Source organism: Rhodopseudomonas sp. P1, assembly GCF_039642825.1.
GTDB lineage: Bacteria > Pseudomonadota > Alphaproteobacteria > Rhizobiales > Xanthobacteraceae > Rhodopseudomonas > Rhodopseudomonas palustris_H.
This window is the reverse complement of sequence record NZ_CP088006.1, coordinates 1991617-2047217: the sequence shown is the minus strand read 5'-3', so window position 1 is coordinate 2047217 and position 55601 is coordinate 1991617. Positions and strand designations below refer to the sequence as shown.

Sequence of the window (55601 nt, the reverse complement as noted above, 5' to 3'; positions counted from 1 at the left end):
CGGCCAGCACGGCGGGCTCGACATCGTCCACCTCGCTGGTGACGATCTCGCGGATGCGCGTGAAGTCGAAGGTCTTTTTAACGCGGCTGATGAACACGGGATGCTCGGGATCGGTGGTCGCCTGCTCGTCGATCATCTGCAGCGCCGGGTGGCTGCCGTCGATGCCGGAGTCGATCACGCCCCAGACGATCCGGTCGCACATCACGCGGAACAGCGACTGCGCCGCATCCGCCTTCACCGCCGGCACCGAGCGGTCGAGCGCCGTGTCGGCTCGCCGATTGAGCGAGACCTGGAAGATGAAGCCCTCGGCAAGCGCCTCGTCATCGAGATCGCCCGCTTCGGCACTCGTGCGGAGCAACTCCTCCAGATGCTCCTGCACCTTCGGATAGACCTCGAACACCTGTTCGACGATCTCCTCGGCATACGGCGCGTAGAGTGCGAAAGCTTGGTCCGCCGTCAGCTCAGGCAGCGGCGGCAACGGCTGGCGTGGCTCGCCATCCCTGCCCGGCAGCGGAAGATCCTCGGCGCGGCGGGCGCGCTTGCCGATCCAGAAGATCAATCCCGCCAGCGCGATGTAGCGCTCCAGCGACGAGTAGTTCTCCGGATCGATGCTGATCCGCGCCTTGCGGGTGGCGCCGGGCGGCGTCTGCAGCAGCTTGACCAGCGCAGCTCTGCGGTCGGCGACATTCTCGATCCGGCCGGCAACCTGCGGCTGCCGCCACCATTGCGTCAGCGGCACCAAAATGCACAGCACCTCGCCGAAAAACAGCTGCGCGGCGACCAGCCCCTGCAAATAGGCGATCTTGGCGGATTCAAGCGGCCGTAACGTCGAGGGGCTGACCTTCTCGCCGTTCTTGCCATTCCAGATCGAACGCCCGATCCGGATCATGCTGGCGACGTCGGCGGCGGTCGCCTTGTAGTGCGGCGTGATCAGCACGTCCTGGCGCGCGCCGGGATCGAGCGCATAAGCGGTCCAGACATCGCCGAGCAGCGGAGAGTCCTGCAGCACCCGGCGATCGTCGGCGGGGCCAAGCAGGATCGTCTCGACGATCTCGCCCGGCAGCGAGAACTGCATCGGACGGTCGTCGTCGCCCGTCGGCCATGACGCCCCAATGTCCCCCGCCATTGCTTGTCCTCCCGCTGGCGACCTTCCCGTGCGTCTGCGTCCAACCGGGCCGGCGTGGCCCTCCGGGATTCACACGCCCGATTGGGGATACGGAAACTGCTTCGGCGCCGGCAGCTTATCGTCGACATGTTTGCGCAGCGCCGCGTCGCACACCGCGTAGCCCCAGTTGATCAGGCGATCCTGGGTGACGTCATCGAGCCGCTTCAGGCGGGTGGCGATCTCGGCGAGCTGCATGGTGCGGATGTGCGGGCACGGCAGCGCGTCCGGCAGCTGGTAGTCGCCGATGTCGGTGCGGATGCCCCAATAGGCGCCGCCGCGCACATGCGCCTTGAAGGAGTCGATCAGCTGCCGCTTGCGCAGCGCACGGACTTGGTTGTCGACGAGATTCAGTACGCGATACGAGTGCTGCGCCCAATCCGTCGCCGGCTCCTCTTCGGCAGCGATGTGACCGCCGGCATCGCTCACCAGGATCGTGGTGTAGCGCTTCCACGCCGTCTCCAGCCCGAGATTGTCGTACACCCCGCCGTCGGTGAGAAACACCCGGCTGGTGAACGGCTCGCGCTGCAGATCGTCGCCGGAATTCGGCGTGAATTTGGTCGGATCGAGCCGCAGCTGGAACGGCGACAGCACCGGCGGAAATGCCGACGATGCGGTGACGGCCTGAGCCAGCGTGACCGTCGGATTCTTCACCTCGCCGACGCGGTAGTCGCGCATGAACGGCTTGGCGAACCGCCACAGCACGCCCGACTGGACATTGGTGGCGTTGATGACGAAGCGCGGTGCATCCGGCAGATCCTGCAGCGTGGCGCCGTGAAACAGCCCGCTGTCATAAGCCTTGGCGATCTCGTCGCCGATCGACACGCCGGGCAGCGCGATGCCCCACAGGATCGATCCGGCGTCGATGGTCTCGCTGGCAAAGGCGCGCAGCGGCGCCACCACCTCACGCACGAATTCGGTCGTGGTGCTGCCTGGTGCAAAGCTCAGTTGCGACCATTTCAGCGCCAGCACACCCGCCGTGATCGAGCCGCCTGACACGCTCGAAAGCCGGCTGATGGATTTGAGAATGCCGGTCTCGTGCAGTCGCCACAACACCCCGACGTGAAATACCATCGCGCGGTAGCCGCCGCCGGACAAACACAGCGCGATGCCATCCTCAAGCTTCGGTGGCACGGTTTCGGTCGGCACACGTCCTACAGGTGAATCGGTCATGCCCACTGCCCTCTCAAATCGGCTGGACGACCTCAATCAGCTCACGTCATCACGCGACGTCTTCACGTTCACGCGCGTGACATAACTATTCATCAAGCAGGAAAATACGACTTACAGTTGAAGGTTAGCACCGCTCACGCTTACTGTAAAGTAATCACGCTTCGCGCTCCATCGCGGCGCGATCGATGGAGCGGCGCACAATGAGTAACGTCATTGACGTCACACAATTATCAGATGCCGTCACCGGGTCGGCGCCGATATCAGGCGGCAGATCCGGTGAAGGGACAGCAGGTGCGCAACGTGCTCTTGACGGCTACCGCGGCACCGGCAAAGCTGATGCACGTCGGGCTCGATGAGCTGGCACGCGTCGTTTCGTCGGCGTGTGGGTGTGTTGATCGATGCCAACTGCCGACCGCTCATCACTGACGCTGCGTTTCGGAAAATGCCTCGCATGACCCTCACCATCAGCAGATCAATCGTCGGTGTTGCGCTGCTCGCGGTCACGCTGCCCGCCGCTGCGCTGCCGCAGCTCGCCGCGGCGCAATCGGGCAGCGCCGGTGGCAGCATCGGCAACACCGACAAGGCGGTGACCGGCTCCCGCAAAGCGATACGCGATGCCGAGCCGTCCCGCCCGCCACGCGCCAGCCGGTCCGAGCCGCGCGAACGGCGCAGCGCAAGACGCAGCACTGGCGGCAGCGGCGATAATTTCGACGGGGCCTGGCTGGTCGCCAGCGTGGGCCGGCCGTGCGGGGCGGCGTCCGAAGCGGTGCTGATCAGCAGCGGCCGGCTCGTCGGGCAATATACGTCGGGCCGGGTTTCTGCGAGCGGCCAGACCAGCGGCGCCGGCGCGGCCGGCGGGGTGAGCTGGACGTCGTCAGGCAGGTTCTCCGGCCGTCACGGCTCCGGCACCTTCCGGCGTTCCGACGGATGCGTCGGGACCTGGACGGCATCCAAGCAATAACGTTCTGCAGCGTCAGCGGCCGGTGCCATCGGCGCACACTGAGCCGACGATGCGACATCCTTTGCCGGACTTCGCGCACGAGTTCAGCGCAGCATCCTTGGCGAGTTGAAGGCTCTCGCGGTCGAGCAGCGCCCAGGAGTCGCGCGACACCGCGAAAGCGCCGCAGCGCGATCCGTAGAAGCTGAGTTCGACTGCGCACTTGGCGGTGCCGCAATTGCCGCGCGCGTCGGTCACCGCCGCCTTGCGGCTGCGATGATTCCAGGAGATCCCCCACTTCTCTTTATCCGGGTCGTACACGATCGACCCCCACGGCTGCAGATCGACCGTCTCGCGCAACCGGTCGAGCAGCCCCTCGGTCGCCTCCCCGGTTTGCGGCAGCGCCGCCTTCTGCTGATACTGGCCGATTGCGCGGCGCAGCCCATTGTTCGGGTCGGGCTGGTCGGGGTCGAAATTCAGCGCATACAGCCGCTCACGCAATTCGCGCAGCTCGACGGCCCCGGTGAGCGGCATACGATCGCGATCCGGGCGCGGCTCGCTCAGCCGCGCCTCCTGGCTCGCGGCCGGCGCCACTGGCTGCGGCGCGACGAAGTAGAACGTACCGTCGATTGGCGACGACGACACCCACGGCTGCTGGGCCCCCGCGGTCGCCCGCATCACCGCCAAGCCGACCTGATTGAACGTCTGGAAAATGTCGAGCCCGGCCCGCCGCACCGTGCTCGACAGCGCCCTGGTATAGGGACTGTGGCCGTCGGCACCGTCCAGCGCGACGCTGCCCGGCTGGGTCGCGTAGGAGATCAGCGTCCCATCCGGCGCCCGCATCTGCGCCAAACCGCCCTCCGCGGCCCGCAGTCCGCGCGTGCCGAACGGGTTATTGCGGCAGGCATCGAGGATCACGATCTTCAGCCGCGTCCCCGCTCCCTGCATCTGCCGCAGCACGACGTTGACATCGACCATCTGGAAGTCGACGTCGGCCTCGCGCACCGGATTGGCGTTCACCGGCACCAGATAATTGGCGCCGCTGACCTGCACCCCGTGGCCGGCATAAAAGAACAGCGCCACGTCGGCGCCTTCGCTCTGGCGGCCGAACGCCTGCACGGCGCCATCCAGCGCCTGCTTGTCGAGATCGAGCTGGGCGCGGCCGCCGACCAGCGTGAAGCCGATCGCCCCCAGCGTTTCGGCCATCAGCGCCGCATCGTTCTTCGGATTGTCGAGCCGCGATACGTTCTGGTAGCCGGAATTGCCGATCACCAAGGCGACCCGCTTGTCGGCCAGCGCCGGCGATTGCCAAATCGCCGCCACCAGCATCAGCGCAATTCCGGTCGCAATCCGCCCCATGCCAGATCCGCCTAAGCTCGGGTCGGACCACAGACTATCCGGATTCCGCGACCCGGCAAAACCTGGTTTGCGCCCGCAAATCGCCGGCAAGTCATCGAGGCGACGACCTGTCACGCTCCGACCGATCGCCGAGTCATCCCCAATCACCTCATGTGATTTGAACGATTCAAAAATGACGGTGCGGTAACGCGCATCTCTGTCCCGCCGCCCACAATTCAACTGAATCAACGCGATACTCGCCCATCAGGATCGTGCGCAGGCGGGCGCCTGATATCGTTTGATAGATTCCAAACTGGCTTCGCGCAAAAGCTTCGCAGCAGCGTTGATACACGTTGCCGTATCCGATTACTTCGCGCCCTCGATTTGGGGGTAAGCGATGAAATTGGGTCATGCCGGCGTGAATGCCGGTCGCAGTTCTGTGGTCAACGCGCTGCTGCTGACGAGCGCGCTGATCTCACCGGTGGTGTGGCCCTCGGCGCAAGCCGCCGCGCAGGATGCCAAACCGCAGGCGACCCAGCTGCCCGCCGTCGAAGTCGCCGCCCCGGAGGCGAGCCGGCGCCAGGCGCAGCCTGCGCGCGACCGGAATCGCGCCGCCGCGGGCCCGTCGCGCCGCTCAGCCCAGCGCGCCGCGCAAGCTCCGCAGCCAGTGCAGCCCACGCAGCGCGCGGTGTTCGAACGCGGCACAGATCCGGTGCCGGGCTTCGTCCCCAGCGTCAGTGCCAGCGGCACCAAGACCGACACCAAGCTGATCGAAACGCCGCAATCGATTTCGGTGATCAGCCGCGACAATCTCGACGCGCGCGGCGTCGACACCGTCGCGCAGGCGCTGCAATACACCGCCGGTGTCGCGGTGCAGACCGGCGGCGCCGATCCGCGCTACGATCAGGCCCGCATCCGCGGCTTCGAAACCAACGGCTTCTCCAATTTCCGCGATGGATTGCGCGACACCGCCAACGGCTCGGCCTATTTCTCGGTGTTCCGCAATGAGCCCTACGGCGTCCAGCGCGTCGACGTCGTCAAGGGACCGAGCTCGGTGATGTACGGCCAGAGCCCGCCCGGCGGCCTGATCGATCTGATCAGCAAGCGCCCGACCGATCAGGCGTTCGGCGAAGTGGTCGGCCTCGTCGGCACCGCCGACCGGGTGCAGGGCGCGTTCGACGTCGGCGGCCCGATCGACAAGGACAAGACCCTGCTCTATCGCCTCACCGGCGTGCTGCGGGATTCCGACGCGCAGATCGCGAAATTCTCCGACAAGGTGAAGGACGACCGGGCCTATATCGCGCCGGCGGTGACCTGGCGTCCCACCAACGACACCTCGCTGACGATCCTCAGCGATTATCAGCACGATGTATTCGGCAACGCATTTCCGGTATCGGTCGGTGTCGTGCGAGGCGGCAAGATTGTCGACGTCAAGGCGCTGCCGCTGTTTCTTGGCGATCCGTCGTACAACACTTTCGACCAGAGCCAATATCGGATCGGCTATCAGTTCGAGCATCGCTTCAGCGACGATCTGATCGTGCGCTCGCGCGCCCGTTACGGCCATGTCGACCTGGAATATCGCTACATCACTTTCGCCGGCACCCCGCTCGACACCCAGACCGTGTTCCCGCGGGTCTCGCGCAAGGTGCTGGAGACCAGCGACACCTTCAACATCGACAACCACGTCATCGCCAAGACCTGGACCGGTCCGCTGCAGCACACCGTGCTGATCGGCACCGATTATCAGACGTTCCAACTCAGCGGCGATCAGTTCGGCGGCACCGCGCCATCGCTCAGCCGGGTCAACCCGGTTTACGGCCAGCAGATCGTGATCCCGACGACGCTTCTGCAGAGCTACAAGCAGAACCTGAACCAGGCCGGCATCTATCTCCAAGACCAGATCAAGCTGCAGAACTGGATCCTGACGCTCGGCGGCCGCTACGATGCCGCCCAGCAGACCACCCTCAACCGCCTGAACGGCGTGCCGCAGCCGAACGACGACACCGCCTTCACCAAGCGCGCCGGCCTCACCTACGTCTTCGACAGCGGCGTTGCCCCCTATGTCAGCTATTCCGAATCGTTCCTGCCCACAGCCGGCATCGATTTCAGCTCGAATGCCTTCAAGCCAACCAAGGGCAAGCAGTACGAAGGCGGCATCAAGTTCCAGCCGAACCGAGATCTCTTGTTCACGGCTGCGGTCTTCGACCTGACCCAGGACAACGTGCTGACGGCCGACCCGCTGCATCTCAACTACAGCATCCAAACCGGCCAGGTGAATTCGCGCGGCCTCGAGCTCGAATTGCTCGCCAAACCGATGCCGGGGCTGAATCTGCTGGCGACTTACACGCTGCAGAACGTCAAGAACACCCAGAGCAACAACGGCGATATCGGCAAGGTGCCGGTGCAGATCCCGCGCAACATGGCGTCGGGCTTCGTCGATTACACGCTGCAGAGCGGACCGCTCGCTGGCTGGGGCTTCGGAGCCGGCGTCCGCTACGTTGGTGAATCCTACATGGACATCCTCAACACGCTGACCAACGACGCCTATACGGTGTTCGACGCCGGGCTGCATTATCGCCAGCCGAAGGGCATCAATCTGGCGCTCAACGTCAAGAACATCGCCAATAACGACCACGCGCAGTGCACGGTGACCGGCGGCTGCCAATACATCACCCCGCGGGTCATCACCGCGACCGCGAGCTATCGCTGGTGACCGGGACACGCGCACTCAGGATCTGGAGCAAGGTCCACACCTGGACCTCGCTGATCAGCATGCTGTTCATGCTGATGCTGTGCCTCACCGGCCTGCCGTTGATCTTCCATGAGGAGATCGAGGAACTGACGCAGCAAAAATTCGCCGCGCCGAACCTGCCGGGCAACGTCCCGGCTGCGCCGGTCGACGACGTTGTGCGCGCTGCTCAGCAGGCCCGCCCTGGCGACCACGTTCTGTTCGTCACCTGGCGGGACGAGCAACCGGATACGGTCGTGGTCTCGATGTCGCCGACGCCAAAGCCGATGCGCGGCAAGTTCTATCGCCTGGTGATGGACGGCCGCACCAAGGTGGTGCTCGGCGAAGAGCGGCCGCAGCAGGGCGTGATGGACATCATCCTGCTGCTCCACAAGAACATGCTGCTCGAGCTGCCGGGCGAATTGTTCCTCGGCGCGATGGGCCTCTTGCTGGTCGTGTCGATCGTCTCCGGCGTCGTCGTCTACGCACCGTTCATGCGCCGGCTCGAATTCGGCACCGTCCGTCAGCGCTCGCGGCGGCTGAAATGGCTCGACCTGCATAACCTGTTCGGCATCGTCACCACGGTCTGGCTGTTCGTGGTCGGGATCACAGGTGCGATCAATACGCTGGCGATGCCGATGTACGACTACTGGCGCGGCCAGGTGCTGCCGCCTCTGTTGGCACCGTATCGCGGTGCGCCGGTGGCCCAGCCGTCCTCGTTGGATCAGGCGATCGCGCGGGTTCGCGCCGCCATGCCGGAGGGGCGTCTTTCCTCAATCACGATGCCAACCGCGGAGAATTTTGGGAGCCCCCGCCATCTCGTGGTCTGGATGAAGGGCAACTCCGCGCTCACGGCGCTGATCGCCACCCCGACGCTGGTCGATGTCGATCAAACCGTGCCCGTGCTGGTGCCGCAGATGCCTTGGTATTTGACGCTGCTGCAGATGTCGCGGCCACTGCATTTCGGCGACTATGGTGGCCTACCACTCAAGATCGTCTGGGGTCTGCTCGACCTCGTCTGCATCGTCGTGCTGATCACCGGACTTTATCTCTGGGTCGCAAAGCAGCGCTTCGGCGGCCATGCCCGCAGCCGGACCGCAACGCAGCCGGCGGAAGTCCAATCGACCGATGCGAGGCCGGCATGAGCAAGCCCCGCAGAGCCTCGCACACCACCGCGCAAATCTTCGCCGCGCCGCTCGCGATCGGCGTCATCACCGCCCTCGGGCTCACGACAGCGTTGCTCGGCGACGGGCTGTGGGACTGGATCTCCTGGATCGCGCTCGCACTGCCCGTTGCGGTGGCAGTCGTTTATTGGCAGATCGGCCCGAAGCGGGCCGAACCTCGATAAAGGGCACAGCTGTTCAACATAGACAGACGTCATCGCCCGGCTCGTCCGGGCGACCCAGTATCCCAGAGCTCTGCTGTCATCCGCGCTCAGTTAGCGCGCGGCTAAAAGCAGCTGCCCTGCGATACTGGATCCCCGCCTTCGCGGGGATGACGGCTTTGCGTGGCACGGCCGGCGGCATGCCGCGCGTCTCGAATTCAGCCTAGGAGCATACTACTTCACCAGCTCACACCCGCCTTCCGCGATCGGGCGGAACGCCTTGTCGGCGGCGATCGTCGAAACCAGGCGATAGTAGTCGTAAGGATATTTCGAATCCTCCGGCTTCTTCACCTCGAACAGATACATCGGGTGCACGACGCGGCCGTCCGGACGGATGGTGACGTCGCCGAACAGTCTGTCCTTGCCGCTGAATTTCTTCATCTGCGGGACGACGTCCTTGGCATCGTCGCTTCCGGTGGCCGCGACGGCGTTGAGATAGGCCAAGGTCGAGGCATAGACGCCGGCCTGGTTGCCGCTTGGCATCTTGCCGTTCATGCCGGGCCGCTGCGCGAACCGGTTGGCGAAGGCGCGGGTGTCGTCGTTCGTGTCCCAATAGAACGCTTCCATCAGCTGGAGGCCCTGTGCCACCTTCAGGCCCATGCCGTGGATGTCGTTGATGAACAATAGGAACGCGACCAGCTTCTGCCCGCTCTGCTGAATGCCGAATTCCGCCGCCTGCTTGACGCTGTTGATGGTGTCGCCGCCGGCATTGGCGAGGCCGATCACGCCCGCCTTCGAAGATTGCGCCTGCAGCAGGAACGAGGCGAAGTCCGACGTGCCGAGCGGATGCTTGGCGGAGCCGAGCACCTTGCCGCCATGCGCCTCGATGTACTTGGCGGCTTCGGCTTCAATGCCCTTGCCGAGCGCGTAATCCACCGTGATGAAGTACCAGTCCTTGCCGCCACGCTGCATCATTGCCGCGGCGGTTGTGTTGCCGGTCGCCCAGGTATCGTTGACCCACTGGATGGTGTTGGGCGAGCAAGCCTTGCCGGTGAGATCGGAGCTCGCCGTCGACGACGCCAGGAACGTCATCTTGGTGCCGCGCAGCAGCGTGTTGATCGACAGCCCGACCGCCGAATTCGGCACGTCGACGATGGCGTCGACGCCCTCGTTGTCGAGCCAGCGGCGGGCGATGGCGTTGCCGACATCGGCCTTGTTCTGGTGATCGGCATAGACGATCTCGACCTTGATGTTCTTGCCGCCGCCCGCGAAGTCTTCGGCCGCCATCCGCGCCGCTTCGACCGAGCCCATGCCGTTGGTGTCCTGGAAGATGCCGGAAATGTCGTTGAGCACGCCGACACGCACGACATTGCCGGAGATCTCGGCGTTGGCAGTGCCGCACAACAGGCACGCGGCCGCAAGGCCGAGCAGGCCCTTGGTTGGTGTCATTTGATTTCTCCCTCGGTGTTTTGATTGTTTGTTGAGTGGGCCGCAGCGGGTCATTGCCCCCTACGGTAGCGCTGCTCAGACCTGACGATCCGGAATCCGCAAGATCAGGCCATCGAGATCGGACGACAGCTTGATCTGGCACGACAGCCGGCTGTTCGGCAGCCGCTCGGCGGCCGTGCCGTCGAGCAGATCGTCCTCATCGCCCGCGACAGCAGGCAGCTTCTCGAGTCCGTGCTCGACATAGACGTGACAGGTCGCGCACACGGCATTGCCGCCGCATTCGGCGACAACGCCGTCGAGCCCGAGGCTGAGCGCGACATACATCGCAGTGTCGCCGACCGCAGCCTCGGTGGTGCGGCGTTCGCCATCGGGAAGAATGAACGTGATACTCGGCATGGTGCTCTCTCAGGCAGGCGTCAGTTGGATCGGCAGGCTTTCCAGCCCGCGCAGCGTGTTGTTGAAGCGGCGCTTCAAAGGCCCCGCGATCTCGATCGCCGCCACCTTCCGAGCCAGCGCGGCGAGCACCACCTCGCCCTCCAGCCGGGCAACCAGCTGACCGACGCACATGTGCACGCCCGAACCGAAGCCGACATGACCCGAGGTTTTGCGCGTGATGTCGTAGCGGTCCGGATCGTCCCAGCGCCGCGGATCGCGGTTGGCGGAGCCGAGGAACATCAGCACCTTCTCGCCCTCCCCGATCGTGGTTCCGGCGAGTTCGACCTCACGTGTGGTGGTGCGGAAGAAGGTCTGCACCGGGCTCTCGAACCGCACCGCTTCTTCGAAGGCGTTGCGCGCCAGCGACGGATCGGCGCGCAGCCGCGCGAACTCGTCCGGAAAACGTGCCAGGCAATACACCGCCGCCGCGATGCCGTTGACGGTGGTGTCGAGGCCTGCGGAGAGCAGCGACCGCACCAGCAGCGGGGCCTCCTCGGGCGTGATCTCGCCGGTGTCGCTGAAGGCGTGGATACAGGCGCCGAAACCGCCAGGCGCGAGGTTCGGCCGCTGGCACTGCTCGGCCACATAGGCCTGATGCGGCGCCGAGCGTTCGATCGCGCTCTGCCGCAGTTCGTTCGGCGGCCCGAACGCGTTGAACACGAGACCCGCATAGGGCAGCAGATTCTCGCGCCCCTCCTGCTTCAAGCCCATCGCATCGGGAAACACCGACAGCGGATAGGCTTCGGCGAGGTCGGCGATCGCATCGATATTGCCGCCGCGGGCCAGCAGTTCATCGATCTTGGCGTCCGCCGCCGCCGCGAAGCCGTCACGCAGCCGCTTCATCGTCGCCGGCGACAGCACCTTGCTGAGCACCGCACGGGTGCGGGTATGCGCCGGCGGGTCGGCCTCGAGGATCAGACTCGGCGGCCGCCACGGCTTCTCCTTCTTGAAATCGCTCAAGCCCACGCCGCGGCTGGAGCAGAAGGCGAGCGGATCGCTAAGCACCGCATAAACTTCGGCGTAGCGGGCGACGCCATAGACATTCCACTTGTCGAGATAGACCACCGGGCCCGCCTCGCGCAGCGTCTCCTGCTCCGGATAGGGATCGGCGAAGTAGTCCAGCGCGAACGGATCGATACCCAGATGCGGAATACCCGCGCCGTGCTGGGACGGCGTGGTAACCGGCACCGATGAGGGAGCCGTGGTCATGTTGTCCTCCTCAATCGCCACTTGTGAAATGCCGTGGCATGTCCTTATGTCGGCGCATGCATTCGCAGCCGACATCCCCATGACTGGTGCATCCCGCCCGCCAAAATCCCGGCGATCTGCCGCGGCCGCGCCGAGCCCCGAAGGTCTCACGCTCGATCTGGAGCGTTACGTTCCGGCGTTCATCACCTTCATCGCCAACAAACTGTCGAACAGCGCCACGGCGTTCTATCAGGGCAATTTCGGGGTCAACGTCACGGAATGGCGGATCATGTCGCTGCTGGCGATCGAGCCCGGCATTTCGGCGGCACGGATCTGTCAGGTGATCGGCTTCAACAAGGGACCGGTCAGCCGCACGCTGTCCGACATGCAGTCGCGCGGGCTGATCACCATCCGCGTCGATCCGAATGACGCCCGCACGCATTCGATCTCGCTGACCGGCAAGGGCCGCGCCACCCATGACAAGGTGATCGTCGCCGCGCTGGAGCGCGAACGGAAGCTGATGTCGTGCCTGAGTGCGGACGAGCAGGAAGTGCTGATCGATCTGCTGCGCCGGCTGCACAACAATCTCGGCGCGGTCACCGGCGAAACCACCTGAACCGCCGCGCGGCGCTCCACGCCGTGCATCCTGCTTGCGCCTGATCGCGGACACGTCTCCGCGACAGCCGGCCGCTGTGCTGCCGAGCATGGCTCCTCCCCGAACCGGCGACTGGGTCGCTCTTGTTCAGAACAATTCTCACAGATCAGTTGCCTTGGCAACGAATAAGTTGGCGCGTGTTTCGGCACGCGCGACGGGCTCGTTCGCAAGCGCGAACAAGCTCCGTGCATCACCGATGAGTCACCAATGAAGTTTTGGATGCCGGTTCTGGATCAGTAACCGGCATTGGCCGGCTACATCTGCCGCCAGAACAGCCCGATCGTCAGCGCGAGGCCGAGCACGACGACGCCGATTCTGAGCATGGTTTCGTTGACCCGGCGCAGCACCCAGACGCCGAGCAAGTAACCGACGGTCGACGACACCGCGAGCACCAGCGCCTCCAGCCACTTCACCTCGGGCGAGAACGCGAACATCGCCACCGCCGAGGCGTTCATCGCCGCCGCCAGCGCATTCTTGGTGGCGCCGGCGTTGCGCGCGGTCATGCCGGCGATCGACAGCGCAGCCATCATCAGAAAGCCGATGCCGCCGCCGAAGTAACCGCCATAGATCGAGATCAGAAACTGAATCCCGATCAGCACCGGTGCGCCGACGTGCCGCGCCTGCGCACTCGGTTTGCGACCGAAGCTGCCCCACGCGAACATCGCGGTGGCGAACAGCACCAGCCACGGGATCATCTTGGCGAACACCGTCGGCGGCGTGATCAGCAGCAGCAGCGCACCGGCCGCACCGCCGGCAAGGCTGGTGAACACCAGCGCCCGGAAGCTGACCTCGCCGACGCCGCGGACCATGCCGCGGCCGGCGTAGCCCGAAGCGAGCTGGCCGGGAAACAGCGCGACCGTGGAGGTGATATTCGCCGACAGCGGCGTCATCCCGGCGAACAGCAGCGCCGGCAAGGTCACGAACGACCCGCCGCCCGCGAGCGTGTTCTGAACGCCGGCCCACAGGCCGGCGACGGCGATGATGATCAGCGCGGTCATGCAAGTCCTTCAATACAGCGGCGGCGGGCGCCGCCGGCAGCGAGATAAGGGGCTACCTCGGCCGTTGCTTGAGCTTGGCGCGCTTGGGCAGCAGCGCCGGCCACGACACGATGTGATCTTCCAGCTCCTCGACCGGGATTTCGGTCTCGGTGCGCTCCACCCGCCCGCGCACCGAGACGCCGGCCTCATGGACGGTATTCGGATCGCCGGAGATCAGCGGGTGCCACCAGTACAGGTCGCGCCCCTCGGCGACGAGTTTGTAGGCGCAGCTCGGCGGCAGCCAGGTCAGCTCGCGAACCTCTTTCGGAGTGAGCCGCACGCAGTCCGGCACCCGGTCCGACCGGTTCGGATAGTCCCGGCAGGCACAGGCGCCCGCATCGAGCAGCCGGCAGCCGACCTCGGTGAAATAGATCCGCCCGGTGTCTTCGTCCTCGAGCTTTTCCAGGCAGCAGCGCGCGCAGCCGTCGCACAGGCTCTCCCATTCGGTCGGGGAGAGCTGTTCCAACGTCTTGGTCTTCCAGAAGAAACCGTCTTGCGCGGACGGCTTCTTGGGGCGCGCGGTCATGCCTTGGATGCTGCTTTGCGGTGGTGAGGCCGCCGTTCTAGGGGGAGTTTGCCCGGCGGCGCAAGCGCTTAGCCGGCATGGCTGGGTCCGGAACACCCGCGGTGGTTTCGGCTACACCGAAAAATCCTGCACGACCATTGGTTTATCGGGCATGCTCGGGTAGAAGGAATCAGATTCCCAAAGGTCGCCCGCCCTCGCCTTGCGATCGCCGCAACATTGCGCAAGACGAACAGCGCCTGTGCGGCGTGCTGATGTGATTGGTCGAACCCGGTGCCGAAGATTCTGCCAGACAATTGGAAGCAGCGGATCCGGAATTGGTTTCTGGACCTGGACGCCCGGCTCGACTCGACGCTGTTCTCATCGGCGGTCGGTATCAGAGAGCTGTGGGAGCGGTTCTCGACCTACATGGACCGCTTCTATGTCGGCGGCTGGAAGCGCTGGGTGTTCATCGAGCCGCTGTCGGAGGCTGCCTCGATCGGACTGCTCGGCCTCGTCGCGCTGCTGGCGCTGGCGCAGCCGGCGTTCCGGGAAACCTCCGACGAGGACTGGCTGAAGAAGTCCGACCTCGCCGTTACCTTCCTCGACCGCTACGGTAATCCGATCGGCAGCCGCGGCATCAAGCACAACGACGCGATCCCGCTCGAGGACTTCCCGGACAACCTGATCAAGGCCACGCTCGCGACCGAGGACCGCCGGTTCTACGATCATTTCGGCATCGACGTCGCCGGTACGCTGCGCGCGCTGGTCACCAACGCCCAGGCCGGCGGCGTGCGCCAGGGCGGTTCGTCGATCAGCCAGCAGCTCGCCAAGAACCTGTTCCTGTCCAACGAGCGCACGCTCGAACGCAAGATCAACGAAGCGTTCCTGGCGATCTGGCTGGAAACCCGGCTGACCAAGAACGAGATCCTGAAGCTGTATCTCGACCGCGCCTATATGGGCGGCGGCACCTTCGGCGCCGACGGCGCGGCTCACTTCTACTTCAATAAGTCGGTGCGCGACGTGAACCTCGCCGAGGCCGCGATGCTCGCCGGCCTGTTCAAGGCGCCCACCAAATACGCCCCGCACATCAACCTCCCCGCCGCCCGCGCCCGCGCCAACCAGGTGCTCGACAATCTGGTCGACGCCGGCTTCATGACCGAGGGCCAGGTGTTCGGCGCCCGTCGCAACCCCGCCTCGGTGGTCGACCGCCGCGACGAGAACTCGCCGAACTACTATCTCGATTGGGCGTTCGACGAAGTCCGCAAGATCGTCGACACCTTCCCGAAGTCCTACACCGAGCGCGTGTTCGTGGTCCGCACCGCGATCGACATGAACGTGCAACGCGCCGCCGAGAGCGCGATCGAGAATCAGCTCCGGCAGTTCGGCCGCGATTATCACGCGACCCAGGCCGCCACCGTAGTGTCCGATCTCGATGGCGGCGTGCGCGCGATGGTCGGCGGCCGCGACTACGGCTCCAGCCAGTTCAACCGCGCGGTGGACGCCTATCGCCAGCCGGGTTCGTCGTTCAAGCCCTACGTCTACACCACGGCGCTGCTGAACGGCTTCAAGCCGACCTCGATCGTGGTCGACGGTCCGGTCTGCCTCGGCAACTGGTGCCCGCAGAACTACGGCCACTCCTATTCCGGCTCGGTAACGCTGACTCAGGCGATCACCCGCTCGATCAACGTGGTGCCGGTGAAGCTGTCGATCGCGATCGGCGGCAATCCGAAGAACCAGTGGGACTCGGCCAAGAAGGGCCGCGCCAAGATCGTCGAGGTGGCGCGCCGGTTCGGCCTCACCGCGCCGCTACTAGACACCCCCTCGCTGCCAATCGGTTCGACCGAAGTCACCGTAGTCGAGCACGCGGTCGCCTACGTGACCTTCCCCAACAAGGGCATGGCGGTGAAGCCGCACGCGGTGCTGGAGATCCGCACCGGCGCCGGCGACCTGGTGTGGCGCTGGGACCGCGATGGCCCGCAGCCGCGGCGCGCGATCCCGGCCAACATCGCCGCCGATATGGCCGGGATGATGAGCCATGTCGTCACCGAGGGCACCGCACGGCGCGCGCGGCTCGACGGCATTCCGGCCGCCGGCAAGACCGGCACCACCAACGCCTATCGCGACGCCTGGTTCGTCGGCTACACCGGCAACTTCGCTTGCGCGGTATGGTACGGCAACGACGACTACTCGCCGACTAACCGGATGACCGGCGGCTCGCTGCCTGCACAAACTTGGCACGACATCATGGTGGCGGCGCATCAGGGCGTGGAGGTCAAGGAACTCGCCGGCGTCGGCATGGGCGAGAAGCTGCCGGCGACGCCGGGCGAACGCGCGGCGGGCGCCGAGAGCGCCGAAGTCAAAGCGGCACCGCCACCGGTGCTGACGCGGCGCGGCGCCGAGATCCTGGTGCGGGTGGAGAAGATGCTCGACGAAACTAGCCGTGCACTCGATTCCGCCCCTGCACCGGCGACCGGCCGTAAGGTATCGACCGGCACGGTGGGCCTCACTGACAGCATGGCCGCGGCCTCGCCCGGCTCCGCCCCGGCGGCGGCCCAGAAGAATTGAGCGCGGCGATGCGACTGACGATGACATCGGGGATGGCTGCGACGTGCGCCTGATCGTCCTCACTCTGCTGGCCCTGCTGATCGCCGCTGGCGTCGGCATCGGTGCCACCTGGATCACCGCAACGCGCGGCACCGATTTCGGCACCTTGACGATCGGCGCCTGGACGGCGCGGCCGCGGGTCGGCACCTCCGAGGTCGATCCTTACGCCCGCGCCGCGATCGTGCGCAGCGGCGCGCTGCCGGTCGGCGCCGGCGACGGCATCTCGTTCCTCGCCACCACCGACGATAACAAGCGCCCGCTCGACGGCCGCTGCGACGTCGAGATCAGCGGTGTCACTCCCGCCGCGCGGTTCTGGACGCTGACGCTCTACGATCCGCGAGGCAATCTGGTCGCCAATACGCTGGAGCGCTACGGCTTCACCAGCCAGGAGATCATTCGCGACGCCGAAGGCAAGTTCAGCATCCGGATCGCGGCCCGCGCCCGCGGTGGCAACTGGCTGCCGACCGGCGGCGTCGACCGCTATTGGCTGATGCTGCGGCTGTACGATACCCCGGTCGGCATCGCCACCCGGACCCAACGCGACGCGCCGATGCCGGCGGTCGCTACCATCGGCTGCCCATGATCCGCTTCGCCATCGCCATCATTGCCGGACTGGTCCTCGGCGGCATCGTGCATCTCGTCACCGTCCTGGTGCTGCCGCGGATCGCCGGCCAGGACGCCTACGCCCGGCTGGCACCGCTGACCCAGGTCAACACGGTGACGCAGTTGCCGGACATCACGCCCGACAACGCGCCGCTGCCGCTGCTCGATCCGGCGTTCGCGATGGCGGTGTGCCGCTACGATCTGTCGAAAGGACCGATCAAGCTGGCGGTGCCGGTGAGCCAAGCCTACACCGCAGTGTCGTTCTACACCCGCAGCGAAGTCGCCTACTACGCGATCAACGATCGCTCCGCCGGCCGCAAGGTGATCGAGCTCGATCTGATGACCGCCGAGCAGCATGCCGAGCTGCCGGAAGACGAAGACGTTACCTCGGCCGACCGCCTGATCATCGACTCGCCCACTCCAACCGGCCTGATCGTGATGAAGGCGCTCGCCTCGGAGCCAGGCTTAATGCCGCAAGCCCGCGCCGCGCTGAAAGCAGCGACCTGCAAGGTGCAGTCGGAGCCGCCAGCGAAGTCGCAGTCGTAATCGCCACGATAGACAAGGCGAGCCGCGGTCTCGCTCGCGGCACTCCCTTGTTTATCGAACCACGCGTAGCACCAAAGCCGTCAGGCGCCCTTGGTGCGCGGAAACGTGCCCAGCTCCTCGATATTGTAGCCTTCCGGATACGTGCGGCCGCCGATCTCCTGCCACTTCGGTGCCCGACGCTTCGGCAGCAGCTTCAGGATCGCACGGCGCAATCCGAGCCCGCCGAGCGCGAGCACGCGCAGCGGCGCCGACGGATAGGAGAACCCTAATGCCTCGACCAACGGCCGGTCGGTGATGGCCAGCGCGACCTGCCGTCCGCCGCGATGCAGAATCTGCGGCACGAAGTAATCCGACAGCACGAGATCGATCGTGCGTTCGGAGATCAGCCGGTTCGACTCCGCATAGACGAACCGCGTCCGCTCGAAATCGTCTGCGAACGCGCGAAACGAGTGGATATCCGGATAGAGGCCATCGATGCCCATCCGGCGACCGAACTCGTTCCAATAGACGAACCACAGATGCTGCTCGGTCTCGGTCATCGGCCGATGGCCAAAGCGGCCGACCCAGTCGATCGGCGAAAACACGAAGGTCGACAGGACGTAGAGGTAGTCGTCCGTGGCGATGCGATATCGTCCGTGCATCGCATTGATTCTCGCGAACGAGCGGCGCGCGCGATCGCTGTCGAGGCCGTTGCGCAGTACCTCGCGGATCAGAAGTGCGGTGTCGTCGTATCGCTTCGACACGCGCTCGGAGAATTCACCCGTCCGCGCCAGCAGGCCTGAAATCGACGGCACCGCGTACGTGCGTAGCAGCGCAAATTCCAGCGCCTTGTTGATGTCCCACGGAAAGTCGATGTGAGCCAGGCGCCAAACTGTCCGCTGTGCTTCTGCCAATTCGGGCGCGCCGTCCGGCACGCTCAATCCATCGGCAGTCGTCACCTGCGGTTCAAGAGAGTCGATCATCAGCGCTTCCTCCAAAAGCGACGCGCAGAGTGGTTCGCGGGAGGAAGCGCGGTCTTGCGTAGAGAAGCTGGGAGACAGTGGCAGATATACGACATCGCCATCGATGATGCGGCGCGATATCGCTGATCACGTGTGAACTATTGCGCCTCAGCCCTTCCGCACGACTGCCCCACTTTGCGGCGCAGCGGGCTTGGCCAACTGGCCGAGATTGGCGGCCTGCAATTCCAGTTCGGCAATCAGGCGGTCGGCGTCAGCGGCGATGCCGTCGGGCGCCATGATCACCAGCCGCTCCAGCGCCCAGCGATACGACGACGCGCGCCGGCGCAGGCACTGCTGCACCCACTGTACGATCAGCGAATTCTCTTCCATCCGCGCCACTGCGTCCGCGCGCTCATTTGGCGACAGATCGGCGATGTATTTTAGACTGGCGTTGCGCTTCTGGTCGAGTTCGAGCACCCGCGCCGCGGTGAACTGAAACGGCTCGATCATCGTCAGGTCGTTGCGGACGTCCTGGATCAGCTCGTTGTAGCGGGATGAGTGCGAACGATGCGGCTCGTCGATCAGCAGCTTGCCGTAGGCGGTGCGATCAAACGGCGGCTGCTGCCGCCACGGCGCGGCGATCGGCTGGTAATCACCGAACACGCTCTTCCATGCGGGCCGTGCATGCGGCGCCTCGATAAGCGGGTACGCCATATCGCGCATGTTGCGCTCTTGGTCGGTGAGCTGAAACGCCGACGCCTGCAGGCCGATGCTGCCGGTGGCTTCGGCGCCAATCCAGCGATGCATGTCGTCGGTGACGAAGTCGCGCCTCGTGCGTCCGAAATCACCGCCAGCACAGCCGCCGAGCAAGACAGCCGCAAGGGTGGGAAGGAGCAGAACCGTTCGGGCGGCCCTGCCCTGGATCAGGACCGGACGGCCGACCGCGGACATCGATAAGCTTCTTCGGTTCAGGAGCGGGCGCGGCGGCGGCGACGCCGGCCGGGCGCATCGCCCTGTTTGGGCCCGCCGTCGCTGCTGGCATCGGCGTGACGCTCGATCCGGATCACCGGGAGGATTGTCACGGTGGCGGAGCGATCGGACGGCGCGACCATGGGCGAGCCCGGCCGCCGCGATGCCGCATCCGCCGGAAATTCAATGATGGTGCCCATACCGGTCTCTCCGCGTCCTTTCCTGCGACCCGATCACGGTGCGTCGCATTAAGGAGCCGTTATGGTTAATGCACTGTTAATGGCGGAGCCGTCGGCGGTTGCAACCGTCACGGGTGGGATGATAGCTTTGAAGCCCCTGGGGACGGGAACTTGACGTCGACGTGAGGCTTGTGACCTCCATGATCGAGATTCCGCCATCCGATCTGCGCGCTAGTCGCTTCCCCGCCCTCGGCCCCCAGCCGATCGCGATTGCGGCCGCAGCCCTGCTTCTGATCATCGCCGGGATCGGCACCATCTTTCTGTGGCGCATTGCGACCGGCACCAGCCCTGAACAGGAACGTGTCGCCGCCGGCCGTCAGGTTCAGGCCCGAGTGGCGCAAACCTCCGAACAGCTGGTGGAGCGCACCAAGGGTCTGGAGCTGACGCAGCAGCAATCGATCGACCAACTGCAGGCGCTGCAGGATCAGCTTGCGCAGATCGAAAGACTGGTCGCCGCCCAGCGCAGCGAGACCAAGAAACTGTCCGAACAGGTCGGAGAGATCGGCACCAATCTCGACAGCCTGCGGCAGTCCTTCGCCCAGGCGCAGCCGGCGGACACCGCCGAGCGGCCAACCGCGCGATCGCGGCCCGTCGCCCATGCCTCGCGCGGCAAAGCCGGCAAACCTCGCGCCACCAAATCGCAACGCAAACGCATCAAACCGCGCAGATAGCTCAAATTGCATACCGCTGCTTAACCAATTTGCGACCAAGTTCGCTGGGGCAAGCGGCTAGTATGTGTGGGAGTTGACGATGCGTAAATTTGCGGTGCTGGCGGCCGGCTGTAGCACGCTGGCTGTTCTGGTCGGGCTCGGTGCCGGCCGCGCGTGGTTTACCCTCACCCCCTCCAAGATCGACGCCGCCCGCGCTCCGTCCGCTTCGGAAGAAATCACCACCGGCACGATTGCTGCGCGTTGGCCTACGCCCGGCGGCACGCCTCCCCGTGCAGCGCAGAGCCCTGCTCCGAACATCCAGCCGGCCCGCGCGACCGCCGCTGATCCCGCGATCACCGCCAAGCCCGCCGCGCTGACGGCTCCGGCGCCGGCCCCGGTGCGGCAGGCCTGCAGCAATCCGAACGCGCTGGGCATCTCGCGCACCGTCGAGATCGACACCTCAGGCGGCCCGGGTCTCGGCATGTCGCAGTATCGCGACTACGACTTCCTGCAGCCCGGCGAAGTCGCCCTGACCTTTGACGACGGCCCGTGGCCGGTAAACACCCCCGCGGTGCTGGCAGCGCTGGAGGCGCAATGCGTCAAGGCGGTGTTCTTCCCGATCGGCAAGCATGCGAGCTGGCACCCGGCGATCCTCAAGCAGGTGATCGCCGCCGGCCACACCGTCGGTTCGCACACCTGGTCACACGTCAATCTCGCCAGCAAGCCGTTCGCCGAAGCCAAGAATGAAATCGAGAAGGGCATCAGCGGCGTGGTGCAGTCCGCAGGACAGCCGACCGCGCCGTTCTTCCGTTTCCCGCAATTGCGCCAGACGCCGGAGCTGAAGGCGTATCTCGGCGAGCGCAACATCGCGACGTTCTCGATCGACGTCGACTCCGAAGACTTCCGAATTCACAAGCCGGATCAGCTGATCAACGGGGTGATGGCCAAGCTCAAGAAGGCCGGCAAAGGCATCCTGCTGATGCACGACTTCCAGAAGTCGACCGCGCAGGCCCTGCCCGAGCTGCTCGCGCAGCTCAAGGCCGGCGGCTACAGGATCGTGTTCATCACCGCCAAGGACCGGGTGACCACGCTGCCGGAGTACGACGCCCAGGTCGCGCCAGCGCAACCGACCGCTTCGACCGCAAAGCCGATCGCCAACGTGATCCGCACCGTCGATTAGCAGCGGCTGCTACCAAAATCGTGACTTCGACAGAACGGGCGCTTCAAGCGCCCGTTCTTGCGTCTCCGACCTGCTTAACAAACCGTTGAGCTTAACTGGCTGTTAAAGCGACGGGGCTAAGCTTCCGGTAACTCGTACCATTTTGCACCGCCATGACAACGTTCACACCCTTTCCCGGATACGACGGGCTGATGTCGCTGTCGCGCCGCGAAGGCGTCGACATTCGCCCGACGCTGCTCAGGGTGCTGACCGATCTGTATGTGCAGAGCCCGTCGCACACTGACGAGGAAGAGCGGCAGTTCGTCGAGCTGACATCGCGGCTGATCGACGAGGTCGACGATGCGACCCGCGCGGTGGTACGCGCCCGGCTGTCGATCTATCCGCACACCCCGCGCGCCATCGCGCTGCGGCTGTCGCTATCGCCCTCAACCGATCAGCGCGTGCCTTTAGCCGCACCGATCCCCCCGGCTGATACCGCAGCTCCGGCGCGGCCGGCGCCGCGTATTCCGACCGAAGCCGAACAGCGCGCGTCCAGCCTGTCGATGCAGCCGGAAGATGCTGCGCAGCTGTCAGAGATGTTCTTCTCGGCGAGTTCGCAGGAGCGAACGCAGATCCTCTACAATCTTGCAGAGACGCCGTTGCGCCCTGCGGCGCGGATTCATCTGCCGCGGGCGATGCGGGCGATCGAAGTACTGCACATGGCGGCCTATGTGTCCGACGTCGAGAACTTCACCGCCGAACTCGGTGACGCACTGTTGCTCACGGCCCCGACGGCCGAGCGCGTCGTGTTCGATGAAGGCGGTGAAGCGCTCGCCTGCGCCCTGAAGGCGCTGGCGATCAAAAGCCAGGTGTTCGAGCAGGTACTGATGTTCCTCGACCCGGTCAAAGGCTCGTCAGTCGAGTGGGTGTACCGGCTGTCGCGACTTTACGATCGCTTGAGCGAACGCGCGGCGCTGATCATGCTGGCGGCTTGGCGCGGTGCCACCGTCGCTTCCACGCGCGCCAAATATCGCGCGGCACTTTACGACGATGAACGGCAGCGCGCCCGCAGCGCAACGCCGCAGGCCCGCCCTGCGGTCCAGCCTGGCGCCATCTGGACGCCACGCACCGGCACGACGCGCGGTTAGCGCGCCTCATTGGAAGTCGTTTAGTTCGTAATTCTCGGCATGGCCGGCGGTACCGCGGCCATCCGCGGCTTCTCCCAACACGTGGATGCCAAGGTCGAGCCCGGCATGCGCGGCAGAACAGCTCCGATTACTTCGCCAGATCGAGAAAGTGCCGCCCGGCGCGGTCTTCGGTTTCGACGATCCAGACGTCGGGATCGAACCGGATTTCCTTGGCGAGACGCGCCTCGACGTCAGCTTCGGGTTGGGGCGCCTGCGACGCCGGCACGAACACACGCTCGAATGGGCGCTCGTCGTCGTAAGCGGTCTGCGGCGCCGGCACGTACAGCATAGCCTGTCCGTCCAAGGTCGCGACCTTGACGAACACCGCTCCCGCGTCCTCGGCCCCACGCCGACGCACCGCGCCGAACAGGCCCTCGGTCTGGCAGCGCCGCAAGTAAGCCGACACCCAAATCGCACTCTTCAGTCTCATGGGGTGGCTTGTAGAGGATTTTGAGATTGGCGCAAATCGGAAGCGGTGATCGCCGTCAAGGCCTACGTCCACCCAAAATCAAGAGAAGCGACAGCGGTGTCTTTCGGGCAGACGGCCGTTGTCGACTTCGCACTAGTCGATCGGATGGCCGATCATCAGTCCAAGCTCGCGGACGACGCGGTCGGAGATCTGCCCCGTGACCGGCAGGTTGCGTGAGCGTTCGAAGCGAGCGATGGCGGCTTGGGTGTCGGAGCCGGCGGTGCCGGTCGGCTTGAGCTGGCCATAGCCATATTGCGTCAGCGCGCGCTGCACCGACGCGACCCGGCGCGACGACGGAGCGGCGGCCTCGCTAGCACCACTCGGGATCGCAGCCGGCGGCCGCGGCGCATTGACCGACGAGGCAGCACTGTGCGGCGCGGTGGCGCGCACCAGATTGCCGAGCGGATCTTCGGCGGCACGGCCGCGCACCGGGCGCGCTTCCGGCCGACGCGTGTCGGCGGCCTTCGCCTCGACGGGGCGCACCTCGACCGGCCGTGCTTCCACCGGCTTTGCGGCTTCGACCGGCTTGGACTCGACCTTGGCTTCGGAAGGCTTCAGCTCGGTCACGGTCGGTTCGAGCAGCTTCTGATCGAGCACCTTGGTGTCGGCACGCGACTCGGCGTCGACCGGGCGTGGCCGCGGCAGCGTGACGATCGAGACCGACGCGGACGGCACAGCCTTGCCGAACATCGGTGAAGGATGCTGGCCCGCCTGCATGAAGATCGCATTAGTCACAATCGCGATCACCGCGGCCGAGGCGAACATCGCCGCGACGAAATCCTTCGGGCTCGACAGCATCAGTCGCATCGCAAATCCACGCTCCTCGCTGTCCGCAACGGCTGCCGCCGCACCGCGACGCCGCGGTGCATCGTCCTTTCGCGTCTTAGGCACTCTTCTTCACCTGGTAGTCTGTCGCCGGCGTGTCCGTCGTCATCGCCGGGTTCAACGTCGTGACGTTGCTCGCTGCCGGCAACGCCAACGGCAGCGACACCGTAACGGTGGTGCCACAATCGATCTGGCTCTGCACCTCGATCTCACCGCCGTGCATCCGCACCAGGCTCTTGACGATCGATAGCCCGAGGCCGGTGCCCTCGTGGCGGCGCTGATAGGTCTTTCCAGCCTGGAAGAACGGATCGCCGAGGCGCTTCAGATCTTCTTCGGCGATGCCGACGCCGGTGTCGGTGACTCGCAGCACCAGCCGGGGGCCTTCGACCGCAGCCGAGACGGTGACGGTGCCGCCACGCTCGGTGAACTTGATCGCGTTCGATACCAGGTTGAGCAGGATCTGCTTGAACGCGCGCGGGTCGCCGACGACTTCCGGCAGGTTTTCCGGCGCGCGGGTGACGAGATCGATCCCGCTGTCACGCGCCTTCAGCGCTAGCAGATTGCAGCAGTTGAGCAGTGCCGGGCGCGGCGCGAATGGTTCCGGCACGATCTCGAACGAGCCGGACTCCATCTTCGACATGTCGAGGATGCCGTTGACCACCGACAACAGATGCTGACCGGAATCGTTGATGAGCTGCGCGTACTCCTTGCGCCGCTCCGGGCCGAGCATCAGCACGTCGTCCTGCAGGATCAGGTCGGAAAAACCGATGATCGCGTTCAGCGGTGTCCGCAGCTCGTGGCTCATGGTGGCGAGGAAGCGGCTCTTGGCGGCATCGGCGCGATCGGCTTCGGCGCGCGCTTCGTCGAGCGCCTGCTCGTGGATCTTGCGCTCGGTAATGTCGCGCATCACAGCGACGACTTCCGTCTCGCCTGCATTGACGGCGGTCGTGGCGAGGCTGGGTTCGAGCGGCCGGCAGCGCATCTCGACCCAGACGAATTCAGCGGCCGACGGCCGGCCACGCTCGTCGCGCGCGACCTCGCGGCGAATGCGGAATTCGACGCTGCCGGTCTCACGGCCGCGCGCCGCATCAGACATGGCCTTCAAGTAAGCCGGACGATCGGCGACGTGAACGCGATCGAACAGGCCGTGTTCGGCGAGCCGAGCTACCGGCGTGCCAAGCAGGTTCTCGGCCGCCGGCGAAATGAAGCGAACCGCGCCGTTACGATTGTGACGCGAGATGACGTCGCTCATGTTTCGGGCGAGCAGCCGATAGCGCTCTTCCTCGACATTAAGCAACGCGCCGTTGGTCCGCGCCAGCCACACCGCACCGTAAGCAAGGCCGGAGGCATACAGCGCCGCCGAGGTGATACCGAACGCTGCGAGCGTCGCGGTCGATGCGGCACCGGCGGTTTGCACCGGCAAAACGCCAAACAGGCCGAGCCCGATCAGCACAGCCGCGCCGCCGAGTGCCAGCGACGCCGCGAACATCACGGCGCGCCGCGAGGCCGACAGCGCCGCTTCGATCGGGATCACCACCAGCCATACGGCCGCGAAAGATTGAATGCCACCGGTCTGGGCGGCGACGCCGATCACCAGCGCAGTCAGCGCCAGCGACGACAGAAAGTGCGCCTGCTCGTAGCGCCCAGTGCGCGACAGGAACCACGCCACCAGAATAGGCGCAATCAGCCACGCAAACGCAGCTGCCTCGAGCGCCGTCGGGGCGCCACGCAAAACCAGATACAGTGGAAAGGCCGCGAAGGCGGCGAGGCTTCCGAGCAGACGCGGCGCAAGGAACGCACGATGCCGTGCAGTCGTCAGCGCGTCATAGCGCGCCGACGGATGCAGCAATGCATCGAGACATTCACCGATGATCCTGGATACTGCCACGCTTCTCGCGCTCGCTGGTCGCCTCGTAACGGGAGGCATTGTGGCGCCTCACGTGTGGTTGGCCGAACCTGTCAGAGCGACATTAAACGAACACTAAGGCGACCGCAGACGATCGCGTTCGGCCGCTTCTCCGCGCGTCGGCGCACTGCATTCAACCCGAATGGTGAACGCATGGTTTCAGCGACCGCCGCGATATGGTTTCGAATTGGTGGACGCAAACAGCGTGCGCGGTGAGAAAGCGTGCAACGTCAATCGAATATTTACGCCGAATCGGCTCGGCGGTGTTTTCGGCCGATTTCACTCGAATTGTAAGTAACCGATCCACTTCGAATTCATTGACCTTCGCTACGACGGAGCTCGATTGCGAGACCAATCGCAACGGGGATTTGGACGACGGGGTCGCGAGATGTTCTTTCTGCTTCGCTTGGCATTTTGGATCGGAGTGGTCCTAGTGTTTCTGCCGCGCGAGTCGACACCGGATTCGGAGAAGCTGCCGCAGATCGGCGCCTCGGAGGCGGTATCTGCAGCGAGCGCCGCGGTGTCGGACTTCAGTCAGTTTTGCAAGCGCCAGCCGGCGGCTTGCGAAGTCGGCGAACAGGCCGCAACGGTGATCGGCCATCGCGCGCAGGAAGGCGCGCGCAAGCTGTATCAGATCATCACCGAGAAGCGCGGCGAACCGACCGGTGCCATCGGCGGCGCCGATGCGCCCGATCCGTCGCTCGCGCCGCGCGACACGCTGACGGCGGAAGATCTGAAAATCGAGTGGAAGCTGCCCGGCGCCGAAACCGCATCGACCGATGCGGTCGCGAAGCCCACTGCCACCAATTAGGGCAATCCACGACCATCGGAGCAGGCGATTCTCGCTTTCGACCGCCTGCGAACCCATATATCTGTCGGTACAGGTTCCATCGCGAGCGAACCGCTACCGACAGATACGGGTCACGATGACGATTGACGAGATCAGGGACAATTTCGCGCTGCTCGACGAGTGGGACGACCGCTATCGGTACGTGATCGAACTCGGCCGCATGCTCGAGCCGATGCCCGAGGACGAACACTCCTCCGCCAACAAGGTGCAAGGCTGTGCCAGCCAGGTGTGGCTGTCGCGCACGCTGTCGCATAACGCCAACGGCGAGCCGGTGCTGAGCTATCTCGGCGACAGCGACGCGCACATCGTCCGTGGTCTGATCGCAATTCTGCTGACGCTGGTGTCGGGCCATACGCCGAAGGAGATCCTGGCGACGGAACCGATCGCGGTGTTCGACGAACTGGGCTTTCGCGAACACCTGACACCACAGCGTTCCAACGGTCTGCGTTCGATGATCGAGCGGATCAAGGCCGACGCTCGCGAGACCCTCGCCGCCTCGACCTGACCCGACTGCGGGCGGCTGATCCGCCGCCTCACGGCACCACAAACGCGGCATCGTCCGCCAGCCAGCTTCGCAGCCGCGGCTCGGCCTCTGCGGTCCGCGGTGCAAGGCCGTAGTGCCGTGCCAACCGGTCCAGCGCGAGCTGCAGCACCACCTTGGCGGAACGCAACGGCCAGCCGCGTTCGCGCTCGACATCCTCGAGCCCGCGCAGGAAGCAACAAACGTCGAGCAGGATGCCGGAGAACTCCGGCCCGCAGGCTTCCAGCGCCAGCTGCACGCGCTGCCGCGCCGCCACCACCAGATCGGTCATCTCCCCGGCCCCGCCGCCGCCCGAGCGCCCCGTGGGCGCCCCCCAGCTCGATGTGATGCGAGGTGTCAGGTTGCCGCGCGTGAAGTCGGCGCGCAGCCGCTCGCCGGCGACGAACTGCTCGGCGCTGATCAGTGCCCGCCCATCCCGCCCCTTGCGGCGGGCTAGCCACGCCAGCGGGCTTTCACTGTCGTCCATGGTGACGCGCGCTAGCCCGTCGGCCGTCATGATGTCGCGCTCGGTGAGCTCCAGATGACCGGCACGAAAGCTGTCGACTTCGGCCCTGCCCTGCGCGTGTGGTGTGGTGGACTTCCGTCCGCGACGTTTGACCTGCATCTCGGTCCGACCTTTCCCAGATTCCCAACTAGGAAAATATTCACATATCGAAGCCGCCACGGCAACAGCGCAGAGCCCTCACGTTCGGATTTTTTTCCTCAACCGGCAACCTGCTCGGCGATCATGGGTCCCAGCGAGCCAAGGCATGGCGGGCCGCCGCCTCCAGCTCGGCACGGCTGGCACCATCGCGGGCCAGGATCGACATGCCGGCCTGGACGGCCTGATAGAGCCGGGCGACCGCATGGATGTCGGCCGACGCCGGCAGCTCGCCCGCCGCAACGGCCTCGCCCAGGCGCGCCTCAAGGCGCTGCAGCGTGACCGCACGGGCGCTGCACACCATCTCGCCCAGTTCGGCGTGTCCTTCGCTGCCCACGGCCGACAACGTGACCATGCAGCCGAGCGGATGATCGTCAGGCGCCCCGGTCAGCGCGGAGGCGGAGTCGAGCAGAAAAGCTTCCAGCGCCTCGCGCGCGGTCTGCGCAGTGTGGAAGCGGCCCCAGACCAGTTGCTCGTAATTGGCTTCGTAGTGTCGCAGCGCCTCGGCGTAGAGCGCCTCCTTGGAGCCGAACGCTGCGTAAAGGCTTGGCGCCCCGATTCCCATCGCCTCGGTCAGATCGGCGATCGAGGTCGCCTCATAACCCTTGATCCAGAACAGCCGGGTGGCCTCCGCCAGCGCACGGGCGCGGTCGAAGGTCCGGGGCCTTCCGCGTGGCCGTGCGGGGCGATCGTCGAAGGGCGGATCTGATTTCTGCATCAACCGCTATATAAATCGCTTGCCCACCTCCGGCAATTCGCCTAGGAATTATATATCGATTACTACAGAAAAGAGGGTGACATGGTTGAGCTGACGGGTAAGCGGGCGCTGATCACCGGAGCCTCGCGCGGCATTGGCGCCGCAATTGCGAAGGAACTGGCCGCCAAGGGCGCGGACGTCGCCATCACCTATGAACGCTCAGCCGAACGTGCGGCCGAGGTCGTGCGCGTGATCGAGGGCAAAGGACGTCGCGGCTGCGCGCTTCAGGCGGACAGCGCCGATCCGGCAGCCTTGAAGTCCGCGGTGGACGAGGCTGCGACCAAGCTCGGCGGCCTCGACATCCTGGTCAACAATGCCGGTATCGGCCGCGTCGGTCCGATCACCGAGCTCAGCCTCGCTGACATCGATGCGCTGCTGAACATCAACGTGCGCGCAGTGGTGCTCGCGTCGCAAGCCGCGATCCCTCACCTCGGACAGGGCGGACGGATCATTTCGGTCGGTTCGACCCTCGCCGAGCGGGTGCCGTTCGCCGGCTCGACCGTTTACGCGATGACCAAGTCGGCGCTGCACGCATTCACGCGCGGCCTGTCGCGCGAGCTCGGGCCGCAGGGCGTCACCGTCAATCTGGTGCAGCCTGGATCGATCGACACCGACATGAACCCGGCGAGTGGCGAGCAGGCCGACCAGCTCCGCGCCCTGACGGCGCTCGGGCGCTATGGCAAGCCCGAGGAGATCGCCGCCGTGGTCGCGTTCCTGGCAAGTCCGGCCGCAGCCCTGATCACCGGCGCAATGATCACCGCGGACGCCGGCTTCTCGGCTTGATTCAGAATTACTTCCGCCGGCGGCGCTGCTGGCCGAGCCCCATCTTCTTGGCCAGTTGCGAGCGCTCCACCGCGTAGTTCGGTGCGACCATCGGGTAGTCCGCGGGAAGTCCCCACTTCTCGCGGTACTGCTCCGGCGTCATCTTGTACTGCGTACGCAGATGCCGCTTCAGCGACTTGAAGCGTTTGCCGTCTTCCAGGCAGATCAGATATTCCGGCGTCACTGATTTCTTCACCGGAACGGCCGGCTTGGCCGGCTCCTGCGGCGCCACTTCGGGGCGACCCGCCGACAGCCGCTGCAGCGCGGCGTGGACCTGACCGATCAGCGCCGGGATCTCGCTCGCCTGGGTCGCATTGTTGCTGACATAAGCCGAGACGATCGACGCGGTCAGCTCGATGTAGCTCTTGCCTGGGGTGTCACTCATCGGCCGTCCTTCGTCGTCGGTTCGAAACGCGCCGCGCGGCAGGCCGCGGGCGCGTTGGTCAAATTGTCGGGATACTCGGTGGTATTTTGCAGATCGCCGCCACGCGGCGAATCTAACCTTGCCAATACCGAAGTCTATTTAGGGTGGTGCAGTCCAGCAAGGTAGACCAACAGACGAACCCGCGCGTTAGCTGCGCTGTTCGAGATGCTCGCGCAGTTCGTCGATCGACTCGAACCGCATCATGCCTTCCGGCATCTGCGCCTCGATCGAGCCGTCGGAATACAGCGAATACGCCATGCCATCGACCACGCCGGATTTCAGCACGGTGACCTGCTGCATCTCCTCACTGCGCGGAGCCGGCGTCGGCTCCAGCAGGCCGGACCGTTCCGGCGGCGTCTCGTCGCCCGCCGCTGCGGACCGCTTGCGCGGCCAGGCATCCTCGAAATTGCGGGCAGCGCCCCCCAGCAGATCGCCGGCCGGCGCCTCGCCGCCGGCCTGCGCCGCGCGCTCCCGCTCGCGGCGGGACGAGGCGAACAGCAGATTGCGCCGCTTCGGCGGCGTCTGCTCGTCCTCGGACTCGGACAACGACGTGTCGAGCGGCGCAGAAGGTGGTGGCGGTGGCGGCTTGATCTCGAGCGGCGCCGCAGCCCGCTGGCGCAGCCGGTCGCGCGCTGCGGCCTCCTCCTGCCAGGGCATCACGCCTGCGGGCTCAGCAGCGGGCGAGAGCGGCTGAGGCGGCACGGACGGCTCCGACCGGTCGCCGGGGAACAGGGCATCACTGTCGGCGCCCGCAGCCGGCGGCTGGGGAAACGCGGTCCGCTCCGGAGCCCGGGTAACGCTGGTCTCGATGTCCTCGGTGCCGAGGCCGGCGCCGATCGACCGCAGCTCACGGATCACCGCCGACAGGCCGAGCAGCAGCGCACCGGTGCAGAAGCCGATCACGCCGGACAGGATCAACGTGTTGCCGAAGCTGAATTCCTTGACCGGGACGCCGATGATGATCGACGCCGCTCCGGCCAGCAGGAAGACGATGCCGGCGACCAGAAGCAATATCATGCTGTACTCCACTCCGGGGCGGAGCGCCTCGGTAGCCCGCGTTACGATAGCGTCATCCGTCCTAGATCGGCAATCGCCTCAGGCCTTTGCGAACAACTTGTTGGCGCCGCGGTTGCGGACCCTGCCGCCTTCCCGGCAGGATTGGGGCACCGCCCCGCCACATGCCAGCTCAGCTCCGGTCGCCGCTTGCTGCAAGGCATTCGCAGCACTAGGCTTCCGCCAAGTCAACGCGCCGGGCAACGGCGCCCACACCGAAGAGGAAACGCATGTCCCCAGCCGAAGCCGCACGCCTGAGAGAAGTCCCCTCCGACATGACCGAGGCCGAGTGGGAGCAGCGGGTCAACCTCGCCGCCTGCTATCGCTTGGTCGCGCTGTACGGCTGGGACGATCTGGTCGACACCCACATTTCGGCCCGGGTGCCCGGCCCCGAGCATCACTTCCTGATCAATCCCTACGGGCTGATGTTCGACGAGATCACCGCCTCGAGCCTGGTGAAGGTCGATCTCGACGGCAACCAGCTCACCGAGAGCCCGTACAAGATCAACCCGGCGGGCTTCACCATCCATTCGGCGATCCATGAGGTCCGCGAGGACGCCGGCTGCGTCATCCACCTGCACACCCCGGACGGCACCGCGGTGGCGAGCTGCATGGACGGCCTGCTGCCGATCAACCAGACCGCGCATTTCGTCACCGGCGACCTCGCCTATCACGACTATGAAGGCGTCGCGCTCGATCATGACGAGCGGCCGCGGCTGCAGCGCGATCTCGGCGACAAGAACCACATGCTGCTGCGCAATCACGGCACGCTGACGGTCGGCCGCACTGTCGCCTCCGCGTTCGAGCGGATGTATCATCTCGAACGCTCCTGCACGATGCAGGTCCGCACCAAGATGCTCGGTCCGACGGCCTACCCGCTCGAGCAGATGGTGATCGACAAGAACCACGACCTGATCGCCAATCGCGACGCGATGGAGCTGCGCTCCACCAAGCTGGTGTGGCCGCCGCTGCTGCGCAAACTCGACCGCATCGATCCAAGCTATCGGAGCTGAGCGGGCCAACGCTGTCACGCGAGCGCAGCGAAGCGATCCAGAGGCTCAGCACACCGAGCTGGATTGCTGCGTCGCTTTGCTCCTCGCAATGATGGCTGAACTCACGGTTGAAATCTGCAAAGACGATGCTATCCTCTCCGCATCACCCTCTACGCTATTGGAATTCAAACGCCGCCCAATTTCGGGCGGCGTTTTTGCGTCGGCACACGGCCATCGGCCGCCGACATCGATTTGTGACGTAATTATTACGCCGCGCTTTGCATCACCACCATCGCGCTCATCAACGCCGCGCCGCGCGCGCAAATAATCGCCTCCCGAAAGATATCTCTGCTTCTGAAAATTCCACCTCGTAGATTTACCGAATGTTGGTCTCTGCCGTCCATGTGTGCGCCGCCGCCAACTAACAGATGGCGACTCGCGAACAAAATAACCTTCGCAGAACTGTCACCAACCTCGGTCGCCCGATGCGTCAGTTGTATTCCGCTTCGAAACACGTTCTGAAATCTCCGTTCAACCGCATCAAGATCGGTCTCCGCTTCAAGATCGCAGTGCTCGGTTTGATCGGCGTAGCCCTGGTCGGCTCCGGCTGCCTGCTCGGGCTGAGAGAGGCAGCCGAGGCGGAGCGCAGATCGGAAGCCAGCGTGGCGCTGCGCTTTGACGTCATGCAGCTGTCGGCCGACTACCTGCAGGCGGGATTGATCGCCAACGAATTCCTGCGCACGTCGGACGACAAGCTGATCGCAAAGCACGAGGTGGTCGCGACGGCGGCCAAGCACCGGCTCCAGGACATCGAGCAGCGGCTCGGCCGAACCGACAGCGACGCGGCGGCGAAGCAATCGACGGCACTGCTTGCGGGCCTCAATCTCTATCTCACACGTTTCCAGAATCTGCTGTCGGCCAAACGCGTGCTCGGTCTCACCGAGCAGGACGGATTGCAGGGCAAGCTGCGCGAAGCGACCAGGCGGCTCGAAGCGAATCTGGCTGAGATCGACGATCCCCGCCTGTCGGTGCTGATGCTGACGATGCGTCGCCTGGAGAAGGATTTCATCCAGAAGGGCCGCGAGAAGGACGGGGACGATCTGATCGAACGCGCCTCCGATTTCGCTAACGCGCTGGCCAAGAGCGATCTTGCCGCCGACCAGAAGAAGGAGCTGACGACGCTGATCGGCGGCTACAAATCGAGCTTCCTCGCTTTCATGGTCAGCCAACAGAGTCTGAACGAAGAGATCGAAGACTTCGGTTCGGTGTTCGCCCGCATCCGGCCGACGCTGGACGCGCTGATGACGAGCGCAGAGGCGCGCTATCGGGCTTCCCAATCGAGCGCGGCCCAAGTCCGAAAACTGCTCAACTGGATCATCGGTGGCGTCACCTTGGGCGTGGCGACACTCGCTCTCCTGGTCGGTCAACGCATCGCCGGCTCGGTGACGCGGACCACCGCGGCCATGCAGCGGCTCGCCGCTGGGGATTTCGACGTGGTGCTGCCGGGACTGGAGCGGCGCGACGAGATCGGCGAGATGGCGCGCGCTGTCGAAGCCTTCAAGGCTGCGTCGCAGCGCGCCGCGCGCGAAGAGGCTGACGCTAAGATCGCGCAGCAGCAGATCGAGGCCGAGCGCCGCAGGGACGACATGCACAAGCTCGCCGACGGCTTCGAGGTCGCGGTCGGCAAGGTAATCGAAACCGTGTTTCTGGCGTCAAGCTCGCTTGAGTCATCGGCGGGCTCGCTCACCCACACCGCCGAGACGTCACGCCAGCTCACGATCGCGACAGCGTCGGTCTCGTCTGAGGTGAGCGCCTGTGTCGGCACAGTTGCGGCGTCGGCCGAGCAACTCCTCGCGTCGGTCGACGACATCGGCCGGCGGATCGAGGAGTCGACGACGATGACGGCCGCAGCCGTGCAGCAAACACGGCAAACCAGCGAGCACGTGCTGCAGCTCGCACGCGCCGGCGATCGCATCGGCGATATCGTCGGGATGATCCAGACCATCGCCCGCCAGACCAATCTGCTCGCCCTGAACGCCACCATCGAAGCCGCACGGGCTGGCGACGCGGGGCGCGGCTTCGCCGTGGTCGCCTTCGAAGTCAAAGCCCTTGCCGAACAGACCGCCAAGGCGACGCACGATATTCAGCGGCAGGTCGCGGATATCCAGCAAGCGACACGTTCGTCGGCCGGCTCGATCGACCAGATCGTCGGCCTGATCGAACGGGTCTCGGAAACGATCGCGACCATTTCGGCCGCGATCGAGACGCAGGGCCTGGAGACGCGGACCATGTCGGACCACGTGGCGAAAGCTGCGAGCGAGACCGTCCATGTCGCGACCAGCATCGAACAGGTGCAGCGCGGCGCCGAACATGTCGAAAGCGCCTCGCGCGAAGTGTTCGCTGCGGCGCAGTCGCTGGCGAACGACAGCAACGTGCTGCGGCGGGAAGTCGCCGACTTCCTAGGCTCGGTACGTTCGGCCTAGGCGCCGGCGGCCGCGAGCGAAGGGGGGCGGAGTCGCGGGCTCACTGGCGCAATCCGACCTGGCGGCCGTAGCCGATCAGCGCACAGTACACCAGAGCGGCCGCCAGCGTGGTGTGGCCGCTGAATTTGACCAGGCCGAAGCCCCAACCGGATACGTCCACCAGCACGGCAAGCGCGAGCGTGAGCAAACAAGCGCCGATCGCACGCAGGGCCAGCACTACCGGACGCCGCAGCGAGCGACGCAGGATCTCGTGCTGCGGCCGGCGCGAGGCGAATGCGAGCGCAGTAAAGCCCAACAGACACAGGGCTTGAGCGAGCGCGTGGCTCATGTCGCCGCCTCGCCCGACATCGTTGGGAGCGCGTCGCGCTTCGCCAAGCTGCGCGGCGGGCGAATCCGCGCGCCGTGACGCGCGGTGCGGATCGCCAGCACGGCGTGCAGCAGTGCCAGCGTCCAGCACATCAGGTCGGTGCCGATGAACACCCAATCGCCGACCGCGAAGCTGTGCCACAGCGGACGCTGGGTCGTCATGGCGTTGAGCACCGGGATCAACGCCAACAACGCAGCGGCCGCCCACAGCTGCTCGACCCAAGCCGCCCGCGCCGGCCGCAGCAGTGCGTGGAGCAAGGTCAGCCCCCAGACGATGAAGAACACATGGATTTCCCAGAACGCCCGATCGGCCATCGCGGTCGGCAACAGCCGGTTCGCCCACAGGAACGCCGTCATGGCGATCGAGAGGCCTGCGATACTGGCGATGTTGAGCCGCTCGACCAAGCGAAAACCGAAATACGGCCGCTCCGGATCTGGCAGTTTCTGCCGCCGCTTCACCGTCCACATCACCAGGCCGGTACCGACCATCGCGGTGCCCATGAAGCTGACGATGAAGTACAGCCACCGCGTCTCAAGATCGCTAAACCGGCCGATGTGCAGCGCGTAGAGCACGCCGCGGGTTTCGGCCGCCGCACCGACGCGATCATGCACGGAAACTAATTTGCCGGTGACGCCGTCGAATTCCAGGTAGTCGGGACTCATCGAGACGCGCCCGGCATCGCCGCGGGTCACCGCGATGCGGGCTGCCGCATTGCCCGGATTGGCCGCGTTGACGCGCCCGACATCGGTCGTGCCCCAACGCACCTGCGCCTGCCGCACCATCGCTTCGATCGAGCCGAGCGGCGCCGCGTCTGCGGCGGGTTTGCCGGGAGGGATGAAGGCATTGAGCTCCGCCATCAGTTGCTGGCGCTCGGCCGGCGTCTTGATGGCGGCGCGCTCGCCCCATGGCACGTACAGCGCCATCAACGTCACCAGCCCGGTGTAGGTAATCATCACATGAAACGGCAGGCCGAACACCGACAACGCGTTATGCGCGTCGAGCCAGGAGCGCTGGCCCTTGCCCCAGCGGAAGGTGAAAAAGTCAGTGAAGATCTTCTTGTGGGTGATCACGCCAGCGACGATCGCAATCAGCATGAACATCGCCGCGAGACCGGCGAGCAGCCGTCCCCAAAACGGCGACATGTAATAGAACTGAAAATGGAAGCGATAGAAGAAGTCGCCCCCGAGCGTCCCCCGAGCTTCGACCTGACGGCCGGTCACCGGATCGAAGTGCCCTTCTCCGAAGCCACGCGCATCCTGCGCGACGGGAAGCCGCCAGAACGCATAGACGCTGTTGCTGCGCCCCTCGGGAAGCTTGATGCTCCACTGCGTCGCGCTCGGCGCAATCCGGCCGATCTCATCGGCGACACGCTGCGCCACCACGGCCGGGTCCAGCGCCTGCGTCACGCGCGGCAACTCCGGCCGCATCCACTGCGACAGCTCCTCCTTGAAGAACGACACGGTGCCGGTGAGGAACATCGCATACAGCACCCAGCCGAGCAGCAGCCCGGTCCAGGTGTGGAGGTCCGACATGCTCTGCCGAATGCCGCGATGGCCGGCTTGTCGATCATGCTTGGTCACGCGATGCGCCCCATCAGGAAGCAAACCATGCCAGCGGCGCCAGCACCCCGGCGACGACGGCTAGGCCGATCCATGCTCTCAGCGCGCTCCGTGCCGCGAACACCCAGATCACCACAGCCGTACACACCGCGAAGCTCGCCAACTGACCGGTCAGCACCGCCTGCGGCTTACTGATCGGCAGCGCCAGCACTGCGACGCTGAGCAGCGCCGCGATCCCGTAGCCGCCGGCCGCCGCCGCGACGAGGCGCGCGATCAACGGACCGATCGTCCGCGCGCGGTGCACCCGCGCGGTCATTTGCTCGGTGCGGCCGGCGTCGCCGGCGGACCGGGCGGAAGCGGCGGCAGGCCGTCGGCCTTCTCGTAAGTGACGGTGGTGGCGTAGCTTACCGCATCATAAGGCTCCGCCCCCTTGGGGCCGGTGCGCTCGCCAGCGGTTTTGTCGTTGAGGCTGACTTCGGCAACGTAAACGCCCTTCCACGGCATGTCGAAGCTGACCAGCCCCTGCGCGTCGGTGTGCGCTTCCTTGGCCCAACCCGACTGCGTCGTCAGCGTGACCTTGGTCTTCGGCTTCGGCTGATCCTTGAACACCAGCCTGAACTGGCCGGGCTGCCCGGTCGGCACCAGGTCGAGTACCAGCTTCGGCTGCTGCGCGGCAAAGCCAGTGATCAGCCGCGCCGCCGGATAGAACCAATTCCGCACGTCCTTATCCTGCTGTTTCCAGGTGTACAGCGGATAGTTCGCGTCCTCGGCCACGAGGCTGTCACCGGCCGCAGCGGTGAACGGCAGCTTGAACCCGGTCGGGGTCTTGCTCGCCTCCGCCTTCTGCTCACCCTTGGCAGACAGCAGCGTGCCGGTGACCTTGCCGAATTTGTCGAGCAGCCCGGGCGAGACTTCGCGCAGGTTTTCGCCGAACTCGCCGAACCGAACCACCGTCTGGCCGTCCGCCTGCTCGATCCAGATCTGATGCGCCTGCGCGGGCGCGGCAGCGCCGAGCAGCGCAACGATCGCGAGAGAGAGCTTGTTCATGTCGTGCTCCTTGTTGGCTTGAGATCGCGTGGCGGACGACAGGCCTCCGACACGTGGATGCCCGGCACGAAGGCCGGGCATGAAGTCGTTGCGTGCGCTACGCGCGTTCGATCAGAAATCGAACGCCGCCGAGAGCAGATAGGTGCGCGGCGCACCCACGGTGACGTAAGTGCCAGTGGTGAGCCAGTAGGTCTCGCCGGTGACGTTCTCGATGTTGGCGCGGAAGGTGACCGGCTTTCCGGTGAGCGCCGTCGTGGTGTAGCGCGCGCCGATATCGAGACGGGTCCAACCCGGGAAGCTCAGCGTGTTGGCCGTGGTCAGATAGGCGCTGCCGGTGTGGATCACTCGACCGTTAAGCGCGAGCCCGTGGACCCATGGCGTATCCCAATCAAGCCCGGCGGAGAACGTCTTGTCGGGTACGCCGGCCGCGGCGTTGCCACGCTGCGTCGGGTCGGTCGGATTGGTGAGTTCGGGATTAATGAACGTCGCACTCGCCATGCCGCGCAGGCCTGGCAGGATCAGGCCATAGACGTTTAGCTCCAGGCCCCGGTTGCGCTGCTCGCCATCATAGGCCTGCGCATTGGCGGCCGTGGTGATCAGGCTCGGGCGGGTGATTTGGAACACCGCGGCGGTGGTGGTGATGGTGCCCCAGTCGACCTTGACGCCGGCCTCCTGTTGCTTCGACTTGTACGGCGCCAGGATCGTGCCAGCGTTCGAGAAGTTGCCGCCGACGATGGTGCCGCGCGTGAGACCCTCAGCGTAGTTGGCGTACAACGACACATTGGTCCACGGCTTGACGACGATACCGGCGAGCGGTGTCGTGGCGCTGGCGTCGTAAGTCGAGGTCAACGCACCGATGTTGGTGCCGGTGGTGGCGTAGCTCTCCTGCTTCACCATCTGATGACGGCCGCCGAGCGTCAGCAGTACCGACTCGTTCAGGAACGACATGGTGTCGACCACCGCGACGCTGGTCAGCGTGCTGTCGGAGGCGTGCCGCGGCGAGTATCGGTCGAGTGTCACTGCCGGAAGCGGCGCCGGGTTGTAGATGTTGGACGCGGTCGTGCCGCCCTGGATGTAGGCGTTGCCCGCCTCCTGGAAGAACCCGGTATAAGCGACGTTGAGCTTGTGACCGATGAACCCGGTGTCGAACCGCGAACGGAAGCCGACATTGCCGCTAACCGTCTTGGTGTAAGAATCGTAATACGTATTCTGGACGTTGAAATTGCCGAGCGCATCCACCGCCGTCGCCGAGCGCGGGAAGGTCTGGTAGTTCGAGCCATCACGATAGCCAACGCCCGCATAAGCGGTCAGCCAGTCGGTCAGGTCGTATTCCAAAGCGGTTGCGGCCGTGTTGTCCTTCTGGCGCAGCCTCGTGTCGGGATACCAGTTGCTGCGTGCATCAGGAGGCGCCGGAATCGCAGTGGCGGTCGGCAGCAGGCTGATTTGCGGGCGGAAGTTGTCGGTGTTGTCGTTTTGCGAGAATAGATCGAGCGTCCAGCGAAGCCGATCGCCGCGATAGTCGATCGCCACCGCGCCCAGACCCGACTGGAAATTTCCGTCTCTGATCGAGGCTTCACCGTTACGACCAACGCCGTTGAAGCGAACGCCCCACTCCTTGTTGGCGCCGAACCGCTGGCTGGTCTCGAGATGCAGTCCGTAATTCGCCGCGCTCATGAAGAACGGCGTCAGTCGCGAGAACGGCTCGTCAGTAGCACGCTTGGTGACGATGTTGATGCCGCCGCCGACGGCTCCGCTCGGCGCGATGCCGTTGATCAACGCGCCTGGACCCTTGAGCAACTCGATCCGCTCGATGATCTGGGCCGGAACGCGCTGCGACGACGACAACCCGTACAGACCGTTAAGGCCGACGTCGGTGGCATTCACGGGGAAGCCGCGAATGATGAATGTGTCGTCGAAACCGTTGCTGCTGGTCGTGGTGCGCACCGACGAGTCGTTGATCAGCGTGTCGGCGGCGGTGCGCGCCTGCTGGTCTTCGATCAGCTGCGAGGTGAAGTTGACGGTTGAGAACGGCGTGTTCATCACGCTGGTCGCGCCGAGCAGGCCGAGCGTGCCGCCCTGCGCCACCTGGCCGCCCGCATAGGCCGGCGCCGGCGCGCCGATGGTGCGGGTCGAGCCCATCGTTGTCGGCGGCGCGGCCGGTGGGGGCGGCGGCTCGGCGGCGCGGCGCGGCGCTACCCGCGCGGCGCGCTGCGGCGTGGCGCGTGGCTGCGCGGTGCGGGTCGCCGCGCGCTGCTGCGGGGCGTCGACCGAGACCGGCGGCAACACGCGCGCTTCGGTCTCCTGGGCAGGTGCCGAGGACGGCGCGAGGCCGGCCGCGCACAGCGTCAGCACGCCGGTCGCGACGCCCAAATACAAACGATTGTTGCTGGCCTTGAAGTTGCTCACACCACGCCCCCGTCACTCGTCGGTGTCCGGGTAGGAGATGAGGGATGGTGAGGCAACGGATGCGATTTAGAATTGATATACACCCGCCCATCGCAAGCGCGCGGCGCTTAGAACGAGTCTAATAAACGACCTCTCCGCTCGGTATCACGCCGGTGAATGCAACGCGGCGACCCGGCGCCAAGGAACACCTTGGCGCATCGCAGCTTCGCGCAGTCTGCTACTCACCGCGCGGAAGCGAAACAGCCATGGAACCGATTTGGAAGGATTCCGGATTTGCGCGCGGTGGCGCAAATCCGGAGCAGGACTCGCGCAATGCGAGGTGACGATCTGACGCGGAGGTGTTTCAGCGCGGTGCGTCAGCCAGCGCGCCGAGAATCCGCACCCATGAACGGATGCCCTTCTGGAAACTGGTGAGGTTGTACTTCTCGTTCGGCGAATGGATGTTGTCGTCGTCGAGACCGAAGCCGATCAGCACGCTGTCGAGCCCGAGCGTGCGCTTGAAATCGGCGACGATCGGGATCGACGCGCCGGAGCCGATCAGCACCGCTTCCTTGCCCCACTCCTCGGTCAGCGCGCGGCTCGCCGCGGTGAGCGGCTTCATGTCCCACGGCAGCGCGATCGCTGCGCCGTTGGAATGATCGAGAAACTCGGCGCGGCAATCGCCCGGCAGCCGGGCGGTGACATAAGCGCGGAACGCATCGCGGATTTTGTTCGGGTCCTGCCCTTCGACGATCCGGAACGACACCTTGGCCGAGGCTTCCGCCGCGATCACGGTCTTCGATCCCTCGCCGGTGTAACCGCCGACGATGCCGTTGATGTCGCAGGTCGGTCGCGAGATCAGCTGCTCGATCAACAGACGATCGTCCTCACCGGCCGGAATCGACAGCCCGATCGGGCCGAGAAAACTCTCGGCGGTCAGATTCAGTCCCTTCCACTGCGCCAGGATCTCCGGCGGCAAATCCTTCACGCCGTCATAGAAGCCCGGAATGGTGATGCGGCCGTGCTCGTCGTGCAGGCCGCCGAGAATCCGCGTCAGCACCCGGATCGGATTCTGCGCGCCGCCGCCATAAACCCCGGAATGCAGATCGCGGTTCGCCGCCTTGATCTTCACCTCTTCATAGACGAGGCCGCGCAGCGAGGTGGTGATTGCCGGAGTCGCCGGGTCCCACATTCCGGTGTCGCACACCAGCGCGAAGTCGGCGGCGAGGTCCTTCTTATGCACATCGAGGAACGGCACGAAGTTCTTCGAACCGACCTCCTCCTCGCCCTCGATCACGATGGTCAGGTCGATCGGCAGTTCGCCGGTGGCATCCTTCCAGGCCCGGCAGGCTTCGATGAAGGTCGAGAGCTGACCTTTGTCGTCCTGCGCACCGCGCGCCACGATGATCTTGCGGCCGTCGGCATGGTCGGCGATCACCGGCTCGAATGGCGGCCGATGCCACAGCTCCAGGGGATCGACCGGCTGCACGTCGTAGTGGCCATAGAACAGCGCGTGCGGCCGGTTGCCGGTGTTGCCCTTGGCCTTCGCCACGATCGCCGGATGACCGGCGGTCGGCCTCACCTCGGCATCAAATCCGATCGACGCGATGTCGGCGCAAAGATGCTCAGCCGCCGCCTTGCAGTCCGCCGCAAACGCCGGATCGGCCGAAATCGACTTGATCCGCAGCAGCGCGAACAGCCGCTGCAGCGCAGAGTCGAAATCGGCATCGGCGCGGGCAAGCACCGTTTGAACGTGAGAGCTGGCGGACATGCTGTGTTCCTTCTTCAGATGTGTCGGATGCCGCGGCCCTCACCCTTCGAGACGCGGCCTAACGGCCGCTCCTCAGGATGAGGAAGCTGCGACATGTCGCAAACAGCGAACGCGGCGATCTCGCATAGCCTCATGATAAGGAGACGCGTAGCGCCGTTTCGAACCATGCGGCCGCGCGCGTGTTTCCAAACCGCGATCCTCTCGCCTCACCGTCGCAGCATTCCGCCGAGCGTGCCACGCACGATCGAGCGACCGACCGAGCTGCCGAGCGAGCCGCCGACCTTCTTGCCGAGCTCAGCGGCAACGCCGCCGACCACCGTGGTGGCGACGGTGCGGGCAACATTGCGGGCGACGAGTTGGCCGGTGGTGAGCTTGCCGCGCGGCGTGTTGGTGCCGAACACGGTCGAGAATAGCCCGCCGAGCTGACCGAGAATGCCGCCCTCGCCCGGTGCCGCATCTTCATTCGCCGACTTGCCGTCGATCCGGGCGCGCAGCTTCTCGTAGGCGGATTCGGAATCCACCGCGGTGTCGTATTTGCCCCGCACCGGGCTCGCGGCGATGATCGCCTTGCGCTCTTCCGGTGTGATCGGTCCGATCCGCGCCGACGGCGGCCGCACCAGCACGCGCTCGACCATCGCCGGCGTGCCGTTGCCTTCGAGGAACGACACCAGCGCTTCGCCCTTGCCGAGCTCGGTGATCGCCTTGGCCGTATCGAGCTTCGGGTTCGGTCGGAAGGTGTCGGCCGCAGCCGCCACCGCCTTCTGGTCGCGCGGCGTGAAGGCACGAAGCGCGTGCTGCACACGATTGCCGAGCTGCGCCAGCACCCGGTCCGGCACGTCGATCGGGTTCTGGGTGATGAAGTACACGCCGACGCCCTTGGAGCGGATCAGCCGCACCACCTGTTCAATTTTGTCCATCAACGGCTTCGGCGCGTCATTGAACAGCAGGTGCGCCTCGTCGAAAAAGAACACCAGCTTCGGCTTGTCGGGGTCGCCGACTTCCGGCAGCTCCTCGAACAGCTCTGACAGCATCCACAGCAGGAAGGTCGCGTACAGCCGCGGATTGGTCATCAGCTTGTCGGCGACCAGAATATTGACGAGGCCGCGGCCCTGGCTGTCGGTGCGGATGAAGTCCTTGAGCTGCAGCGCCGGCTCGCCGAAGAACTTCTCGCCGCCCTGATTTTCCAGGACGAGAAGCTGACGCTGGATGGTGCCGACGGTCTGCTTGGTGACGTTGCCGAGCGACTGCGCGGCCTGGCGGATATCGGCATTGACGTCGCCGGCTTCGGCGACCTTCTGCGCGATCGGTGCGATCGCGTCGAGCATCGCGCGCAGATCCTTCATGTCCATCAGCGGCAGGCCCATGTCGTCGGCGACACGGAATGCGACGTTGAGCACGCCCTCCTGCACGTCGTTGAGATCGAGCATCCGCGACAGCAGCAGCGGTCCCATCTCGGAAACGGTGGCGCGCACCGGATGGCCCTGCTCGCCGAACACATCCCAGAACACCGTGGTGAACTGGTCCGGCTGGAATTTCAGCCCGATCTCCTGGGCACGCTTGAGGATGAAGTCCTTGGCCTCGCCGACCTCGGCGATGCCCGACAGATCGCCTTTGATATCGGCCGCGAACACCGGCACGCCGGCGCGCGCAAAGCCTTCCGCCATCACCTGCAGCGACACTGTTTTGCCTGTACCGGTGGCGCCGGTGACCAGGCCGTGGCGATTGGCGAGCGCCAACGTCAACCACGCCGGCTGTTCGCCCTGACCGATAAAAATCTTGTCTTCGGTATCACCGCTCGCGATGCCGCTCGCCGCCATTTCTTCGTTTCCTCGCACAGAACATTCCAACCGGCGATCGATCGCCCGGCGCAACACTCATCCTGCCAATCACAATGGAACCATTCAACGACGATCGCGGCGAGACGTTGGCGCGATATTCACCCTACTGCGCGCAAACGACGCTCGATGCGTGGCTTCGCGCTGCCTCAGCAGCATATCTCGCGTCGTCGCCTTTGCAATGTTGCAACACTTGCGGAGCGAAATGCCGCCGAGTCGCTGACTCGATGACGAGGGTCGCTTGTGTTTCGTTGCGGAGCGGATCAGGATGATTTTAGAACATGGACCGGTGATAAGAGCCGGCGTGGCGGGGGCGTTATGGACGAGTTGATTGAAAGACTGGCCGACAAGGCCGGTCTGGACAAATCTGTTGCCGACAAGACGATCGGCATCATTCTCGCCTTTCTCCGCAATGAAGGACCGCAGGAGCCGGTCCAGGCTTTGATCGACAGCATTCCGGGCGCCGAAGCTGCGATCGAAGCGGCAGGCTCCTCGCGTGGCGGGCTGAGCCGCCTGATCGGCGGCGGCGTGATGGCGATGGGGACGAAGCTGCTCGGCCTCGGCCTCGGCATGTCCCAGATCCAGACGATCGCCCGCGAACTGTTCAAAGCCGGCCGCGACAGAATTGGGGCGGAGAAGATGGGCGCCATCATCGAAGGCACGCCCGGCCTCCGCCAGTTCACCTGAACCTAGTATCGAGTGCCATGACATATCCAATCGCTCAGCTCGACGGCATCACCGAGGTTGCCGCGAGCAAATTGAAATCGGTAGGAATTCGCACCACCGAAGCGCTGCTCGAAGCCGCCCGGACCGTGAAGGGTCGCAAGGCGCTCGCCGCGAAGACCGGCCTCACCGAGCAGCAATTGCTGCAATGGGCCAACCTCGCCGATTGCATGCGGGTTCCCGGTCTCGGCAAGGCGAAGGCCGATCTATTGCGCGCCGCCGGCGTCTCGACGCTGCGCGAGTTCACCCACCGCAATCCGGCGCGGCTGGCGCAGAACATGAAAGAGGCCAATCTCAAGCGCAAACTGGTGCGCGCGCTGCCCTCCGAGAAAGAAGTCGGTCAACTGATCGAGCAGGCGCGCAAGCTGCCACTGAAAATCACCTACTAAGGTCCGGCGCGCCGGTGCAGCCCGCCGCTTGACAGGCTTTCGCGGACCGCGCAAAGCGCTGGCGCATGACCGCTTCCCCATCGTTGACCGCATCTCCCGCCGCGCCGGCCAAGCCGCCACAGCTGCGCGATCTGCTGGCGCGTCCCGCCGCGGCGGTGATGGGCATTCTCAACGTCACGCCGGACTCGTTCTCCGACGGCGGCGATTATCTCGCGCCCGAGCAGGCGCAGGCCCATGCGGCCGAGATGATCGCGGATGGTGCCGAGATCATCGACATCGGCGCGGAGTCCACCCGTCCCTACGGCTCGCAGCCGGTGACCGCGGCCGAAGAGCTGCGGCGGCTGCAGCCGGTGCTGGAAGCGGTGGTCGCGCTCGGCACGCCGGTGTCGATCGACACCATGAAGGCCGAAGTCGCCGCCTGGGCGCTCGATCATGGCGCGGCGATCGCCAATGACGTCTGGGGATTGCAGCGCGATCCCGAGATGGCCGGCGTCGTCGCTGCGCGCCGCGCCCCGGTGATCGTGATGCACAATCGCGACGCCGCCGATCCGGCCATCGACATCGTCGCCGACATCAACGCGTTCTTCGAGCGCTCGCTGACGATTGCCACCAAGGCCGGGATCGCCGAGGAGCTGATCGTGCTCGATCCCGGCATCGGCTTCGGCAAGACGCCGCAGCAGAGCATGATCACCCTGGCGCGGCTGCGCGAGCTCTCGAGCTTCGGCCGCCCGCTGCTGGTCGGCGCCTCGCGCAAGCGCTTTATTAGTACGATCGTGCCGAGCGAACCGAAGCAGCGGCTCGGCGGTTCGCTCGCCGCGCATCTGATCGCCGTCGAGAACGGCGCCAAGATCATCCGTGCGCACGACGTCGCCGCGACCTCGCAGGCACTGAAAGTCGCCCACGCCATCAGGGACAGCCGATGAACGACACCATCTTCATTTCCGGCCTGGTGCTGCACGCCCGCCACGGCGTGATGGAGCACGAGACCGAAGTCGGCCAGCGTTTCGTGATCGATCTCGAACTCACCGCCGATCTGTCGGAGTCCTCGCGCACCGACCGGCTCTCCGACACGGTGTCGTATTCGAACGTGGTGGCGTGTACCACCGCGGCGTTCAAGGATGCCAACTACCGGTTGCTCGAACGCGCGGCCGGCGCGGTCGCCGATGCGATCCTGATCAGCTTCGACAAGATCACCGCGGTGAAGGTGACCGTGCACAAGCCGCACGCGCCCATCCCCGCGATCTTCGACGACGTCGGCGTGATCATCACCCGCAGGCGGAGCTGAGATGCCGCGCGCCCTGATCGCGCTCGGCGGCAATGTCGGCGACGTCCGCGCCACGTTCGACAAAGCGATCGCCAATATCTGCGGCATGACGCAGGCCGAACTGATCGCGCGCTCCCCGGACTACGCGACGCCGCCATGGGGCGATGAGCAGCAGGACCGCTTCGTCAACGCCTGCGTGGCGATCGAAACTGCGCTCGATCCGCATGCGCTCTTATTTACGCTGCACAAGATCGAGAAGCGCTTCGGCCGCGACCGCGCCAACGAACGGCGCTGGGGTCCGCGGACGCTCGATCTCGACCTGCTCGCCTACGACGACGCCGAGATCAATCGGCCGGACCTTACGCTGCCGCATCCGCGGCTGTTCGAGCGCGCCTTCGTGCTGGTGCCGCTGCTCGATATCGTGCCGGATCAGGTGATCGCCGGCCGCTCGCTGAAAGACTCCCTCGCCGGGCTGTCGACTGCCGGGATCGAACGGCTGCCGGACCGCGGCTGAGCCGCCGCTTCTGGGAATATCCCGCAACACGGTCCGCCGCAGTGCACAGGGCGCAATCTCGTCCTTATTGCCTCAAACAACTGTTTGGCATCGCCGTCCGCACGTGGCATTTTCCGGCCAAATCACGTTCCGGTATTCTGGGAGTTCGATTTCACCGATGTCTTCTGCAAACCAAGAGCTGCGGCTCGCCGCCGATTTCGCCCCGGCCGGCTATGAAGACTGGCGCAAGCTGGTCGACGGCGTGCTGAAGGGCGCACCGTTCGAGAAGCTGATCAGCAAGAGCTACGACGGCATCCAGATCGATCCGATCTACGTGCGGGCGCGCGACGCCGCGCCGATTGCCGGCCGCGCTCCCGCGGCACCGTGGCGGATCATGCAGCGGGTCGATCACCCGGAGCCGAAGGAAGCCAACAAGCAGGCTCTGCAGGACCTCGAAAACGGCGCCACCGGCCTGACGCTGGTGTTCGCAGGCAGCGTCGGCGCGCGCGGCTTCGGTCTGCCGGCCACTCAGGAAGCGATCGCGCAGGTGCTGGAGGGCGTCCACCTCGACGCCGGCATCGCGATCGAACTGCAGTTCCCGCCGCAATCCTGCGACGTGGTTCGCCACCTCGCCGACCTGATCAAGAGCCGCGGCACCGATCCGGCCGCCTGCGACATCCGCTTCGGCATCGATCCGCTCGGCGCGCGCGCCGTGCAGGGGGCGAGCGCCACCGAGTGGAGCGAGATCGCCAAGGGCCTCGGCGACGTCGCCGCCGGCCTCGCCAGCGCCGGCTTCAAGGGCCCGTTCCTGGTCGCCGACGGCCGCGTCATCCACGATGCCGGCGGCTCGGAGGCGCAGGAGCTGGCCTACGTGCTCGGCTGCAGCGTCGCCTATCTGCGCGCGCTGGAGGCCGCCGGCGTCGCGCTGGATGCCGCCCGCGACATGATCTACGCGCGTCTGTCCGCGGATGCCGATCAGTTCCTGACGCTGTCGAAGTTCCGCGCGCTGCGGGTGCTGTGGGCGCGGATCGAGCAGGCCTGCGGCGTAGCGCCGAAGCCGCTGTTCGTCGCCGCCGAGACCGCATGGCGGATGCTGACCCAGCGCGACCCTTACGTGAACATGCTGCGCGCCACGATGGCGACCTTCGCCGCTGCGCTCGGCGGCGCCAATTCGGTGCAGGTGCTGCCGCACACGCTGGCGCTCGGCCTGCCCGACGCATTCGCCCGCCGCGTCGCCCGCAACACGCAGCTGGTCCTGCTGGAAGAGTCCAACCTCGATAAGGTCGCCGATCCGGCTGCGGGAGCCGGTGGCATCGAAGCGCTGACCAAGGAACTGTGCGACACCGCCTGGGTCCAGTTCCAGGAGATCGAGCGCGCCGGCGGCACCCTCGCCGCCCTGCAGGCCGGGCTGATCCAGCCGAAGGTCGCGGCCAGCCGCGCGGCCCGCGACAAGGCGATCGCCAAGCGTCGCGACGTTCTGACCGGCGCCTCCGAATTCCCGAACCTGCACGAGGCACAGGCCAAGGTGCTCGACGTCAAGCCGGCTGCGGTACCGCCCGCCGGTGAGGCGAAGATCAGCTTCACGGCGCTGACGCCCATCCGTCTCGCGACCCCGTTCGAAAGCCTGCGCGACAAGTCCGACGCCGTGCTGGCCGCGAAGGCGTCGCGGCCGAAGGTGTTCCTGGCCAATCTCGGCACGCCGGCCGACTTCACCGCGCGCGCCACCTTCACCAAGAGCTTCTTCGAGACCGGCGGCATCGAGGCTATCGACAGCGAAGGCTTCACCGACGCGGCTGCGCTCGCCGACGCCTTCAAGGCATCCGGCGCCGCGTTCGCGTGCCTGTGCTCGTCCGACAAGGCCTACCCGACCTATGCGGCCGCGGCCGCCCAGGCACTGCGCGCCGCAGGCGCCAAGCGGATCTATCTGGCCGGCCGTCCCGGCGAGCAGGAGAGCGCCCTGCGCGAAGCCGGGGTGCAGGAGTTCGTGTTCGCCGGTGGCGACGCCTTGGCGACGCTCAGCGATGCCTGGAAGGGCATCGAAGCGGCATGACGGGGACCGGCAAAGCGGTGCTCTCCGGCGGCTGCCAGTGCGGCGCGATCCGCTACGCGGTGTCGGCGCCGCCGCTGAGCACGGCGCTGTGCCATTGCCGAATGTGCCAGAAGGCGACCGGGGGACCGTTCGCCTCGATGGCCGAGGTCGCCAAGGATAACTTTGCCTGGACCCGCGGCCAGCCTGCGTCGTTCCGCTCCTCCTCGGTCGCCGAGCGCGACTTCTGCAAGGACTGCGGCACCCCGCTGGGCTATCGGCTGATGTTCTGCGACAGCATCGAGATTCTGACCGGAACCTTCGATCGGCCGGACCGGGTGGTCCCGACCATGCAATACGGCACCGAAGCGAGGCTCGGCTGGACCGGCACGATCGCGAACCTGCCGAGCAAGACCACGTTGCAGAACTACGGGCCCGACAGGCTGGCGCAAGTGTTCAGCTATCAGCAGCCGGACCACGACTAACCCGACGAAATGACGAGAAACGGCAGCCGTGCTACGATGGGCTGTAGTGAGATCAGATAAAAATGAGCAAGATTCCGAACTTCGCCGAGATCGCATTCCAGCCCACCGCCGCCCCTGCCCCTGCAGGTGAGGCCCAGCCGTGGCTGACGCCCGAAGGCATTCTGGTCAAGCCGGGCTACTCCGAGGCGGATGTCGCCGGCATCGATTTTCTCGACACCTGGCCGGGCGTCGCGCCGTTCCTGCGCGGCCCCTACCCGACCATGTACGTCAACCAGCCGTGGACGATCCGGCAATATGCCGGCTTCTCGACCGCTGAAGATTCCAACGCGTTCTATCGCCGCAACCTCGCCGCCGGTCAGAAGGGCCTGTCGGTGGCGTTCGACCTCGCCACTCACCGCGGCTACGACTCCGATCATCCGCGCGTCGCCGGCGACGTCGGCATGGCCGGCGTGGCGATCGACTCGATCTACGACATGCGCACGCTGTTCGCCGGCATCCCGCTCGACCAGATGAGCGTATCGATGACCATGAACGGCGCGGTGCTGCCGATCCTGGCGCTGTACGTCGCCGCCGCCGAGGAACAGGGCGTCTCCCCGGAAAAGCTGTCGGGCACCATTCAGAACGACATTCTGAAAGAGTTCATGGTGCGCAACACCTACATCTATCCGCCGGTGCCCTCGATGCGGATCATCTCCGACATCTTCGCCTACACCTCGCAGAAGATGCCGAAGTTCAACTCGATTTCGATCTCCGGCTATCACATGCAGGAAGCCGGCGCGACGCAGGACCTCGAGCTCGCCTACACGCTCGCCGACGGCGTCGAATACGTCCGCGCCGGCATCGCGGCCGGTCTCGACGTCGACAAGTTCGCGCCACGGCTGTCGTTCTTCTGGGCGATCGGCATGAACTTCTTCATGGAAGTCGCCAAGATGCGCGCGGCGCGTCTGCTGTGGGCCAAGCTGCTGACGCAGTTCGATCCGAAGCAGCAGAAGTCGCTGAGCCTGCGCACGCACTGCCAGACCTCCGGCTGGTCGCTGACCGCGCAGGATGTGTTCAACAACGTGATGCGCACCACGATCGAAGCGATGGCGGCCACTCAGGGCCACACTCAATCGCTCCACACCAACGCGCTCGACGAAGCGCTGGCGCTGCCGACCGACTTCTCGGCTCGAATCGCACGTAACACCCAGCTGTTTCTGCAGCAGGAGAGCGGCACCACGCGGATCATCGATCCGTGGGGTGGCTCGTACTACGTCGAGCGGCTGACCCACGACATCGCCGTCAAGGCCTGGGCTCACATCCAGGAAGTCGAAGCGCTCGGCGGCATGGCCAAGGCGATCGAAGCCGGCGTGCCGAAGCTGCGCATCGAAGAAGCCGCGGCCAAGACCCAGGCGCGGATCGACACCGGCCGGCAGTCGGTGATCGGCGTCAACAAGTACAAGCCGACCGACGAGGCTCCGATCGACGTGCTCAAGGTCGACAATTCGACCGTGCGCCGGCTGCAGATCGACAAGCTCGGCCGATTGAAGAAGGAGCGCGTCCAGGCCGACGTCGACGCGGCGTTGTCGGCGCTCACCCGCTCGGCTTCGGAAGGCAACGGCAACCTGTTGGCGCTGGCAATCGACGCCGCGCGCAAGAAGGCCACCGTCGGCGAAATCTCCGACGCGCTCGAGAAGGTCTATGGCCGGCATCGCGCCGAGATCAAGTCGATCACCGGCGTCTACAAGCGGGAGGTCGCATCGATGGCGGACCGGATGGAGAAGGTGCAGGCACTGATCGACGCGTTCGAGGATGCCGAGGGCCGTCGCCCGCGTATCCTGGTCGCCAAAATCGGCCAGGACGGCCACGACCGCGGCCAGAAGGTGATCGCCTCGGCGTTCGCCGACATCGGCTTCGACGTCGACATCGGGCCGCTGTTCGCGACGCCGGAGGAAGCCGCCCGGCAGGCGGTCGAAAACGACGTCCATATCCTCGGCGTGTCGTCGCTCGCCGCCGCGCATCTCACCGCGGTGCCGGAACTGAAGGCCGCGCTGAAGAAGCAGGGCCGCGACGACATCATGATCATCGTCGGCGGCGTGGTCCCGCCGCAGGACTACGACGCGCTGGTCAAGTCCGGCGCCGAGGCGATCTTCCCGCCCGGCACGGTGATCGCCGACGCCGCCGAGGAGCTGATCCACAAGCTCAACGCCCGGCTCGGCCATTCCAGCCAGGCGGCGGAGTAGCTGCGGGCTTCAAGACAATGCCGGCTTGATTTGACGAACTAGTCTAACCAGACTAGTTTGTCTTCATGAAGCAGGTCGGCATTTTCGAAGCGAAGACCCACCTGTCGAGCCTTCTCGACGAGGTCGAAAACGGCGCCGAAGTGACAATCACGCGGCACGGCAAGCCTGTCGCGCGGCTGGTTCAGGCGAGTAATGAGCTGTCGGCCGATACGATCGCGCGACGGCGTCAGGCGATCCGCAACTTGCGCAGCTTGGCGCGCGACCTCAAACTGAATCCGACCCACGACGAGATCAAAAGCTGGATCAACGAGGGACGCCGTTGATCGTCATGGACGCATCCGCCGCCCTGGCGATGTTTCTGGATGAGCGCGAGCACCTCGCCAACGATGAGGTGTTTGAAAGCTTGGCGGACCAGCAATTCGTCGTCCCGGCGCATTGGCATGCTGAAATCGGCAATGCGCTTACCACGAACGTTCGTCGTGGTCGGCTCCCTTCCGACAAGCTCGAATACGCGCTGCACAACCTGAAGATTCTCGAGGTGATCACGCAATCACCTCCGGAACTTGACGAAGTCGCCGGCGCGGTCCGTAGGGCGCTGGATTCCGGACTGACCTATTACGAGGAGCTGTATGTCCGGCTGGCCGAAGTCAGGAATCTTCCGCTCTTCACCTTCGACAGCCAGATGAGAAAAGCGGCGCGTCAGCGCGGCGTCGAGATTCTTCCCGTGTGACGACGAAGTCCACCTGCGATGATCAGCAAGCAAGCACCATCAGCTGCCGCAACTCATCCCACACCTACGCAAGGAATCCGACCGTTGAGCTTTTCGAACCTGTTCCGCACTGTGCTGGTTCTGGCCAGCGTCTGCGTCCTCTCCCCCGCCCTCGCCGAGCCGGCGAAGCCGAAGCCTGACTTCGCCGTGAAGACGAAGGCCATCGACGGCACGGTGACGCTCGATGCCGGGATCAAGGCCAATGCCAAGCTCGCTGAGAACTGTCTGGCCGAGGGCAAGAAGTGGATCGCCGAGCGGCGCACCGAGGCCGAGCCGGAATTCAAGAGCGACCCCGAGCTGTTCCGCAACGGCCCGTGGACCTACGAGCGCAGCTACACGACGGATTCGCTGGTCGCAGATCGCTACGTCTCGATCCTGCGCACCGACTACAGCTACACAGGTGGCGCTCATCCCAACACCGACATCGATACGATCCTGTGGGACAAGCAGCTCACCAGGCGCATCAGCATCCGCCCCTTCTTCACCGACCTGTCCGACGGCAGCCCGGCGATGCGGGCGATGGTCGACGGCATCGTCACCGCGCTGAAGGCGGAAAAGAAGGAGCGCGGCGCCGATGAAGAGGACACCGCCTACATCAAGAGCATCGAGCCGAAGCTTTTGAAGATCGGGCCGGTGACGCTGGCGCCGTCGACCACCGCGGGGAAAAGCTCGGGCCTCACCTTCCACTACGCGCCCTACGCGGTCGGTGCCTATGCGGAGGGTGAATATGAGGCGTTCGTGCCGTGGACGGCGCTGAAGCCGTATCTGTCGGCCGATGGCAGTGCGATCTTCGGTGGCGACCGGCCGAAGCAGGAGCGCAAGGCCGAGTAAGCGGCACGGTACGCCACGGGCGGTTTAGAACAGGCCATCTGTGGCGCGCGTGCTTGCCAGCAGAACTCCTCTGCCCCGCGCCGAACAACGAACGCCGCTTCTGCGCAAACTCTGCTTTTTTGCTGACGATTTCCATTCGCTGCACCGGTCCGGTGCGGCGAATTGTAAGCTGTCAGCAATGTTGCGGAGTGGACGAGATGACCAAGCCAGCCGGCAATTACGACGCCGTGTTATCGGCCAATAATCAGTATGCGAAGGACTTCGGTGACAAGGCCAATCTGGCGCTGCCGCCGGCACGGCACTTCGCGATCCTGACCTGCATGGATGCCCGGCTCGATCCTGCCAAATATGCCGGCCTCGCCGAAGGCGACGCGCACGTCATCCGCAACGCCGGCGGCCGCGCCTCCGACGACGCAATCCGCTCGCTGGTGATCTCCCACAAGCTGCTCGGCACCCAGGAATGGTTCGTGATCCATCACAGCGATTGCGGGATGCAGTTGTTCACCGGCGAGGTGATCGCCGAGCTGCTCGAGGACAATCTCGAGACCGCCAGCTTCGACGGCCATCACTGGAGCAATCCGAAGCACGGCGGCGGCTCGGTCACCGGTCATTATGTGCACTGGCATACGTTCCAGGACAACGCCAAGAGCGTCACCGAGGACGTCGCGCGGATCCGCAGCCATCCGCTGGTGCCGAAGCACATCCCGATCTACGGCTTCATCTACGACGTGAAAACCGGCCGGCTCGACGAGGTCGCCGAGGCCAGCGCAGCCGGCAAACCTGCCGCCTGAGGCGTCATCAACAGGGAGATCGGCGCGCGGCCATTCCGCGCCGGACTCCCCTCGCCCCTGGCGCCCAATCGTTGTAAACGGGCGCCATGAATTCAGCCCGACGCACCGGCGACATTGCCCATCTCGCCAGCGAGGTCCGCAGCGGCCATCGCGCCGCGCTGGCGCGCGCCATCACCCTGATCGAAAGCCGCCGCGCCGACCACCAGGCCTCCGCGCGCGCGCTGGTGCAGGAGCTGCTGCCCGAAACCGGCCGCGCGATCCGCGTCGGCATCACCGGCTCGCCCGGCGTCGGCAAGTCGACCACCATCGACGCGCTCGGCATGTATCTGATCGAGCAGGGTCACAAAGTCGCGGTGCTGGCGGTCGATCCGTCCTCGGCACGCACCGGCGGCTCGATCCTCGGCGACAAGACGCGGATGGCGCGGCTGTCCGCCGAGCCGGACGCCTTCATCCGTCCCTCGCCCTCTTCCGGCACGCTCGGCGGCGTTGCGGCCAAGACCCGCGAGGCGATGCTGCTGTGCGAGGCCGCCGGCTTCGACGTCGTACTGGTCGAGACCGTCGGTATCGGACAGTCCGAAACCGCGGTCTGCGATATGACCGATTTCTTTCTGGCGCTGATGCTGCCGGGCGCCGGCGACGAGCTGCAGGGCATCAAGAAGGGCCTGGTCGAACTCGCCGACATGATCGCGATCAACAAGGCGGACGGCGACAACATCAAGCGCGCCAACCTCGCCGCCGGCGAGTATCGCGCCGCGCTGCATATCCTCACTCCGCGTTCGCCGAACTGGCAGCCGCCGGTGAAGACCTATTCGGCAATGACCGGCACCGGCATCGCCGAGTTGTGGCAGGCGATCTTGGACCATCGCGCTGCGACGACGCCGTCGGGCGAATTCGACGCCCGCCGCCGCGAGCAGCAGGTGAAGTGGATGTGGACGCTGCTGGAGGATCGCTGGAAGGCGAAGCTGCGCAGCGACCCGGCGATCCGCGCCAAGGTGAAATCCACCGAGGCCGCCGTCGCCGAAGGCTCGATCACGCCCACGCTCGGCGCCGATCGGGTCGCGGAGCTGATCGGGTGAGCGGCCTGCGCATCCTGATCACCGGCTTCGGGCCGTTTCCCGGAGCGCCTTACAATCCGACTCCGCAGTTGGTCGACCGCCTCGTCAAGCTGCGGCGGCCGGCGTTCGATGACGTGGTTCGCGTCGGGCATATCTTCAACGTCAGCTACCGTGCGGTCGATCGCGACCTGCCGGCGCTCCTCGCGCAGCACCGTCCCGATGCGCTGCTGATGTTCGGCCTCGCCGCGTCAACCCGGCACGTCCGGATCGAGACCCGCGCCCGCAATGCGATCACCACGCTGTGGCCGGACGCCGACAAGGTGACGCTGCGCCATGGCCAGATCGCGCCTGGCGAAGACGCGCGGACGTTCGGCGCCCATGGCACGCGGCTGGCCCGCGCCGCACGGCTCACCGGGATCGATGTGCGGCTGTCGCGCGACGCAGGGCGCTATCTGTGCAACTATCTGTGCTGGCGCGGGATCGAAGCGACGCAAGCCCCACAGGGCCCTCGGCTCGCCGCCTTCGTCCACGTGCCGCTACTCAGCCGTGACGGCACCGCCTGGCCGGGAAGTCGGATCACCGCCGAGCAACTGGTCGATGCCGGCGAAGCGATGCTGCTGGAGCTGGTGCGGCTGACCCGGCAGGCCCGCCGCGTTGCGGCCCGCTGAGATCGTATCGCTCACCAAAGAAACCCATCGTTCCGGCCGGCGTTGTCCTCGTCCGAGGAGGAACCAATGCCGTACGCGCTGTTTTGCGACGATGCCAGGGTCAGCAAGATCTATCCGACCCAAGCCGACGTCTGGAAGCACGCCAAGGAGAGCGGGCTGGTGATCGACACGGTCGCTGACACCGAAACCGAAACTCCGCGCCACGTGCTCGACAACGGCTACCAGATCCGTGCCTGCGCGCCGGAGCCGGGCGAAGACCCGGAGCGCAACGAACGCGAGGCCCAGGCCGCGCGGCGTGATCAGTTTGTACCGCCCCAGCGTGAGCCAGAC

Annotated in this window: 56 protein-coding genes (2 of these 56 only partly in view); 31 read left to right on the top strand and 25 right to left on the bottom strand. The window is 65.6% G+C overall.

Translation table 11 applies throughout. The annotated features are described in order from the left end of the window. A protein-coding gene (locus LRC39_RS09475) for a S8 family peptidase (protein WP_346297071.1) crosses the window boundary here: on the bottom strand, positions 1-1126 show its 5' portion. It extends 914 nt beyond the left edge of the window; 1126 of the gene's 2040 nt are visible here — the first part of the coding sequence; the start codon lies at positions 1124-1126; its stop codon lies off the left edge, out of view. 69 nt (positions 1127-1195) lie between these two features. Continuing rightward, entirely contained in the window at positions 1196-2335 is a 1140-nt protein-coding gene (locus LRC39_RS09470) for a patatin-like phospholipase family protein (RefSeq protein WP_346297070.1), read from the bottom strand. Between the two features lie 451 nt (positions 2336-2786). Between LRC39_RS09470 and LRC39_RS09465 the strand changes: the two genes are divergently transcribed. Then, on the top strand, positions 2787-3296 hold the full coding sequence (locus tag LRC39_RS09465) for a hypothetical protein (RefSeq protein ID WP_346297069.1): 510 nt from the start codon (positions 2787-2789) through the stop codon (positions 3294-3296). A 12-nt stretch (positions 3297-3308) separates the two neighbouring features. On the opposite strand, the gene LRC39_RS09460 is transcribed toward LRC39_RS09465, so the two are convergent. Continuing rightward, on the bottom strand, positions 3309-4631 hold the full coding sequence (locus LRC39_RS09460; protein ID WP_346297490.1) for a caspase family protein: 1323 nt from the start codon (positions 4629-4631) through the stop codon (positions 3309-3311). A 376-nt stretch (positions 4632-5007) separates the two neighbouring features. Here LRC39_RS09460 and LRC39_RS09455 point away from each other — a divergent pair, with 376 nt between their 5' ends. The 3 genes from LRC39_RS09455 to LRC39_RS09445 are packed head-to-tail and all read left to right on the top strand — an operon-like array spanning position 5008 to position 8686. After that, positions 5008-7323: a TonB-dependent siderophore receptor gene (locus LRC39_RS09455; protein ID WP_346297068.1), complete on the top strand. Its 2316-nt coding sequence runs from the start codon at positions 5008-5010 to the stop codon at positions 7321-7323. Next, positions 7320-8483 carry a PepSY-associated TM helix domain-containing protein gene (locus LRC39_RS09450; protein ID WP_346297067.1) on the top strand — a complete coding sequence of 388 codons (1164 nt, stop codon included), beginning with the start codon at positions 7320-7322 and terminating at the stop codon, positions 8481-8483. The genes LRC39_RS09455 and LRC39_RS09450 overlap by 4 nt, the downstream gene beginning before the upstream one ends. Then, complete coding sequence (locus LRC39_RS09445; protein WP_164571790.1) at positions 8480-8686, top strand: hypothetical protein; 207 nt, start codon at positions 8480-8482, stop codon at positions 8684-8686. The genes LRC39_RS09450 and LRC39_RS09445 overlap by 4 nt, the downstream gene beginning before the upstream one ends. 210 nt (positions 8687-8896) lie before the next feature. Here LRC39_RS09445 and LRC39_RS09440 read toward each other — a convergent pair whose 3' ends face one another. The 3 genes from LRC39_RS09440 to LRC39_RS09430 form a co-directional block, all read right to left on the bottom strand. Further along, positions 8897-10111: an ABC transporter substrate-binding protein gene (locus LRC39_RS09440; protein ID WP_346297066.1), complete on the bottom strand. Its 1215-nt coding sequence runs from the start codon at positions 10109-10111 to the stop codon at positions 8897-8899. A gap of 75 nt (positions 10112-10186) precedes the next feature. After that, entirely contained in the window at positions 10187-10507 is a 321-nt protein-coding gene (locus tag LRC39_RS09435; protein WP_346297065.1) for a 2Fe-2S iron-sulfur cluster-binding protein, read from the bottom strand. A gap of 9 nt (positions 10508-10516) precedes the next feature. Beyond that, positions 10517-11755, bottom strand: coding sequence for a cytochrome P450 (locus tag LRC39_RS09430; protein WP_346297064.1), 1239 nt, complete (start codon positions 11753-11755; stop codon positions 10517-10519). A gap of 79 nt (positions 11756-11834) precedes the next feature. On the opposite strand from LRC39_RS09430, the gene LRC39_RS09425 reads away from it, so the two are divergent. Then, a complete protein-coding gene (locus tag LRC39_RS09425) occupies positions 11835-12350 on the top strand; it encodes a MarR family winged helix-turn-helix transcriptional regulator (protein ID WP_011157376.1) in 516 nt (171 codons plus the stop codon). Between the two features lie 293 nt (positions 12351-12643). Here the strand turns inward: LRC39_RS09425 and LRC39_RS09420 are convergent, their stop codons facing one another. Both LRC39_RS09420 and LRC39_RS09415 read right to left on the bottom strand, forming a co-directional pair. Then, positions 12644-13387, bottom strand: a complete 744-nt coding sequence (locus LRC39_RS09420) for a sulfite exporter TauE/SafE family protein (RefSeq protein WP_263991281.1) — start codon at positions 13385-13387, stop codon at positions 12644-12646. Positions 13388-13439: 52 nt separating this feature from the next. After that, entirely contained in the window at positions 13440-13952 is a 513-nt protein-coding gene (locus tag LRC39_RS09415) for a YcgN family cysteine cluster protein (RefSeq protein WP_119018422.1), read from the bottom strand. A 270-nt stretch (positions 13953-14222) separates the two neighbouring features. On the opposite strand from LRC39_RS09415, the gene LRC39_RS09410 reads away from it, so the two are divergent. From LRC39_RS09410 to LRC39_RS09400, 3 genes are read left to right on the top strand one after another with little or no spacing between them, the layout of a single operon-like run. Next, positions 14223-16496: a transglycosylase domain-containing protein gene (locus LRC39_RS09410; protein WP_346297063.1), complete on the top strand. Its 2274-nt coding sequence runs from the start codon at positions 14223-14225 to the stop codon at positions 16494-16496. 43 nt (positions 16497-16539) lie between these two features. After that, positions 16540-17118: a DUF1214 domain-containing protein gene (locus LRC39_RS09405; protein WP_263991277.1), complete on the top strand. Its 579-nt coding sequence runs from the start codon at positions 16540-16542 to the stop codon at positions 17116-17118. Next, the gene (locus LRC39_RS09400; RefSeq protein WP_346297062.1) at positions 17115-17684 is read left to right on the top strand and encodes a DUF1254 domain-containing protein; all 570 of its coding nucleotides are present in this window, start codon (positions 17115-17117) and stop codon (positions 17682-17684) included. Before LRC39_RS09405 ends, LRC39_RS09400 begins: the two co-directional genes overlap by 4 nt. Positions 17685-17764: 80 nt before the next feature. Here the strand turns inward: LRC39_RS09400 and LRC39_RS09395 are convergent, their stop codons facing one another. From LRC39_RS09395 to LRC39_RS09385, 3 genes are all read right to left on the bottom strand, one after another. Beyond that, complete coding sequence (locus LRC39_RS09395; RefSeq protein ID WP_346297061.1) at positions 17765-18646, bottom strand: oxygenase MpaB family protein; 882 nt, start codon at positions 18644-18646, stop codon at positions 17765-17767. Between the two features lie 147 nt (positions 18647-18793). After that, positions 18794-19576 (bottom strand): hypothetical protein, encoded by a 783-nt coding sequence (locus LRC39_RS09390; RefSeq protein ID WP_346297060.1) that lies wholly within the window; start codon positions 19574-19576, stop codon positions 18794-18796. A gap of 17 nt (positions 19577-19593) precedes the next feature. After that, positions 19594-19794, bottom strand: a complete 201-nt coding sequence (locus LRC39_RS09385; RefSeq protein WP_346297059.1) for a hypothetical protein — start codon at positions 19792-19794, stop codon at positions 19594-19596. A 179-nt stretch (positions 19795-19973) separates the two neighbouring features. On the opposite strand from LRC39_RS09385, the gene LRC39_RS09380 reads away from it, so the two are divergent. The 3 genes from LRC39_RS09380 (at position 19974) to LRC39_RS09370 (ending at position 22790) form a co-directional block, all read left to right on the top strand. Then, positions 19974-20504: a hypothetical protein gene (locus LRC39_RS09380; protein ID WP_107343829.1), complete on the top strand. Its 531-nt coding sequence runs from the start codon at positions 19974-19976 to the stop codon at positions 20502-20504. Positions 20505-20583: 79 nt separating this feature from the next. Beyond that, positions 20584-21663, top strand: coding sequence for a polysaccharide deacetylase family protein (locus LRC39_RS09375; protein WP_346297058.1), 1080 nt, complete (start codon positions 20584-20586; stop codon positions 21661-21663). 152 nt (positions 21664-21815) lie between these two features. After that, on the top strand, positions 21816-22790 hold the full coding sequence (locus LRC39_RS09370; RefSeq protein ID WP_346297057.1) for a DUF2336 domain-containing protein: 975 nt from the start codon (positions 21816-21818) through the stop codon (positions 22788-22790). 127 nt (positions 22791-22917) lie between these two features. On the opposite strand, the gene LRC39_RS09365 is transcribed toward LRC39_RS09370, so the two are convergent. The 3 genes from LRC39_RS09365 to LRC39_RS09355 form a co-directional block, all read right to left on the bottom strand. Next, on the bottom strand, positions 22918-23259 hold the full coding sequence (locus tag LRC39_RS09365; RefSeq protein ID WP_346297056.1) for a DUF1491 family protein: 342 nt from the start codon (positions 23257-23259) through the stop codon (positions 22918-22920). A 132-nt stretch (positions 23260-23391) separates the two neighbouring features. Next, entirely contained in the window at positions 23392-24105 is a 714-nt protein-coding gene (locus LRC39_RS09360) for a peptidoglycan-binding domain-containing protein (RefSeq protein ID WP_346297055.1), read from the bottom strand. 76 nt (positions 24106-24181) lie between these two features. Beyond that, positions 24182-26011 (bottom strand): PAS domain-containing sensor histidine kinase, encoded by a 1830-nt coding sequence (locus tag LRC39_RS09355; RefSeq protein WP_346297054.1) that lies wholly within the window; start codon positions 26009-26011, stop codon positions 24182-24184. A gap of 406 nt (positions 26012-26417) precedes the next feature. Here LRC39_RS09355 and LRC39_RS09350 point away from each other — a divergent pair, with 406 nt between their 5' ends. Both LRC39_RS09350 and LRC39_RS09345 read left to right on the top strand, forming a co-directional pair. After that, positions 26418-26840 carry a DUF5330 domain-containing protein gene (locus LRC39_RS09350; protein ID WP_164573256.1) on the top strand — a complete coding sequence of 141 codons (423 nt, stop codon included), beginning with the start codon at positions 26418-26420 and terminating at the stop codon, positions 26838-26840. Between the two features lie 115 nt (positions 26841-26955). Next, complete coding sequence (locus LRC39_RS09345) at positions 26956-27384, top strand: SufE family protein (protein ID WP_346297053.1); 429 nt, start codon at positions 26956-26958, stop codon at positions 27382-27384. A 28-nt stretch (positions 27385-27412) separates the two neighbouring features. Here the strand turns inward: LRC39_RS09345 and LRC39_RS09340 are convergent, their stop codons facing one another. Both LRC39_RS09340 and LRC39_RS09335 read right to left on the bottom strand, forming a co-directional pair. Beyond that, the gene (locus LRC39_RS09340; protein WP_346297052.1) at positions 27413-28024 is read right to left on the bottom strand and encodes a DUF6456 domain-containing protein; all 612 of its coding nucleotides are present in this window, start codon (positions 28022-28024) and stop codon (positions 27413-27415) included. 121 nt (positions 28025-28145) lie between these two features. Beyond that, positions 28146-28778: a TetR/AcrR family transcriptional regulator gene (locus LRC39_RS09335; RefSeq protein WP_346297051.1), complete on the bottom strand. Its 633-nt coding sequence runs from the start codon at positions 28776-28778 to the stop codon at positions 28146-28148. Positions 28779-28859: 81 nt separating this feature from the next. Here LRC39_RS09335 and LRC39_RS09330 point away from each other — a divergent pair, with 81 nt between their 5' ends. After that, positions 28860-29600: a 3-oxoacyl-ACP reductase family protein gene (locus LRC39_RS09330; RefSeq protein WP_346297050.1), complete on the top strand. Its 741-nt coding sequence runs from the start codon at positions 28860-28862 to the stop codon at positions 29598-29600. 7 nt (positions 29601-29607) lie between these two features. Here the strand turns inward: LRC39_RS09330 and LRC39_RS09325 are convergent, their stop codons facing one another. After that, positions 29608-30024 (bottom strand): MucR family transcriptional regulator, encoded by a 417-nt coding sequence (locus LRC39_RS09325; RefSeq protein WP_011157358.1) that lies wholly within the window; start codon positions 30022-30024, stop codon positions 29608-29610. Positions 30025-30210: 186 nt separating this feature from the next. After that, entirely contained in the window at positions 30211-31080 is an 870-nt protein-coding gene (locus tag LRC39_RS09320; RefSeq protein WP_346297049.1) for a hypothetical protein, read from the bottom strand. 266 nt (positions 31081-31346) lie between these two features. Here LRC39_RS09320 and LRC39_RS09315 point away from each other — a divergent pair, with 266 nt between their 5' ends. Both LRC39_RS09315 and LRC39_RS09310 read left to right on the top strand, forming a co-directional pair. Further along, a complete protein-coding gene (locus tag LRC39_RS09315) occupies positions 31347-32129 on the top strand; it encodes a class II aldolase/adducin family protein (protein WP_107355003.1) in 783 nt (260 codons plus the stop codon). Between the two features lie 464 nt (positions 32130-32593). Further along, the gene (locus tag LRC39_RS09310; RefSeq protein WP_346297048.1) at positions 32594-34591 is read left to right on the top strand and encodes a methyl-accepting chemotaxis protein; all 1998 of its coding nucleotides are present in this window, start codon (positions 32594-32596) and stop codon (positions 34589-34591) included. A gap of 40 nt (positions 34592-34631) precedes the next feature. On the opposite strand, the gene LRC39_RS09305 is transcribed toward LRC39_RS09310, so the two are convergent. The 7 genes from LRC39_RS09305 to LRC39_RS09275 all read right to left on the bottom strand — a co-directional run bounded on the left by LRC39_RS09305 (position 34632) and on the right by LRC39_RS09275 (position 43537). Beyond that, a complete protein-coding gene (locus tag LRC39_RS09305; protein ID WP_346297047.1) occupies positions 34632-34919 on the bottom strand; it encodes a DUF3325 family protein in 288 nt (95 codons plus the stop codon). Continuing rightward, complete coding sequence (locus LRC39_RS09300) at positions 34916-36490, bottom strand: PepSY-associated TM helix domain-containing protein (protein WP_346297489.1); 1575 nt, start codon at positions 36488-36490, stop codon at positions 34916-34918. Before LRC39_RS09300 ends, LRC39_RS09305 begins: the two co-directional genes overlap by 4 nt. Before the next feature lie 61 nt (positions 36491-36551). Next, complete coding sequence (locus tag LRC39_RS09295; RefSeq protein ID WP_346297046.1) at positions 36552-36833, bottom strand: DUF3649 domain-containing protein; 282 nt, start codon at positions 36831-36833, stop codon at positions 36552-36554. Beyond that, a complete protein-coding gene (locus tag LRC39_RS09290; protein WP_346297045.1) occupies positions 36830-37564 on the bottom strand; it encodes a cobalt ABC transporter substrate-binding protein in 735 nt (244 codons plus the stop codon). Before LRC39_RS09290 ends, LRC39_RS09295 begins: the two co-directional genes overlap by 4 nt. A gap of 111 nt (positions 37565-37675) precedes the next feature. After that, the gene (locus LRC39_RS09285) at positions 37676-39970 is read right to left on the bottom strand and encodes a TonB-dependent receptor (protein ID WP_346297044.1); all 2295 of its coding nucleotides are present in this window, start codon (positions 39968-39970) and stop codon (positions 37676-37678) included. Between the two features lie 343 nt (positions 39971-40313). After that, complete coding sequence (locus LRC39_RS09280; protein WP_346297043.1) at positions 40314-41720, bottom strand: M20/M25/M40 family metallo-hydrolase; 1407 nt, start codon at positions 41718-41720, stop codon at positions 40314-40316. A 206-nt stretch (positions 41721-41926) separates the two neighbouring features. Next, positions 41927-43537, bottom strand: a complete 1611-nt coding sequence (locus LRC39_RS09275; RefSeq protein ID WP_107354995.1) for a helicase HerA-like domain-containing protein — start codon at positions 43535-43537, stop codon at positions 41927-41929. 336 nt (positions 43538-43873) lie between these two features. Here LRC39_RS09275 and LRC39_RS09270 point away from each other — a divergent pair, with 336 nt between their 5' ends. The 15 genes from LRC39_RS09270 to LRC39_RS09200 all read left to right on the top strand — a co-directional run. After that, entirely contained in the window at positions 43874-44242 is a 369-nt protein-coding gene (locus LRC39_RS09270) for a hypothetical protein (protein ID WP_107343811.1), read from the top strand. A gap of 17 nt (positions 44243-44259) precedes the next feature. Then, positions 44260-44667, top strand: a complete 408-nt coding sequence (locus LRC39_RS09265) for a DUF4332 domain-containing protein (RefSeq protein ID WP_012495381.1) — start codon at positions 44260-44262, stop codon at positions 44665-44667. 65 nt (positions 44668-44732) lie between these two features. After that, positions 44733-45590 carry a dihydropteroate synthase gene (gene folP / locus LRC39_RS09260; RefSeq protein ID WP_346297042.1) on the top strand — a complete coding sequence of 286 codons (858 nt, stop codon included), beginning with the start codon at positions 44733-44735 and terminating at the stop codon, positions 45588-45590. Continuing rightward, positions 45587-45952, top strand: a complete 366-nt coding sequence (gene folB, locus LRC39_RS09255) for a dihydroneopterin aldolase (protein ID WP_346297041.1) — start codon at positions 45587-45589, stop codon at positions 45950-45952. Before folP ends, folB begins: the two co-directional genes overlap by 4 nt. Before the next feature lies 1 nt (position 45953). Further along, entirely contained in the window at positions 45954-46445 is a 492-nt protein-coding gene (gene folK / locus LRC39_RS09250; protein WP_346297040.1) for a 2-amino-4-hydroxy-6-hydroxymethyldihydropteridine diphosphokinase, read from the top strand. A 157-nt stretch (positions 46446-46602) separates the two neighbouring features. Beyond that, on the top strand, positions 46603-48474 hold the full coding sequence (locus tag LRC39_RS09245) for a methylmalonyl-CoA mutase subunit beta (protein ID WP_346297039.1): 1872 nt from the start codon (positions 46603-46605) through the stop codon (positions 48472-48474). Further along, positions 48471-48935, top strand: coding sequence for a GFA family protein (locus LRC39_RS09240; RefSeq protein WP_346297038.1), 465 nt, complete (start codon positions 48471-48473; stop codon positions 48933-48935). The genes LRC39_RS09245 and LRC39_RS09240 overlap by 4 nt, the downstream gene beginning before the upstream one ends. Before the next feature lie 62 nt (positions 48936-48997). Next, the gene (gene scpA / locus LRC39_RS09235; protein ID WP_164637754.1) at positions 48998-51157 is read left to right on the top strand and encodes a methylmalonyl-CoA mutase; all 2160 of its coding nucleotides are present in this window, start codon (positions 48998-49000) and stop codon (positions 51155-51157) included. A 65-nt stretch (positions 51158-51222) separates the two neighbouring features. Beyond that, the gene (locus tag LRC39_RS09230; protein ID WP_164637756.1) at positions 51223-51480 is read left to right on the top strand and encodes a type II toxin-antitoxin system Phd/YefM family antitoxin; all 258 of its coding nucleotides are present in this window, start codon (positions 51223-51225) and stop codon (positions 51478-51480) included. 5 nt (positions 51481-51485) lie between these two features. After that, positions 51486-51887: a type II toxin-antitoxin system VapC family toxin gene (locus LRC39_RS09225; RefSeq protein ID WP_234822405.1), complete on the top strand. Its 402-nt coding sequence runs from the start codon at positions 51486-51488 to the stop codon at positions 51885-51887. 84 nt (positions 51888-51971) lie between these two features. After that, positions 51972-52757 carry a DUF3298 and DUF4163 domain-containing protein gene (locus LRC39_RS09220; RefSeq protein WP_346297037.1) on the top strand — a complete coding sequence of 262 codons (786 nt, stop codon included), beginning with the start codon at positions 51972-51974 and terminating at the stop codon, positions 52755-52757. A gap of 197 nt (positions 52758-52954) precedes the next feature. Then, entirely contained in the window at positions 52955-53548 is a 594-nt protein-coding gene (locus LRC39_RS09215) for a beta-class carbonic anhydrase (protein ID WP_346297036.1), read from the top strand. 86 nt (positions 53549-53634) lie between these two features. Next, entirely contained in the window at positions 53635-54624 is a 990-nt protein-coding gene (meaB, locus tag LRC39_RS09210; RefSeq protein ID WP_263991251.1) for a methylmalonyl Co-A mutase-associated GTPase MeaB, read from the top strand. After that, positions 54621-55271, top strand: coding sequence for a pyroglutamyl-peptidase I (locus LRC39_RS09205; RefSeq protein ID WP_346297035.1), 651 nt, complete (start codon positions 54621-54623; stop codon positions 55269-55271). The genes meaB and LRC39_RS09205 overlap by 4 nt, the downstream gene beginning before the upstream one ends. 66 nt (positions 55272-55337) lie before the next feature. Continuing rightward, positions 55338-55601, top strand: the 5' portion of a protein-coding gene (locus LRC39_RS09200) for a hypothetical protein (RefSeq protein ID WP_346297034.1). The gene runs 15 nt beyond the window's last position; the window shows 264 of its 279 coding nt (coding positions 1-264); it begins with the start codon at positions 55338-55340; its stop codon lies beyond the right edge, outside the window.

What these genes read in the sequence shown, in the direction of transcription:
- LRC39_RS09470 (WP_346297070.1), bottom strand. Translation starts at nt 2,335, where the DNA reads ATGACCGATTCACCTGTAGGACGTGTGCCGACCGAAACCGTGCCACCG.
- LRC39_RS09465 (WP_346297069.1), top strand. Translation starts at nt 2,787, where the DNA reads ATGACCCTCACCATCAGCAGATCAATCGTCGGTGTTGCGCTGCTCGCG.
- LRC39_RS09460 (WP_346297490.1), bottom strand. Translation starts at nt 4,631, where the DNA reads ATGGGGCGGATTGCGACCGGAATTGCGCTGATGCTGGTGGCGGCGATT.
- LRC39_RS09455 (WP_346297068.1), top strand. Translation starts at nt 5,008, where the DNA reads ATGAAATTGGGTCATGCCGGCGTGAATGCCGGTCGCAGTTCTGTGGTC.
- LRC39_RS09445 (WP_164571790.1), top strand. Translation starts at nt 8,480, where the DNA reads ATGAGCAAGCCCCGCAGAGCCTCGCACACCACCGCGCAAATCTTCGCC.
- LRC39_RS09440 (WP_346297066.1), bottom strand. Translation starts at nt 10,111, where the DNA reads ATGACACCAACCAAGGGCCTGCTCGGCCTTGCGGCCGCGTGCCTGTTG.
- LRC39_RS09435 (WP_346297065.1), bottom strand. Translation starts at nt 10,507, where the DNA reads ATGCCGAGTATCACGTTCATTCTTCCCGATGGCGAACGCCGCACCACC.
- LRC39_RS09430 (WP_346297064.1), bottom strand. Translation starts at nt 11,755, where the DNA reads ATGACCACGGCTCCCTCATCGGTGCCGGTTACCACGCCGTCCCAGCAC.
- LRC39_RS09425 (WP_011157376.1), top strand. Translation starts at nt 11,835, where the DNA reads ATGACTGGTGCATCCCGCCCGCCAAAATCCCGGCGATCTGCCGCGGCC.
- LRC39_RS09420 (WP_263991281.1), bottom strand. Translation starts at nt 13,387, where the DNA reads ATGACCGCGCTGATCATCATCGCCGTCGCCGGCCTGTGGGCCGGCGTT.
- LRC39_RS09415 (WP_119018422.1), bottom strand. Translation starts at nt 13,952, where the DNA reads ATGACCGCGCGCCCCAAGAAGCCGTCCGCGCAAGACGGTTTCTTCTGG.
- LRC39_RS09400 (WP_346297062.1), top strand. Translation starts at nt 17,115, where the DNA reads ATGATCCGCTTCGCCATCGCCATCATTGCCGGACTGGTCCTCGGCGGC.
- LRC39_RS09395 (WP_346297061.1), bottom strand. Translation starts at nt 18,646, where the DNA reads ATGATCGACTCTCTTGAACCGCAGGTGACGACTGCCGATGGATTGAGC.
- LRC39_RS09390 (WP_346297060.1), bottom strand. Translation starts at nt 19,576, where the DNA reads ATGTCCGCGGTCGGCCGTCCGGTCCTGATCCAGGGCAGGGCCGCCCGA.
- LRC39_RS09385 (WP_346297059.1), bottom strand. Translation starts at nt 19,794, where the DNA reads ATGGGCACCATCATTGAATTTCCGGCGGATGCGGCATCGCGGCGGCCG.
- LRC39_RS09380 (WP_107343829.1), top strand. Translation starts at nt 19,974, where the DNA reads ATGATCGAGATTCCGCCATCCGATCTGCGCGCTAGTCGCTTCCCCGCC.
- LRC39_RS09375 (WP_346297058.1), top strand. Translation starts at nt 20,584, where the DNA reads ATGCGTAAATTTGCGGTGCTGGCGGCCGGCTGTAGCACGCTGGCTGTT.
- LRC39_RS09370 (WP_346297057.1), top strand. Translation starts at nt 21,816, where the DNA reads ATGACAACGTTCACACCCTTTCCCGGATACGACGGGCTGATGTCGCTG.
- LRC39_RS09365 (WP_346297056.1), bottom strand. Translation starts at nt 23,259, where the DNA reads ATGAGACTGAAGAGTGCGATTTGGGTGTCGGCTTACTTGCGGCGCTGC.
- LRC39_RS09360 (WP_346297055.1), bottom strand. Translation starts at nt 24,105, where the DNA reads ATGCGACTGATGCTGTCGAGCCCGAAGGATTTCGTCGCGGCGATGTTC.
- LRC39_RS09350 (WP_164573256.1), top strand. Translation starts at nt 26,418, where the DNA reads ATGTTCTTTCTGCTTCGCTTGGCATTTTGGATCGGAGTGGTCCTAGTG.
- LRC39_RS09345 (WP_346297053.1), top strand. Translation starts at nt 26,956, where the DNA reads ATGACGATTGACGAGATCAGGGACAATTTCGCGCTGCTCGACGAGTGG.
- LRC39_RS09340 (WP_346297052.1), bottom strand. Translation starts at nt 28,024, where the DNA reads ATGCAGGTCAAACGTCGCGGACGGAAGTCCACCACACCACACGCGCAG.
- LRC39_RS09335 (WP_346297051.1), bottom strand. Translation starts at nt 28,778, where the DNA reads ATGCAGAAATCAGATCCGCCCTTCGACGATCGCCCCGCACGGCCACGC.
- LRC39_RS09330 (WP_346297050.1), top strand. Translation starts at nt 28,860, where the DNA reads ATGGTTGAGCTGACGGGTAAGCGGGCGCTGATCACCGGAGCCTCGCGC.
- LRC39_RS09325 (WP_011157358.1), bottom strand. Translation starts at nt 30,024, where the DNA reads ATGAGTGACACCCCAGGCAAGAGCTACATCGAGCTGACCGCGTCGATC.
- LRC39_RS09320 (WP_346297049.1), bottom strand. Translation starts at nt 31,080, where the DNA reads ATGATATTGCTTCTGGTCGCCGGCATCGTCTTCCTGCTGGCCGGAGCG.
- LRC39_RS09315 (WP_107355003.1), top strand. Translation starts at nt 31,347, where the DNA reads ATGTCCCCAGCCGAAGCCGCACGCCTGAGAGAAGTCCCCTCCGACATG.
- LRC39_RS09310 (WP_346297048.1), top strand. Translation starts at nt 32,594, where the DNA reads ATGCGTCAGTTGTATTCCGCTTCGAAACACGTTCTGAAATCTCCGTTC.
- LRC39_RS09305 (WP_346297047.1), bottom strand. Translation starts at nt 34,919, where the DNA reads ATGAGCCACGCGCTCGCTCAAGCCCTGTGTCTGTTGGGCTTTACTGCG.
- LRC39_RS09300 (WP_346297489.1), bottom strand. Translation starts at nt 36,490, where the DNA reads ATGTCGGACCTCCACACCTGGACCGGGCTGCTGCTCGGCTGGGTGCTG.
- LRC39_RS09295 (WP_346297046.1), bottom strand. Translation starts at nt 36,833, where the DNA reads ATGACCGCGCGGGTGCACCGCGCGCGGACGATCGGTCCGTTGATCGCG.
- LRC39_RS09290 (WP_346297045.1), bottom strand. Translation starts at nt 37,564, where the DNA reads ATGAACAAGCTCTCTCTCGCGATCGTTGCGCTGCTCGGCGCTGCCGCG.
- LRC39_RS09280 (WP_346297043.1), bottom strand. Translation starts at nt 41,720, where the DNA reads ATGTCCGCCAGCTCTCACGTTCAAACGGTGCTTGCCCGCGCCGATGCC.
- LRC39_RS09275 (WP_107354995.1), bottom strand. Translation starts at nt 43,537, where the DNA reads ATGGCGGCGAGCGGCATCGCGAGCGGTGATACCGAAGACAAGATTTTT.
- LRC39_RS09270 (WP_107343811.1), top strand. Translation starts at nt 43,874, where the DNA reads ATGGACGAGTTGATTGAAAGACTGGCCGACAAGGCCGGTCTGGACAAA.
- LRC39_RS09265 (WP_012495381.1), top strand. Translation starts at nt 44,260, where the DNA reads ATGACATATCCAATCGCTCAGCTCGACGGCATCACCGAGGTTGCCGCG.
- folP (WP_346297042.1), top strand. Translation starts at nt 44,733, where the DNA reads ATGACCGCTTCCCCATCGTTGACCGCATCTCCCGCCGCGCCGGCCAAG.
- folB (WP_346297041.1), top strand. Translation starts at nt 45,587, where the DNA reads ATGAACGACACCATCTTCATTTCCGGCCTGGTGCTGCACGCCCGCCAC.
- folK (WP_346297040.1), top strand. Translation starts at nt 45,954, where the DNA reads ATGCCGCGCGCCCTGATCGCGCTCGGCGGCAATGTCGGCGACGTCCGC.
- LRC39_RS09245 (WP_346297039.1), top strand. Translation starts at nt 46,603, where the DNA reads ATGTCTTCTGCAAACCAAGAGCTGCGGCTCGCCGCCGATTTCGCCCCG.
- LRC39_RS09240 (WP_346297038.1), top strand. Translation starts at nt 48,471, where the DNA reads ATGACGGGGACCGGCAAAGCGGTGCTCTCCGGCGGCTGCCAGTGCGGC.
- scpA (WP_164637754.1), top strand. Translation starts at nt 48,998, where the DNA reads ATGAGCAAGATTCCGAACTTCGCCGAGATCGCATTCCAGCCCACCGCC.
- LRC39_RS09230 (WP_164637756.1), top strand. Translation starts at nt 51,223, where the DNA reads ATGAAGCAGGTCGGCATTTTCGAAGCGAAGACCCACCTGTCGAGCCTT.
- LRC39_RS09225 (WP_234822405.1), top strand. Translation starts at nt 51,486, where the DNA reads ATGGACGCATCCGCCGCCCTGGCGATGTTTCTGGATGAGCGCGAGCAC.
- LRC39_RS09215 (WP_346297036.1), top strand. Translation starts at nt 52,955, where the DNA reads ATGACCAAGCCAGCCGGCAATTACGACGCCGTGTTATCGGCCAATAAT.
- meaB (WP_263991251.1), top strand. Translation starts at nt 53,635, where the DNA reads ATGAATTCAGCCCGACGCACCGGCGACATTGCCCATCTCGCCAGCGAG.